At 62.2% G+C, this 52,984-nt stretch carries 49 protein-coding genes and 1 pseudogene (1 of these 50 only partly in view); 12 read left to right on the top strand and 38 right to left on the bottom strand.

Features of this window, described 5'->3' with window-relative positions:
• Positions 1-47: 47 nt before the first annotated feature.
• The 6 genes from AC3WQS_RS25245 to AC3WQS_RS25220 form a co-directional block, all read right to left on the bottom strand.
• Positions 48-1,160: an NDMA-dependent alcohol dehydrogenase gene (locus tag AC3WQS_RS25245; RefSeq protein ID WP_019744235.1), complete on the bottom strand. Its 1,113-nt coding sequence runs from the start codon at positions 1,158-1,160 to the stop codon at positions 48-50.
• A 48-nt stretch (positions 1,161-1,208) separates the two neighbouring features.
• Positions 1,209-2,708 (bottom strand): aldehyde dehydrogenase family protein, encoded by a 1,500-nt coding sequence (locus tag AC3WQS_RS25240; protein ID WP_019744236.1) that lies wholly within the window; start codon positions 2,706-2,708, stop codon positions 1,209-1,211.
• 108 nt (positions 2,709-2,816) lie between these two features.
• Complete coding sequence (locus AC3WQS_RS25235) at positions 2,817-4,484, bottom strand: sigma-54-dependent Fis family transcriptional regulator (protein WP_428689647.1); 1,668 nt, start codon at positions 4,482-4,484, stop codon at positions 2,817-2,819.
• Positions 4,485-4,488: 4 nt separating this feature from the next.
• Positions 4,489-6,126, bottom strand: a complete 1,638-nt coding sequence (locus tag AC3WQS_RS25230) for an AMP-binding protein (RefSeq protein ID WP_069146263.1) — start codon at positions 6,124-6,126, stop codon at positions 4,489-4,491.
• 207 nt (positions 6,127-6,333) lie between these two features.
• Positions 6,334-7,704, bottom strand: coding sequence for an MFS transporter (locus AC3WQS_RS25225; RefSeq protein ID WP_019744239.1), 1,371 nt, complete (start codon positions 7,702-7,704; stop codon positions 6,334-6,336).
• A gap of 234 nt (positions 7,705-7,938) precedes the next feature.
• On the bottom strand, positions 7,939-8,478 hold the full coding sequence (locus tag AC3WQS_RS25220) for a hypothetical protein (protein WP_029254894.1): 540 nt from the start codon (positions 8,476-8,478) through the stop codon (positions 7,939-7,941).
• Between the two features lie 189 nt (positions 8,479-8,667).
• Here AC3WQS_RS25220 and AC3WQS_RS25215 point away from each other — a divergent pair, with 189 nt between their 5' ends.
• A complete protein-coding gene (locus AC3WQS_RS25215; protein ID WP_037125930.1) occupies positions 8,668-9,531 on the top strand; it encodes a glycosyltransferase family 2 protein in 864 nt (287 codons plus the stop codon).
• A gap of 15 nt (positions 9,532-9,546) precedes the next feature.
• Here AC3WQS_RS25215 and AC3WQS_RS25210 read toward each other — a convergent pair whose 3' ends face one another.
• From AC3WQS_RS25210 to mftA, 18 genes and pseudogenes are all read right to left on the bottom strand, one after another.
• On the bottom strand, positions 9,547-10,845 hold the full coding sequence (locus AC3WQS_RS25210) for an HAD-IB family phosphatase (protein WP_492712447.1): 1,299 nt from the start codon (positions 10,843-10,845) through the stop codon (positions 9,547-9,549).
• An 82-nt stretch (positions 10,846-10,927) separates the two neighbouring features.
• A complete protein-coding gene (gene eutC / locus AC3WQS_RS25205; RefSeq protein WP_182263023.1) occupies positions 10,928-11,701 on the bottom strand; it encodes an ethanolamine ammonia-lyase subunit EutC in 774 nt (257 codons plus the stop codon).
• Entirely contained in the window at positions 11,698-13,122 is a 1,425-nt protein-coding gene (locus AC3WQS_RS25200; RefSeq protein WP_019744243.1) for an ethanolamine ammonia-lyase subunit EutB, read from the bottom strand. The genes eutC and AC3WQS_RS25200 overlap by 4 nt, the downstream gene beginning before the upstream one ends.
• Positions 13,119-14,591 (bottom strand): ethanolamine permease, encoded by a 1,473-nt coding sequence (gene eat / locus AC3WQS_RS25195; protein ID WP_003941913.1) that lies wholly within the window; start codon positions 14,589-14,591, stop codon positions 13,119-13,121. The genes AC3WQS_RS25200 and eat overlap by 4 nt, the downstream gene beginning before the upstream one ends.
• 165 nt (positions 14,592-14,756) lie before the next feature.
• Entirely contained in the window at positions 14,757-15,317 is a 561-nt protein-coding gene (locus tag AC3WQS_RS25190) for a DUF779 domain-containing protein (protein ID WP_492712446.1), read from the bottom strand.
• 91 nt (positions 15,318-15,408) lie between these two features.
• A complete protein-coding gene (gene adh / locus AC3WQS_RS25185) occupies positions 15,409-16,932 on the bottom strand; it encodes an aldehyde dehydrogenase (protein ID WP_007730158.1) in 1,524 nt (507 codons plus the stop codon).
• 143 nt (positions 16,933-17,075) lie between these two features.
• On the bottom strand, positions 17,076-18,389 hold the full coding sequence (locus AC3WQS_RS25180; protein WP_019744245.1) for a sigma-54-dependent transcriptional regulator family protein: 1,314 nt from the start codon (positions 18,387-18,389) through the stop codon (positions 17,076-17,078).
• Positions 18,390-18,473: 84 nt separating this feature from the next.
• Positions 18,474-19,976 carry a mycofactocin dehydrogenase MftG gene (gene mftG / locus AC3WQS_RS25175; RefSeq protein WP_492712445.1) on the bottom strand — a complete coding sequence of 501 codons (1,503 nt, stop codon included), beginning with the start codon at positions 19,974-19,976 and terminating at the stop codon, positions 18,474-18,476.
• Entirely contained in the window at positions 19,973-21,370 is a 1,398-nt protein-coding gene (gene mftF / locus AC3WQS_RS25170; protein ID WP_020906864.1) for a mycofactocin biosynthesis glycosyltransferase MftF, read from the bottom strand. The genes mftG and mftF overlap by 4 nt, the downstream gene beginning before the upstream one ends.
• A gap of 97 nt (positions 21,371-21,467) precedes the next feature.
• The gene (gene mftE / locus AC3WQS_RS25165; RefSeq protein WP_492712444.1) at positions 21,468-22,160 is read right to left on the bottom strand and encodes a mycofactocin biosynthesis peptidyl-dipeptidase MftE; all 693 of its coding nucleotides are present in this window, start codon (positions 22,158-22,160) and stop codon (positions 21,468-21,470) included.
• A gap of 109 nt (positions 22,161-22,269) precedes the next feature.
• Positions 22,270-23,496: pseudogene (locus AC3WQS_RS25160) on the bottom strand (HNH endonuclease signature motif containing protein); the annotation flags it as partial.
• Between the two features lie 52 nt (positions 23,497-23,548).
• Positions 23,549-25,498, bottom strand: a complete 1,950-nt coding sequence (locus AC3WQS_RS25155) for a mycofactocin system FadH/OYE family oxidoreductase 2 (RefSeq protein ID WP_492712443.1) — start codon at positions 25,496-25,498, stop codon at positions 23,549-23,551.
• Positions 25,498-26,325, bottom strand: coding sequence for a mycofactocin-coupled SDR family oxidoreductase (locus AC3WQS_RS25150; protein WP_003941966.1), 828 nt, complete (start codon positions 26,323-26,325; stop codon positions 25,498-25,500). The genes AC3WQS_RS25155 and AC3WQS_RS25150 overlap by 1 nt, the downstream gene beginning before the upstream one ends.
• Positions 26,322-28,253, bottom strand: coding sequence for a mycofactocin system FadH/OYE family oxidoreductase 1 (locus AC3WQS_RS25145; RefSeq protein WP_492712442.1), 1,932 nt, complete (start codon positions 28,251-28,253; stop codon positions 26,322-26,324). Before AC3WQS_RS25145 ends, AC3WQS_RS25150 begins: the two co-directional genes overlap by 4 nt.
• A 26-nt stretch (positions 28,254-28,279) precedes the next feature.
• A complete protein-coding gene (gene mftD / locus AC3WQS_RS25140; protein ID WP_336504876.1) occupies positions 28,280-29,458 on the bottom strand; it encodes a pre-mycofactocin synthase MftD in 1,179 nt (392 codons plus the stop codon).
• Between the two features lie 55 nt (positions 29,459-29,513).
• Complete coding sequence (gene mftC / locus AC3WQS_RS25135) at positions 29,514-30,731, bottom strand: mycofactocin radical SAM maturase (RefSeq protein ID WP_003942089.1); 1,218 nt, start codon at positions 30,729-30,731, stop codon at positions 29,514-29,516.
• Positions 30,732-30,807: 76 nt separating this feature from the next.
• Positions 30,808-31,095 (bottom strand): mycofactocin biosynthesis chaperone MftB, encoded by a 288-nt coding sequence (gene mftB / locus AC3WQS_RS25130; RefSeq protein ID WP_007728309.1) that lies wholly within the window; start codon positions 31,093-31,095, stop codon positions 30,808-30,810.
• Positions 31,080-31,175 carry a mycofactocin precursor MftA gene (mftA, locus tag AC3WQS_RS25125; RefSeq protein WP_063836238.1) on the bottom strand — a complete coding sequence of 32 codons (96 nt, stop codon included), beginning with the start codon at positions 31,173-31,175 and terminating at the stop codon, positions 31,080-31,082. The genes mftB and mftA overlap by 16 nt, the downstream gene beginning before the upstream one ends.
• Positions 31,176-31,325: 150 nt before the next feature.
• Here mftA and mftR point away from each other — a divergent pair, with 150 nt between their 5' ends.
• The gene (mftR, locus tag AC3WQS_RS25120) at positions 31,326-31,925 is read left to right on the top strand and encodes a mycofactocin system transcriptional regulator MftR (RefSeq protein ID WP_019744253.1); all 600 of its coding nucleotides are present in this window, start codon (positions 31,326-31,328) and stop codon (positions 31,923-31,925) included.
• Positions 31,926-31,953: 28 nt separating this feature from the next.
• Positions 31,954-32,787, top strand: a complete 834-nt coding sequence (mftM, locus tag AC3WQS_RS25115) for a mycofactocin oligosaccharide methyltransferase MftM (RefSeq protein ID WP_195791825.1) — start codon at positions 31,954-31,956, stop codon at positions 32,785-32,787.
• A 6-nt stretch (positions 32,788-32,793) separates the two neighbouring features.
• Here the strand turns inward: mftM and AC3WQS_RS25110 are convergent, their stop codons facing one another.
• Positions 32,794-32,997, bottom strand: coding sequence for a DUF4287 domain-containing protein (locus tag AC3WQS_RS25110; protein ID WP_007728313.1), 204 nt, complete (start codon positions 32,995-32,997; stop codon positions 32,794-32,796).
• Between the two features lie 142 nt (positions 32,998-33,139).
• Here AC3WQS_RS25110 and AC3WQS_RS25105 point away from each other — a divergent pair, with 142 nt between their 5' ends.
• Complete coding sequence (locus AC3WQS_RS25105; RefSeq protein ID WP_003942061.1) at positions 33,140-33,352, top strand: TOBE domain-containing protein; 213 nt, start codon at positions 33,140-33,142, stop codon at positions 33,350-33,352.
• 16 nt (positions 33,353-33,368) lie between these two features.
• Here AC3WQS_RS25105 and AC3WQS_RS25100 read toward each other — a convergent pair whose 3' ends face one another.
• Positions 33,369-33,794 carry a DUF6314 family protein gene (locus tag AC3WQS_RS25100; protein WP_019744256.1) on the bottom strand — a complete coding sequence of 142 codons (426 nt, stop codon included), beginning with the start codon at positions 33,792-33,794 and terminating at the stop codon, positions 33,369-33,371.
• Between the two features lie 104 nt (positions 33,795-33,898).
• On the opposite strand from AC3WQS_RS25100, the gene AC3WQS_RS25095 reads away from it, so the two are divergent.
• Positions 33,899-34,375, top strand: a complete 477-nt coding sequence (locus AC3WQS_RS25095; RefSeq protein ID WP_029254883.1) for a MaoC/PaaZ C-terminal domain-containing protein — start codon at positions 33,899-33,901, stop codon at positions 34,373-34,375.
• Between the two features lie 233 nt (positions 34,376-34,608).
• Positions 34,609-35,397, top strand: a complete 789-nt coding sequence (locus tag AC3WQS_RS25090; RefSeq protein WP_030535459.1) for a thioesterase family protein — start codon at positions 34,609-34,611, stop codon at positions 35,395-35,397.
• 23 nt (positions 35,398-35,420) lie between these two features.
• Here AC3WQS_RS25090 and AC3WQS_RS25085 read toward each other — a convergent pair whose 3' ends face one another.
• Together AC3WQS_RS25085 and AC3WQS_RS25080 are read right to left on the bottom strand one after the other, a co-directional pair.
• Positions 35,421-37,091, bottom strand: a complete 1,671-nt coding sequence (locus AC3WQS_RS25085) for an ABC transporter permease (protein ID WP_492712441.1) — start codon at positions 37,089-37,091, stop codon at positions 35,421-35,423.
• Positions 37,088-38,023 (bottom strand): ABC transporter ATP-binding protein, encoded by a 936-nt coding sequence (locus AC3WQS_RS25080; RefSeq protein ID WP_492712440.1) that lies wholly within the window; start codon positions 38,021-38,023, stop codon positions 37,088-37,090. Before AC3WQS_RS25080 ends, AC3WQS_RS25085 begins: the two co-directional genes overlap by 4 nt.
• 68 nt (positions 38,024-38,091) lie before the next feature.
• Here AC3WQS_RS25080 and AC3WQS_RS25075 point away from each other — a divergent pair, with 68 nt between their 5' ends.
• Complete coding sequence (locus tag AC3WQS_RS25075; RefSeq protein ID WP_019744262.1) at positions 38,092-38,586, top strand: GbsR/MarR family transcriptional regulator; 495 nt, start codon at positions 38,092-38,094, stop codon at positions 38,584-38,586.
• An 83-nt stretch (positions 38,587-38,669) separates the two neighbouring features.
• Positions 38,670-39,209 carry an RNA polymerase subunit sigma gene (locus AC3WQS_RS25070; RefSeq protein ID WP_041815731.1) on the top strand — a complete coding sequence of 180 codons (540 nt, stop codon included), beginning with the start codon at positions 38,670-38,672 and terminating at the stop codon, positions 39,207-39,209.
• On the opposite strand, the gene AC3WQS_RS25065 is transcribed toward AC3WQS_RS25070, so the two are convergent.
• From AC3WQS_RS25065 to AC3WQS_RS25055, 3 genes are read right to left on the bottom strand one after another with little or no spacing between them, the layout of a single operon-like run.
• Entirely contained in the window at positions 39,206-39,889 is a 684-nt protein-coding gene (locus AC3WQS_RS25065) for a MadR family response regulator transcription factor (RefSeq protein WP_019744264.1), read from the bottom strand. The two genes, AC3WQS_RS25070 and AC3WQS_RS25065, sit on opposite strands and share 4 nt — an antisense overlap.
• Complete coding sequence (locus AC3WQS_RS25060) at positions 39,886-41,277, bottom strand: MadS family sensor histidine kinase (RefSeq protein ID WP_492712439.1); 1,392 nt, start codon at positions 41,275-41,277, stop codon at positions 39,886-39,888. Before AC3WQS_RS25060 ends, AC3WQS_RS25065 begins: the two co-directional genes overlap by 4 nt.
• Before the next feature lie 43 nt (positions 41,278-41,320).
• A complete protein-coding gene (locus AC3WQS_RS25055; RefSeq protein ID WP_020968994.1) occupies positions 41,321-42,526 on the bottom strand; it encodes an iron-containing alcohol dehydrogenase in 1,206 nt (401 codons plus the stop codon).
• A gap of 419 nt (positions 42,527-42,945) precedes the next feature.
• Here AC3WQS_RS25055 and AC3WQS_RS25050 point away from each other — a divergent pair, with 419 nt between their 5' ends.
• Together AC3WQS_RS25050 and AC3WQS_RS25045 are read left to right on the top strand one after the other, a co-directional pair.
• Positions 42,946-43,308 carry an RNHCP domain-containing protein gene (locus AC3WQS_RS25050; protein ID WP_492712438.1) on the top strand — a complete coding sequence of 121 codons (363 nt, stop codon included), beginning with the start codon at positions 42,946-42,948 and terminating at the stop codon, positions 43,306-43,308.
• 15 nt (positions 43,309-43,323) lie between these two features.
• Positions 43,324-43,743, top strand: coding sequence for an RNHCP domain-containing protein (locus AC3WQS_RS25045; protein WP_113682390.1), 420 nt, complete (start codon positions 43,324-43,326; stop codon positions 43,741-43,743).
• Here the strand turns inward: AC3WQS_RS25045 and AC3WQS_RS25040 are convergent.
• From AC3WQS_RS25040 to mdo, 4 genes are all read right to left on the bottom strand, one after another.
• Complete coding sequence (locus AC3WQS_RS25040) at positions 43,732-44,079, bottom strand: hypothetical protein (protein WP_020968992.1); 348 nt, start codon at positions 44,077-44,079, stop codon at positions 43,732-43,734. The genes AC3WQS_RS25045 and AC3WQS_RS25040 overlap by 12 nt on opposite strands.
• Before the next feature lie 56 nt (positions 44,080-44,135).
• Positions 44,136-45,659, bottom strand: coding sequence for a MadC family VWA domain-containing protein (madC, locus tag AC3WQS_RS25035; RefSeq protein WP_020968991.1), 1,524 nt, complete (start codon positions 45,657-45,659; stop codon positions 44,136-44,138).
• Positions 45,656-46,738 carry a MadB family AAA-type ATPase gene (locus tag AC3WQS_RS25030; RefSeq protein WP_492712437.1) on the bottom strand — a complete coding sequence of 361 codons (1,083 nt, stop codon included), beginning with the start codon at positions 46,736-46,738 and terminating at the stop codon, positions 45,656-45,658. Before AC3WQS_RS25030 ends, madC begins: the two co-directional genes overlap by 4 nt.
• Before the next feature lie 86 nt (positions 46,739-46,824).
• Positions 46,825-48,099, bottom strand: a complete 1,275-nt coding sequence (gene mdo, locus AC3WQS_RS25025; RefSeq protein ID WP_003942095.1) for an NDMA-dependent methanol dehydrogenase — start codon at positions 48,097-48,099, stop codon at positions 46,825-46,827.
• 361 nt (positions 48,100-48,460) lie between these two features.
• On the opposite strand from mdo, the gene AC3WQS_RS25020 reads away from it, so the two are divergent.
• Positions 48,461-49,516, top strand: a complete 1,056-nt coding sequence (locus AC3WQS_RS25020; protein WP_020906844.1) for a ferredoxin--NADP reductase — start codon at positions 48,461-48,463, stop codon at positions 49,514-49,516.
• On the opposite strand, the gene AC3WQS_RS25015 is transcribed toward AC3WQS_RS25020, so the two are convergent.
• Both AC3WQS_RS25015 and AC3WQS_RS25010 read right to left on the bottom strand, forming a co-directional pair.
• Positions 49,488-50,807 (bottom strand): glycosyltransferase 87 family protein, encoded by a 1,320-nt coding sequence (locus AC3WQS_RS25015; RefSeq protein ID WP_070796638.1) that lies wholly within the window; start codon positions 50,805-50,807, stop codon positions 49,488-49,490. The genes AC3WQS_RS25020 and AC3WQS_RS25015 overlap by 29 nt on opposite strands.
• A gap of 38 nt (positions 50,808-50,845) precedes the next feature.
• The gene (locus AC3WQS_RS25010) at positions 50,846-51,583 is read right to left on the bottom strand and encodes a DNA alkylation repair protein (protein WP_019744275.1); all 738 of its coding nucleotides are present in this window, start codon (positions 51,581-51,583) and stop codon (positions 50,846-50,848) included.
• Positions 51,584-51,944: 361 nt separating this feature from the next.
• On the opposite strand from AC3WQS_RS25010, the gene AC3WQS_RS25005 reads away from it, so the two are divergent.
• On the top strand, positions 51,945-52,313 hold the full coding sequence (locus AC3WQS_RS25005; RefSeq protein WP_019744276.1) for an SPW repeat domain-containing protein: 369 nt from the start codon (positions 51,945-51,947) through the stop codon (positions 52,311-52,313).
• 23 nt (positions 52,314-52,336) lie between these two features.
• Here AC3WQS_RS25005 and AC3WQS_RS25000 read toward each other — a convergent pair whose 3' ends face one another.
• Positions 52,337-52,984, bottom strand: the 3' portion of a protein-coding gene (locus AC3WQS_RS25000; protein WP_283384624.1) for a glutamate racemase. The gene runs 117 nt beyond the window's last position; only the last 648 of its 765 coding nucleotides appear in the window; its start codon lies beyond the right edge, outside the window; its stop codon occupies positions 52,337-52,339.

The following is a 52,984-nucleotide window of genomic DNA, read 5'->3' as shown; positions in this document are numbered from 1 at the left end:
GGCCTTTATTAACCGCCCGCGGTTAATAAAGGCGCACAGCAGTTGTCCTACTTGTCGTGAATGATCACGCCACGGATGTTCTTGCCATCACGCAGATCCTGGTAGCCCTGGTTGACGTCTTCGAGGCTGTAGGTGTTGGTGATCAGTTCGTCGAGCTTGAGCTGACCCGCATCGTAGAGACGAAGCAGTCGCACGATGTCGTACTGCGGGTTCATGGATCCGAACAGCGTGCCCTTGATCGTCTTCTGATTCAGCGTCAGGTCGGTTCCCGACACGTGCACGGTCAGCTTGGCCGGATCGGCGAGACCCGTGATCACCACGGTGCCGCCCTTGCCGATCACTGCTGTCGCTGCACTGACCACGTCCTCGTCGACGGTGCCGACAAGGATGAGCGCCGCGTCGGCGCCCTGTCCCCACGTCAGCTCGTTGACCTTGGCAGCAGCGCTCTCGGCGTCTGCAAAGGCATGGGTTGCACCGAACTTCAGTGCGGTCTCACGCTTGAGAGCAACCGGATCGACCACCACGACGTACTTGCAGCCGGCCGAAACGGCGCCCTGGACGGCATTGATGCCGAGGCCACCGATGCCGTAGATCACCGCGGTGTCGCCGGCGCGAAGGTTACCGGCGTTGACTGCCGTTCCCCATCCCGAAGGCACGCCGCAGCCGACGACCACTGCTGTCTCCAAGGGAAGCCAGTCGTCGATCTTGACCACCGAGTGCTGAGAAATGGTGGCGCGCTCGGAGAACGTTCCGAGCATGCACATTCCGCCGAAATCCATTCCGTTGCCGTGGAAACGGAAGGAACCGTCCGTCATCGAACCTTCGAGGATGGTGGCACCCATGTCACAAAGGTTCTGGCGACCGGTCGAGCAGTAGCGACAGGTGCCGCAGTTGGGGATGAAGCTACATACGACGTGGTCACCCGGCTTGACCTTCGTGACGCCGGGTCCGACCTCTTCGATGATGCCCGAGCCTTCGTGTCCGCCGACAATCGGGTAACGCGGCGGGAGATCACCGTCGGTCAGGTGCAGATCCGAATGGCACAGTCCGGCAGCGGTGTACTTGATCAGTACCTCACCCACCCCCGGGCCGTCGAGGTCGAGTTCCATGATCTCGAAAGGCTTTCCGGGCTCGAGCAGTACAGCAGCTTTGGTCTTCACTGGTGATCTCCTTGATTGTCGGACGAGAGAATGAGCGATGGGGGTCGGTCAGAGGGCGATGTTGACGGCCTTGGTCTGGGTGTAGAGATCGATAGCCGAAGCGCCGAGCTCGCGGCCCCAACCGGACTGCTTGTATCCGCCGAAAGGCATTGCGGTGTCGAAGCCGTTGTACTGGTTGATCCACACCGAGCCAGCCTTGAGACGCTTGGCCGTGCGGTGGGCCTTGGAAATGTCACGGGTCCAGATGCCGGCGGCAAGTCCGTAGATGGAATCGTTTGCGGCAGTGATGGGTCCGTCGTCCGCGTTGAACGGCAGCGCTGCCACGACGGGTCCGAAGATCTCCTCCTGAACGATGGAGAATTCGGGCTTGACGTCGACGAAGACAGTGGGCTCGACGAAGTAGCCCTGATCGCCCCAGCGGTTACCGCCGGTGAGTGCACGTGCGCCGTCGGCGATTCCCTCACGGAGGTAGCCGGTGACCTTGTCGAACTGCTCCTGCGAGACCAGCGGTCCGAGCTGGGTGGTGGGATCGAGGCCGGGTCCGATCTTGACCTGGCTCGCTGCGTGCGCGACGGCCTCGGTGAACTTCTCGAAGATGGTGTCCTCGACGTACAGACGGGTACCCGCAACGCAGCACTGACCGTGGTTGAACAGCCAGGCGTTGAGTGAACCCTCCACCGCGGAATCGAAATCCGCGTCGGCGAATACGATGTTGGGGCTCTTGCCACCGAGCTCGAGCGTAACCTTCTTCAGGTTGCCCTTGGCGGCGTCGACGATCTTCTTACCCACCTCGGTGGAACCGGTGAACGCGACCTTGTCCACGTCGTCGTGGCCGGACAGTGCAGCACCTGCATCGCCGAAGCCGGGAACGATGTTGACGACGCCGGGCGGGAAGCCTGCTTCTTCGAAGACCTCCGCGAGAAGCAGTGCGGTGAGCGGGGTCTGCTCAGCGGGCTTGAGGATCACCGTGTTGCCGGCGGCGAGCGCGGGGGCGAGCTTCCACGACGACATCAGCAGCGGGAAGTTCCACGGCACGATCAGTCCACAGACGCCGATTGCCTCACGCAGGGTGTAGGCGTGGAACTCGCCGCCCGGAGAGAAGGGCATCGACACGTTGACGGTGCTGCCTTCGATCTTGGTGGCCCAACCCGCGTAGTAGCGGAAAACGTCTGCGGCCCAAGCCACGTCGACGGCGGTGGCGATGGCAACGGACTTGCCGTTGTCGAGAGCTTCGAGCTGACCGAATTCCTCGGCACGAGCACTGAGAATGTCGCCGACGCGCCAGATCATCCGCTCGCGCTCGTTTGCCTTCATCCGAGACCAGGGGCCGTCCTCGAAAGCCGTTCGGGCGGCGCGTACCGCGCGGTCGATGTCTTCGGCCTGGCCGTGTGCCACGTCTGCGAGCTTCTGTCCGTCAGCCGGGTTGTACGTCGCGAAGGTCTGACCCGAAGCGGCGTCGACGAATTCGCCGCCGATGTAGAGCTTCTTCGGTCCGTTCAGGAAACCCTGTACCGCGGAACTGATTGTGTGTTCGGCTACTGCCGTCATCGGAAACTCCCCTGAAGTAGTGAGGTGCGAATGTGATGCACGCCATACTTCCGCGCTTCCGGGGGTGCTAACTGTCCGAACTTTGTACAACTCAATTCGGACAGCAAACTACACAGTGATGTCGAGCGCCCGCATCCGTGTGTAGAGAGTGCTTCGGCTGATTCCGAGTTGCGCCGACGCGTGAACCTTGTTGCCGCCGCAGTCTTTCAACGCTCCGATGATCGCCTGGCGCTCGGCCTTCTCCCGCCCTGCCAACCGCGACACCTTGGCCGTGGTGCGATAGTCCTCGGGCAGATCGACGACGTCGATGCGATTACTCGAGCGTTCACCTGAGGCCCGATTCAACACGACGCGCAATTCGGCCAGATTGCCCGGCCAACTGGCCGCCGCGAGCGCTTCGGCAGCGCTGGCGGTCAACCTCAATTCGGGCGAGATCCCCTCCAACATCGCCTGAGCCAACTCGGCGATCTCGGCTTGTCGTTCTCGCAGCGGGTTGATGGCAATCCTGGAGGCACAACGCGAGATGAGTGACACGATGGCTGGCGGCAAATCCGCGACCGCGCCGCTGGTCAACACAATCCTCGGCCCCTCGGCGCTGGCATCGACCAGGTCTGCAACCAGTGGCAACACCGAATCGGGAAGGAGCTGCACCTGTTCGATCACGACCACGCCCGAACGCTTACGGGCTGCTCGCACAAGATCGGTGATCCACTGCTCACGGCCGTCGAACGCGATCCGCGTGGCATCGTGCCAACTGGCGTCAACGCTCCCGACCACGTCCGATGCTGCCGAAGTTCGACCGGAACCTGCTTCACCCGAGATGGCAACTGCGGACGACGACGCCCGCGCCCGCATCAGGTCGCGGCGCAGTCGTTCGCCCGGAGATGGTGCCCGCTCGTGGGTTCTGCGGATGGGTGCCCGTTCCCGCTGGAGTGGTTCGACCAGGAAGAGTGCGCCGCCGTCGGCCCCGGAAATCCGGTCGGCTTGAACTCGCGCCAGCGCACCGGACGCCAATTCGACTGTCACAAGCCTTGATTGATCAGGATTGAGATCGGCGATCAAGGACCGGAGTGATACGTGGTCGGCGGTGTCGAGCAGATCCAAGGCCGTTCGGTTGCTCAGCAGGATGTCGTCGCCGATGGCCGCGACGGCAATGTGGCGCTGATGTGACACTCGCTGGAATGCGTCGACCAGCCGCTGCTCCGACGCCTTGGAGCCTTCGAGCAGTCGTTTCTCGATATCCGCTGCAGCACGCGCGAGGAAGGGCGCGAACAGCGGGTTGGCCTGCGAGACAACGCCGGTCATGTCGAGAATACCCTCGACGCGACGTGTGACGGGATGCAGGATCGGCTGGCCGTAGCAGCTCAATCCCTTGAGGCTGTCGAGGAAATGCTCGTCCCCGTGGATCACCACACTTCGACCTACCTCGAGCGGCGTACCGAGCGCATTGGTACCGGCGTGCTCTTCACCGAAGCGTGAACCGTTGACGACGCCCAACCGCTCGATTGTCCGCTCGACGCGGCTGTCGGAGTACACCGAAGCGACCACGCGGCATTCTCGATCAGCAAGCAACACACAGAAACCGGTGCCCGCGATCTGTTGCGACACCTCGTCGAGCACGGGCGCGGCGGCCCGGAGCAGACGAGATTCGCCGTCTTGCTCCTCGGTGTCCACGGCGATTGCCGACGACGGATCGAGGCCACTCAGTCGAGAACGCTTCCAGGAGAGCGCGATCTCGGGGCGTACCGGCTCACGCTCCCCTGGGTTCGCGGACATACGCTCAGGCCTGACCGATCAATTCGATCGCCTGTTCTCGCATCGCGATCTTGCGGACCTTGCCCGTGACTGTCATCGGAAACTCGTCCACGACATGGACGTACCGCGGAATCTTGTAGTGCGCGAGCTTGCCGGTACAGAAGGCACGGACCGAATCGGCGTCCAGATCGTCTGCACCTTCGCGCATCTGGATCCACACCATCAATTCCTCGCCGTACTTTGCGTCCGGCACACCGATGACCTGCGCGTCGAGAATGTCGGGATGGGTGTAGAGGAACTCCTCGATCTCACGCGGATAGACGTTCTCGCCACCGCGGATGACCATGTCCTTGATGCGTCCCGTGATAGCGACGTATCCGGCCTCGTCCATGACGCCGATGTCTCCGGTGTGCATCCACCGGGCAGCGTCGATCGCCTCGGCGGTCTTCTCCGGGTTCTCCCAGTAGCCGAGCATGACCGAGTAACCACGTGTGCACAGTTCGCCCGGCTCGCCGCGCGGCACCGTCAGTCCGGTTGCCGGATCTACGATCTTGATCTCGAGGTGCGGCCCCACCCGACCGACGGTTTCGGTGCGCTGCTCGATCGAATCGTCCGAGCGGGTCTGCAGCGACACCGGCGACGTCTCGGTCATGCCATAGCAGATGGACACCTCTGCCATACCCATACGATCGATGACCTGCTTCATCACTTCGACCGGGCAGGGCGAACCCGCCATGATGCCGGTGCGAAGGGACGACAGATCGAAGCTGTCGAAGTCCGGCAGCGCCAATTCTGCAATGAACATCGTCGGAACGCCGTAGAGGGACGTGCACTTTTCGGCCTGGACGGCTTCGAGCGAGGCGCGCGGATCGAATGCCGGGCCCGGAATGACCATGGCAGCACCGTGACTGGTGCACGCAAGGTTGCCCATCACCATGCCGAAGCAGTGATAGAACGGCACCGGGATGCACACCCGATCGACCTCGCTGTAGTGGCACAACTCGCCGACGAAGTAGCCGTTGTTGAGAATGTTGTGGTGGCTGAGCGTCGCGCCCTTCGGGAAACCGGTAGTGCCCGAGGTGTATTGGATGTTGATCGCGTCGTCGGCCGACAACGCGGCTTGGGCAGCTGCGAGCGGAGCCGGATCGCTTGCCTGGGCCGCCAACCCGTCGGCAAGCACCGCGTCCCACTCGGGTGAACCGAGCAGGAGCACTGAAGTCAGATCCGGGCACTGCGGCCGCACCGTCTCGATCATCGACGCGTAGTCCGAGGTCTTGAAGCTGGCCGCAGACACCAGCGTCGAGATTCCGGCTTGCTCGAGCACGTACTGCAACTCGTGCGAGCGGTAGGCCGGATTGATGTTGACCAGGATCGCGCCGATCTTTGCCGTCGCGTACTGCGTGAACGTCCATTCCGGACAGTTGGGAGCCCAGATCCCCACCCGATCGCCCTTCCCCACACCACGGGAAAGTAGTCCGGCAGCGAGCCCGTTCACCTGCTCGGCGAACTCCCGGTACGTCCATCGTCGACCGCTGGCGTGGTCGATCAACGCATCGCGGTCGCCGTGTGCGGCAACCGTGCGATCGAGGTTGTCTCCGATGGTGTCGCCCAGCATCGGACCGTCCCATACTCCGGACGTATAGCTGGGCAGCGGCGTACTCATGTGTTCTGTCCTCTCCGGTTACCTGTTCAGGCACCTATGAGAGGGGCCGCCGCAGCGGACCCTCTCATCTACGAATTTACTCGATTCGGTGTGATGCACGACATACTTCCCGGTGCGGGGTGCCTGTAACTGTTCGAAGTCCGGACACCCCACCCGCCTGCTGTGCGCCTTTATTAACCGCCGGCGGTTAATAAAGGCGCACAGTGTTTACAGGGCGTGGTCCTTGGTCTCGACGAGCGCCCAGGTGCAGACCAGACTCACCACGCCGAGGATTGCCAACATGATTCCGATGGCCATACTCCCGTAGGCCGAGGCCAGCGGTGCGGCGATCAGCGGCGGCACTGCGCCGCCGAGCACTCCGGCGAGGTTGTAGCCGAGGCCGGCACCGGTGTAGCGGTAGCGGGTCTGGAACATTTCCGGAAGCAGCGCACCACAGGGGCCGTACGCGATTCCGAAGATCATCAGCGTGCCGAACATTCCGAGGATGAACGCGATCGGTGTTCCGGTGTCCAGGAGCGGGAACAGAATGAGCGCCCACACCACAGCCAGACCACAAGAGATCATGATGACCTTGCGACGCCCGATGCGGTCCGAGTACAAGGCGGAGACGATGATCGCCGCACCGAAGACGAAGGCGGACGCGATACCGACCGACAGGACGAACGGGCGGGAGAAGCCGAGGGTCTTGGTTCCGTAGCTCGTGAGGAACGCCGTGCCCATGTAGAAGAACGCGAACAGGCAAGCGAGGGCGCCGGCCGAGAGCAGGATTTCCTTGGTCTGGAACCGCCAGGCATCCAGGAACGGAAGGGTGCGAGGTGCTTCGTTCTTCTGCTCTGCGACGCGCTCTGCCTGCTCCGCCTTGAAGACCGGGGTCTCCTCGATGGCGAGTCGCATGTAGAGGCCGATGCCGACCAACACGATGGAGAACAAGAACGGGATACGCCAGCCATAGTCGAGGAAGGCTTGGTTGGTATCGCCGAGAACAGCGCCGGTGATGAGGAATGTACTGCTCGAGAGCACGAAGGCGATTGCGGGGCCAAGCTGCGGGAACATCGCATACAGACCACGTTTGCCCGGTGGGGCGTATTCCGCGGTGAGCAGAGTTGCGCCTGCCCATTCACCACCGACCGCGAAGCCTTGGCCGAATCGCAAGAGCACCAGGATGATCGGAGCCGCAACACCGATAGTTGCCGCACCGGGTAGCAAGCCGATCAGGAGCGTCGAGATACCCATGAGCAGGAGCGTCGAGATCAGAGTCTTCTTGCGACCGATGCGATCACCGAAGTGTCCGAACAGCATTGCGCCGACGGGCCGGGCGATGAATGCGACTGCGAAGGTCGCAAACGATGCGACGGTTCCCGCGGTGGCACCGAGCGCGGGGAAGAATACCGTCGGAAAGACAAGTGCCGCAGCAGTTCCGTAGATGAAGAAGTCGTAGAACTCGATGGTCGTGCCGATGCAGCTCGCGATCGCGACGCGCCGCACACTGGTGGTCTGCGGGGGTTGTGTCGCGCCTGCGGCACTCGCACCCCCGGCGCCGGCGGCGCTGTTGCCGCCTGTGGGAGAGACTGTGGTCACTCGATTCCTCCGTGGTCCCGTGGTGTCGCCCTGTGGGCATCACCGTCGATAGGAGGAAAGGTAGTGATGTGGCTCACCCCCGCACTACCCCCGAAAGGGGGTAGGAGTGATCTCGGTCACGACTTGTATGCAATGGTAACGAGTTTCACGGCTCTTCACATGCCGTGGGCCGTCCGATTCGTTCGCACGAATCGGACGGCCCACGCTGAACTGCGTCAGGTCCAGCGCTACGAATCAAGCCTTTCCGGCAGCCCCGAAAAGCTCCTGACGGATCTCTCCCCACACCGTGGCATAGGAGTCGATGATCGGTTCTGAAATCCACTTGGACTCCCCCGCTTGAACTTTAGCGAGAGCATCCGAGAAGAGATCCTGGTAGCGGGACAACCGCGGAACGAATGCCGACAAATCGTCGAACAGGTTTGCAGCCCGGCGGTCCAGCTCGGCAAGGGAATTCGCGTCTGCGTCGTCGATAAGTGCAACGAACTCCTCGTCCAGCGGAACGAAAGCCTCGTACACCTCGCCGATGGAGTCCTCGTCGATCGAGACCCGCTCAGCGTCCAACTGATCTTCGAGTTCCGCGAGGCCTTTCTCGGTCAGGCTGATGACACCTTCTGCTTCGGCCGCTTTACCCTGCGCGACAAGTGCGTCGTACGCAGCTTGACCGGACGCTGCACTGACGCCCAAGTGCTCGGCCAGTACAACCGCTCCGACCCGCTCCTTGAGACGTACTGCTTGGAGCAGCGCCAGTTCGTCCACATTGCCAGCGAAGGCCATCAATTTCTCCTACTCACGTGCCGCCTCTGCGGCTCCAGCATGTCAGCGGACACCCCTGGGTCTCCGAAGCCCAGTGAAGGGCTCGAAAGAATCAGATCACACACACTTTGCCATGTGTCGAGTAGCTGACGAGGGGCTCCCCGACTGACAATTCGGACGATCCGGTATGTTTGCAGCGTGATAGCTCCGATGGTGTCTGTGATAATCCCCTGCCTAAACGTCATGAAATACATCGACGTCCAGCTGACTGCGTTGAGCGAGCAGAACTTCGGCGGAGTTTTCGAGGTCATCGTGAGTGACAATGGATCGACAGACGGTCTCGAACAGCACATTGCAAATCACCCGCTCACGGCTGAGCTCGACCTTCGATATATAGATTCTTCTCAGAGAGCTGGAATCAGCTTTGCCCGGAACAATGGGTCGGCAAATGCGCGTGGGCAATTTCTTGCATTTTGCGACGGTGACGACCGCGTCCACAGCTCCTGGCTGACCCAGCTGCTTCTTTCGGCCGAATTCGCAGATCTGATTGCCGGCGGCGTGGAATCAGAATCGATCAATTCGCCGGAAGTGCATTCGTGGCGACCGTTTTCCTCGACGGACGGGCTGGTTCTCGGCCGCTTTCTTCCTTCTGCGATGGGTTGCAACATTGGAATCTGGAAGCGCGCCTTCGATTCGATCGGCGGCTTTGACGAATCGATGACAGCGGGCGAGGATGTCGAGTTTTCGTGGCGAGCCCAGATCTCAGGCCTGTCCTTCGCCCACGCGCCTAAGGCAACCGTCGCCTACCGGCTTCGATCAACCCTTAGCGGAACATGGCACCAGACCGTGTCGTACGGTATGGCTGAAGTCGAGCTATTTCTTGCATTTCGTGACTACGGGGTCCGACGACCGACGATAAAATCTTCGCTCACCACTCTTGCCGGCCTAATCTTGCTGAATCCGTTGATTCCACAAAGGCTCAGCGGAATGCCGCGGGGTCGATGGATCGCCTTTGCCGGTCTACAGGTGGGCAAACTCAAATGCGCCGCCAGGAATCGCACCTTCTACTTCTGAGCGCCCGATATCGTTTCAGGCGACGGAATCGACCTGATCGGGGATCACGCTGCCGTCCGCACGAGTCACGGCGCCTTTCTCCCCGGCCGCGTCGGTGTATGCATCGGTCGAGCAGTGATAGGGAGCATCCGCCTGTGCTTTCGGTTCGATGAACATGGGGTTGACCAGCCATTTTCCGTCACTGTTGTCGTAGGCATTGCACATCAGTTCGGGATTGTTGCGGTTGATCACCAGGCGCGCACCGGTCGCATCTCCGAGGAACGTCACGTCGGTGACAGAATCACCGGCAGCAAACACCTGACGCCGATCCGCAGGCAACTGCTCGAACGCCGTAGGCCCTTGGACCCCGTAGACAACCTCGTTGACCTGGCACCGCTTCCCGTCGATGTACGGAATGACCGAGTCGTCACCGTCCGCAACCCCACCACATCCCCGCAGGCGCCCCGTCAGAACGCCGCCCTCGACGATCGGCCGAACTCCCATCACGTGATCGGCATCCAATCCCAGCTGCTCCGACCAGACACGAACGACCGGTTCGGCCGACGCGGAGATGATCCGCACGTCGAATCCATGAGCGCCGAGGGTTTCCACCAAATCTTCAATTTGCGCGTAGTAACGCACCGAGCCGTCGACTTCCGTGGTACCGACGGTCTGATCGGATCCTTCTGCAGCAGCGAGATTCTCAGCACGCGCTGCGCGGGCGTACTCGGTGATCTCGTCCTCGGTGTGCCCCGCCATCAACTGCACCGCCCACGCGTATGCAGCCTTGGTCCGGCGGTGATCGTAGCCGTCGAATGCAACCTGTCCGTCGCGAGTCTTCTCCTCGAGTACCGCAACGATCTCGTCAGCGCAGTCCAAGTCGGTACTGGTTACCAAGGGTTGACCCGGGGCGGTCTCCGAGCCACACGCGGCGGAAAGTGCGGCAGCGCCGGCTGGAGCCATGAAGCGACTCGTGGTCGCCCAGTCCGCTCCGGCGGGCTGTAACACCTTGTTGTTCTTGATCATCCAGAATGCAGTGGCGCTTCCGATGTCGTTCTTGACAACTGTGTTGTCCCAGTCGAAGAGCGCCAACGGAGCGCCGTCATCGACATCACCTGCAGCTCCACACGTTCCGAACTCCGTCATCATGGCATCCAACCTCACACGGTTGACGCCGTACCACGCCAGACTGGGATCCAACGCCGCGCAGGATGAACTACTCTGCGCCGCATCCTCTTTCGTGGCACTCTCGGCCGAACTACACGCAGTTGCACTCAACAGGACACTACCTACGGCCAACGCACACAGGGCGCGGGCATGCAGCGAACGGAACATCGATTCCCTCATTTTCGTCGTGATTCGGGTACGACGGCATACCCGAGTGTCGATCGACCCGGGTATGCCGTGCAGGTGTCAACTAATCGAGCGTCAGCACTTCTCCCGACGCAACGGCGTCGGCGCGAGAGGTGTCCTTGAGGTCGACGCCGGAGCGGCCCAATTGGCGCGCTCCCGTCACCAACCCCAGAACGACACGAGCAGCCTGCTCGTATCCGAGGCCCTCGGGTGGGTGGACATTGGAAATGCAGTTTCGATCCGCGTCGGTACGACCGACGCGGGGAAGATGAGTCAGATAGATCCCGACGCTGTCCGCAACGGAGAGCCCTGGACGTTCGCCGATCAGGACGATCGCCGTCTGCACTCCCATCGCGGCGGCGATGTGATCACCCAGTGCCACACGGGCATTCGTGGCGATCACCGGCGGCGCAATCGAGTACCGCTCCCCCAACGCCGTGACCAACGCGGACAGTAGTTGCTCGCCGTGGTCCATCAGTGCTCGCGGGGAGAGTCCGTCGGCGAGGATGAACCCGATTTCCTTGTCGGAGCTCTTGATCGCGCTCAGGTCCGCGGGTTGTCGCCCCAGGTCGGGTCTCCGGAGATACTCGCTGCGAGTGGAGACGCTGCTCGCGACCACCACCGGTGCCCCGATACCCACCCCGTCGACCCGACTGGCGAGAGTCTCGGAATCGAGTGGCTCGTGCACTGCGTCGCGGGCTGCGGCGTGTGCTGCCTTAAATTCGAGAACCCGCTTGGTGGGCAACGAATCTCCGGCACGCCCCAGCCCGATACGCGATTGTGTGGTCTTGCGCAGTGGACCCCAGAAATCGAGGATCGGTGCCTGATCTTCGGTCATGAGTTCACCGTCAAAGCCCTCAGCGGCGACATTTCGGCGTCGATCGGAAGAACCCGACCGTTTGCGTCGGTCATCCCCAAGTTGTGGAGCCAGGTCTCGAACTCCGGGGCGGGCTGCAAACCGAGGACCTTACGCACGTACAACGCGTCGTGGAACGCCAGACTTTGATAGCCGAGCATCACGTCGTCGGCGCCGGGCACCGCGATCACGAACGCCGCGCCGGCGACGCCCAGCAAGGTGAGGAGGTTGTCCATGTCGTCTTGATCGGCTTCGGCGTGGTTGGTGTAGCAGACGTCCACTCCCATCGGCAGCCCGAGGAGTTTTCCGCAGAAGTGATCCTCCAAGCCCGCGCGAATGATCTGCTTGCCGTCGTAGAGGTACTCGGGACCGATGAAACCGACCACCGTGTTGACCAGCAGCGGCTCGAGATCTCGGGCCACGGCGTATGCCCTGGTCTCGAGTGTCTGCTGATCGACCGGGGCTCCGCCGGTGCCGTAGTGGGCACCTGAACTGAGGGCGGACCCCTGCCCTGTCTCGAGGTACATGACGTTGTTGCCGACCGTTCCGCGGTTCAAGGAGCGTCCGGCCTCGTTACCTTCGCGCAGTAGCGGAATGTTCACTCCGAAACCGGAATTGGCGCCTTCGGTACCGGCAATCGATTGGAAGACAAGATCGACCGGCACCCCCGATTCGATCAGTCCGATCGTGGTGGTCACGTGAGAGAGCACGCACGACTGAGTCGGGATCTCGAATCGCTGACGGATGTCGTCGAGCAGGTGGAGCAGATCCGAGGTGGCCTGGGGTGAATCCGTCGCAGGGTTGATGCCGATGACGGCGTCGCCACATCCCATCAGGAGACCGTCCAATGTGGCCGCCGCAATGCCGCGTGGATCGTCCGTCGGGTGGTTTGGCTGGAGTCGGGTGCTCAGCCGTCCAGGCAGTCCGATGGTAGTGCGGAACCCCGCGGTGACCGTGATGGCCTTGGCGACGGCGATCAGGTCCTGATTGCGCATGATCTTGCTGACGGCGGCTACCATCTCGGGGGTCAGACCGGGACTCACGGCGGACAAGCGTGCTGAAGCTTCCGGCGCCGACGCAGTCTCGAGCAGCCAGTCCCGTAATCCGCCAACAGTCAGGTGGGCCACTGGCGCAAATGCGAGGCGATCGTGGCTGTCGATGATGAGCCGGGTGACCTCGTCGTCCTCGTACGGAACCAACAGATCTTCGAGGAACACAGTCAACGGAAGATCAGCCAGAACCCATTGGGCAGCAGCACGTTCAGCATCGGAGCTTGCCGCGCAACCGGCGAGTTCGTCACCCGACCGCAGTGGTGTCGCTTTTGCCATCAGATCGACGAGACCGTCGAACGAGTAGTTGGTTCCGGATACCTGCTGGTGATACTTGGCCATCCCGCGACTCATCCCAATTCTTCTTCCGCCTGTGCAAGTACAGCAAACTCCTCGTCCGGCGAGTTGGCAACAAGGTGGTGACGACTGTAGAGACCGAAGTACGCCATCAGAACTCCGAAGGCAACCAACGTCAGCAATGCCGCAACGGGATCGACCAGGAAGGTGGCCACCACCGACACTGCCGCGATCACGAGCGCAAACGAGGTGGTGGCGATACCGCCGGGCGTGCGGTACGGGCGCGGCATGTTCGGCTCACGCTTACGAAGAACGATGTGACTCACCATCATCAGGACGTAGCTGACTGCCGCGCCGAACACCGCCATGTTGAGCAACATGGCACCTTCACCGGTGAGTGAGAGCGCGAAGCCGATGATTCCGGGAACGACGAGCGCGAGAGTGGGGGCCTTGCGCTTGTTGGTCACCGACAGGTTCTTCGGCAGGTAGCCGGCGCGGGAGAGAGCAAACGTCTGACGTGAGTAGGCGTACATGATCGAGAAGAAGCTCGCGACCAGACCGGCAAGTCCGATGTAGTTGACGGCCTTTGCCGCTCCGCTGTCCCCCAGCGCCTCGACGAGCGGATTTCCGGAGGTGGACAGGGCATCGGCGCCGAGCGCGCCGGTGGCGAGGAAGAGAACCGTTGCGCCTGTGACGATCAGGATCAACATGCTGATGATGATGCCGCGGGGGACGTTCTTCTCCGGCTCACGTGCTTCCTCTGCGGCAAGCGGTACACCTTCGACGGCAAGGAAGAACCAGATCGCGAAGGGCACGGCGGCCCAGATTCCGAGCAGACCGAATGGCAGGAACGACGAGGATCCGACTGCGCTGGTGTCGACGGCGATATCGGTGAGGTTGGACGAATCGAAAAGGCCGACAGCCGAAACCGCGAACACGACCAGGCCGACGAGTGCAATGGCGGTGATGATGAACATCGCCTTGAGTGCCTCACCGGCGCCGGTGAGGTGAATGCCGATGAAGATCGCGTACACCGCGAGGTACACCCACCACCCGTCGGTGATCCCGAAGAGGTTCAGGGACTCGACGTACGCACCGATGAAGGTCGCGATCGCTGCGGGTGCTATCGAGTACTCGATGAGAATTGCTGTGCCGGTGGCAAATCCGCCCCATGGCCCCATGGCCCGTCTGGCAAACGTGTATCCACCACCAGCGGCAGGAAGTGCCGACGACATCTCGGCCATACCGAGCACCATCGCCAGGTACATCCCCGCGATGACGACGGCCGCGATGAGAAGGCCACCGAAACCACCTTCGGCCAGACCGTTGTTCCAGCCGGCGTAGTCACCGGAAATCACATAGCTGACACCCAACCCCGCAAGCAGCACCCACCCTGCTGTTCCCTTTCGGAGTGTTCGTTTCTCCAGATACGAATTGTCTTCCGCATGGAAGTCTGCGCCGTCGTGGTGTGCACCCGCGGCACCGGCGTTTTTGCCGGTTGCGTGGTCGGAAAGAGACATGTCCATCCTCTGAATCGGTCAAGAATGAGACGACGCACGGTGGATGCGTCGCGTGAAATGAACGGTATGTGGGCGATGTACGGAGAAGGTCGCGTGGAGATGACCGTGCTGTTAACTGGCTGTCATGTGAGCGGCCCCGAGTCTGTTCAGATCTTCTTCAGGCGGCCGTTCTCAGGATCGGGCGGCCGCGCCCGGCACCGGGCAGGCATCGACGGCCTCGGCGACGACCTGGGGAACCGTCGGGGGCGAAGGACGCACGCCCGCTTCCCAATCAGCGCCCACGAGAATGCTCGACGCGCCGAGTGCTTCGTTTTCGTCCGGTGTGAATGCCCTTGCTCGACTGAGGAATCTGAATCCTTCAGGAGACTCCAGGCTGAATCCGCTGCCGCGGCCGGGCACGACGTCCAGCACCAACTGGGTGTGCTTCCAGGCTTCGAACTGTGATCCGGAAATCCAGACCTGTACAGCGTCGGTTCCGGTGGGAAGGTCTTCGGGAATCTCTCCGACAGCAAGTCGGAGATCGACGATTCCGAGTAGTACGTCACGGTCCCCGATGATGAATTCGCCTGAGGGATAACACATCGGGGCCGAGCCGTCGCAGCATCCGCCGGATTGATGCATCATCAGTTCGCCGTGAGTCCCGCTGAGGCGGCGTAGCAGGTCAGCCACCCCAGCGGTGGTCACCAACCGGGGTGGAACGGCGCCGGTATCGGGTGTGTCCGTGGCGCTCATTCCAACCTCCGTGTGTTTGTGCAGGTTTCGCGTGTTGCAGTCTTGCGCACCGGCACCCGCAGCGAGGGGCTCACGGGTGCCGGTGGGTCGATCAGAAGAAGCCCTGAGCCTTCTGGGCGTAGCTGACCAGGAGGTTCTTGGTCTGCTGGTAGTGCGAGAGCATCATCAGGTGGTTCTCGCGGCCGATGCCGGACTGCTTGTATCCACCGAAAGCGGCGTGTGCCGGGTACTGGTGGTACGTGTTGGTCCAGACGCGACCGGCCTGGATGTCGCGGCCTGCGCGGTACGCAACTCCGCCGTCGCGGGACCAGACACCGGCGCCCAAACCGTAGAGCGTGTCGTTGGCGATTTCGATGGCCTCGTCGTAGTCCTTGAACGAGGTGACCGAGACGACGGGTCCGAAGATCTCTTCCTGGAAGATGCGCATCTTGTTGTTGCCGGTGAACACCGTCGGCTGGACGTAGTAGCCGCCGGACAGGTCTCCGCCGAGTTCGGCCCGCTCACCGCCGGTGATGACCTTGGCGCCTTCGGCCTTGCCGATCTCGATGTACGAGAGGATCTTCTCGAGCTGATCGTTGCTGGCCTGGGCACCGATCATGGTGTCGGTGTCGAGCGGATCCCCTTGGCGCACAGCCTTGGTGCGAATGGCGGCCATCGCGAGGAACTCGTCGAAGATGTCTTCCTGGATCAGCGAACGTGACGGGCAGGTGCAGACCTCGCCCTGGTTGAGGGCGAACATCGTGAAGCCCTCGAGTGCCTTGTCCTGGTAGTCGTCGTTGGAGGCGAGGACGTCGGAGAAGAAGATGTTGGGGCTCTTGCCACCGAGTTCGAGGGTCACGGGGATGAGGTTCTGCGACGCGTACTGCATGATCAGGCGACCTGTGGTGGTTTCACCGGTGAACGCGATCTTCTTGATACGCGGGCTCGACGCGAGCGGCTTTCCGGCCTCGACGCCGAAGCCGTTGACGATGTTGAGCACACCGGCAGGCAGCAGGTCACCGATGATGCCGATGAGGTGCAGGATCGAGACGGGTGTCTGCTCGGCAGGCTTGAGCACGATGGCATTGCCGGCAGCAAGGGCGGGAGCGAGCTTCCACACGGCCATGAGGATCGGGAAGTTCCACGGAATGATCTGGCCGACTACGCCGAGCGGCTCGTGGAAGTGGTACGCCACGGTGTCGGAGTTGATCTCCGAAAGCGAACCTTCCTGTGCGCGAATAGCTCCCGCGAAGTAACGGAAGTGATCGATGGCGAGCGGAATGTCGGCGTTGAGGGTCTCGCGGATCGGCTTGCCGTTGTCCCACGACTCGGCGAGTGCGATGGATTCGAGGTTCTCCTCCATACGATCAGCGATCTTGTTCAAGATGATCGCGCGCTCGGCGACCGAGGTCTTGCCCCAGGCCGGAGCTGCTGCGTGCGCTGCGTCGAGAGCGAGCTCGATGTCTTCTGCGGTGGAACGAGCCACATCACAGAAATTCTGTCCGGTCACCGGTGTCGGGTTCTCGAAGTACTGACCCTTGACCGGAGCAACCCATTCGTTGCCGATCCAGTTGTCGTATCGAGACTGGAAGGACATGATCGCGTCGGCGGTACCTGGGCGGGCGTACACGGTCATTGCAAGCTCCTATGTAAACGTGATCTTCCTGGGCGCACCCACCAAATCGGTGACTGCAATCCCACCCCCCGGTGGGGTGTGATTCACAACACTAGGAGTTGCAACGTTGCAAGTACGTTGCGTGCGAGAAACGCAGATGATTCTCAGATGCCCAATTGGCGGTCGAGGAGATCAATTCTTGCCTGGACCTGGGAATACAGCGGAGATTGAGGATCCAACGTGGACAGGTAGGCCTCCCACACGACGGAGTCTTCGCGCCCGTGTACGGACGTGGTCCACCGGGCCAGAAGGTTGGCATCACCTCCACGCAGCAGAGCCGCCTGAACCCTGGTGCGTAGTTCTTCCCGCACCTCTTCGATTCCCGGGGAGGCCGAGCCTGCCAGCACCGGGCCCGAATAAAGTTTCATCGCCGTCGCTGCGTCTCCGCGATCCAACGCCGCCCGCACGTCGCCGACGTCTGTCGTGAACTCCGTGATGATCCGATAAGGACGCGAAGCCAGCCGGTCGGCACCGAAAACCTTACGAAGCCGCGACATTTCCGCGCGGATGGTCACTGCGTCGAGCTCCCCTTCGTCGAGCAGGACCGCAAGGTGGTCGGAGCTCAGACCCTCCGGATGTTCGGAGAGCAGAAGGAGAATCTCGGCGTGACGCTGCGAAATCGGGATGCGGTCACCGCCGCGAACCAGCGTCGGCCGGCCGGCGCCGAATGTTTCGAGGCGCGGAGCCGTGGCGCTGAGCGGGATAGGCGAGTTCAAGAGGTGGAATCGCAATTCCGATTCGGCGGCCGCAACAGTTGCACGGATCAGCGACAGCACTTCGGGAACCGCGACCCTGGGACCACCGGTGATGTCGATGGCACCAAGGATTTGCCCAGTGGTGGGATCGTGGACGGGTGCGGCCGAACAACTCCAGTCGTGCACGGTTCGGTTGAAATGCTCGGATCCGAAAATCTGTACGGAGTGGTCGAGAGCAAGCGCCGTTCCCGGCGCATTGGTGCCGACACGATCTTCGCTCCAGTCGGCGCCTTCGACGAAGTTCATGGACAACGCTTTGTCCTTGGCCGAGTTGTCACCCTCCACCCAGAGCAGTCGACCGTGTGCGTCGCTGATCGCGATCAGCAATCCGGTCTCGGCAGCATCTTCCACCAGGAGTTTCCGAATCACCGGACGGATCAGTGACATGGGATGCGCGGACCGATATTTTTCGAGTTCCAACCCCTCGAGCATCTCAGGATTGCCGACAACATCAGGATTTACTCCCTTGTTGCGGCTCCGCATCCAGGACTCGAGCACGACCGAACGGACATGGGAGTCGTCGGTCAGCCCTTGGCCGGGCACGCCGCGGGCATCGATGAACGACTGATGGGCAGACGAAAGTCGCCGCGCGAGTAACGCGACGTCATCGCCTGGCCTGACCGCCACCCACGGGTTGCCGGACACAGCCTGTTCACGTGCCATATTTTGCGTTCCTCCGCTCCGTGGACCACTGTAACGCCGATCACAGCCCCTAGGCGAGAACGACCATTCGGTATGACTGTCGACCTAGCCTGCTGCCCCTCGCGGCCACTCGTCACCGAGCAGGATGGCGCTTGCTCGTTCCGCGACCATCACCGCGGTCGCGTGTGGGCCGCGGGTCGGGATCGTCGGCAGGATTGACGTGTCAACAATACTGAGTCCTGCCGCGCCGATCACACGGCACCGATCATCGACGACTGCGAACAGGTCCGATTCGGCACCCATCACGCAGCTACCGGACATGTGCAAGGACGTACCGAGGCGAGATTCGATCCACTCGTCTGTGTACTCCACGACGGGGCGATCGATCAACCCGGTCTCGGCGATCGACTCGAGAAGGTTCTCGGCGATCTGCATTCCTTCCCGAATGGCTGCTCGATCGTGCGTCGACGCGACGTAGTTGTATCGAATACGCGGTGCCCCAACGGGATCCCCCGATGCCAGTTCGATGCTCCCCCGACTGCGCGGCGCCATGAGGACCACCCCGACGCCGTGATCCATGCGAGGCACACCGGGTACCAAGTCTGTGAAAGATGCGGTGTACGGGCGGATTTCAAGCTCGGCGAGATTGAGTGCAGTCTCCAGCACCGGTGTCTGCGAGCGAATCGTACGAGGCGTCGAAAAATGGTACGGCAGCAGCACTTCCGGATGGTCGACGAAGTTCTGGCCGACGCCAGGTCGATCGAGAATGACGGAAACTCCTTGATCTGCAAGTTGTTCCGCCGGACCGACACCGGAATTCAAGAGAATGTGCGGCGTCGCCACCGCACCCGAACACACGATCACGTGGTCGGCACGAATGCGTCGGACGTTGCCGTCGTCGAGAACGTCGACGCCGATCGCACGGGTTCCCGAGAATACGATGCGAATGACGTTCACTCCGGATTCCACCCGCAAATTCGGGCGGTGCAACGCCGGCATCAGATACCCGATCGCAGTACTGATCCGACGATGATCCGCCACGTTCAGTGGCACTCGGCCGACGCCGAACGAGTCCGGCGCATTCTTGTCGACGTCGTCGGGAAAACCTGCTCCGAGCGCTGCCGCATGAAACTCACCGCTCAGTGGATGCAGTTGGTCCCACGCTCGACGCTCGACCGGGATCGGACCGGCGGTCCCGTGGAACTCGCCCTCGAAATCACGATCCGTCTCAGACTTCTTGAAGTACGGCAAGACGTCGTCGTATCGCCAAGCACTCGGCCAGTTCTCGAAATCTGCGCGGGTCGCGCGCGTGAAGTACGCACCGTTGACGGCCCCGGACCCACCGAGTGTCCGCCCGCGCGCAATCGTGGACGCCCGACGCGGTGTCAGTTCGACCGGATACGTCCACGTGTATTCGCTCGCAGGTCCGACCGGCAGTCGGTACGGATCACCCAGGACGTCCGGAAGTTCGAGCGCCGAACGATATCCGCTTCCCGATTCGAGGAGCATCACCGTGGCGGATGGATCTTCACTGAGCCTGGCTGCGACGACGCAGCCACACGTGCCACCACCGACAACCAGGAAATCTGCGTAGTCGGCTTCTGTCACTTGGTGATTCGAGGTTTCAGCGCCGCCCAGTCACGGGCGTCGAACGCGCCCCGCCAGAGTCCGGCTCCATACGCGATGTCATCTGCTCGTTTGAAGAAGACGTACCGAACCGGACCCAGCCCGCCTGGCTCACGGTGGCGATACCAGTCCACCAAACCTTCGGTGACTGCCGCAGCGACGGCCAGTCGCCGAATTCGACGGGAAGCGATCACCGCCAGAAGAGTCACCGGCCAGTAGTGACGACACATCGCCGAGGCGAGTTGCCAGAATCCTCCGACAAACCCCTGCGCAGTGAGGATCGCTGCGATCCGGGTGGGCTGACTCAGCCCGTTGAACATCTTTCGCAGGCGATACACCGTGAAGAGCAGAGCGCCCAGCGCACTCGCAAGACCGGAACGGGTCAGTGTTGCGGCGGCGATGCACGCGAAGAGCGTCGAGAACGACATCGCCATCGGCGGAACCGAACCCTCGTGTCTTGCAGCCAACGGCGCCGCGCCCGTGCCGTAGAACGCTCTCCTGGCGAACCACTTGTCGAACTGAACTCGATGATCGTGGGCGACATGCGCAACCGGTTCGTACCTCAGTCGCCAACCCGCAGCCTGCAGTCGCCAGCAGAAATCAACGTCCTCGGCCACTTCGAGACTCTCGTCGAAACCGTTGCATTCGAGCGCCACGTCGCGCCGGACGATCACGGCCGCGCTGGGAACATAGGCGACCGGACTTCCCGACTTCACCGCAGCTTCTTTGCGTCCGAGGTCGAGAGACGATCGCATGTTCTCGTACCGCGCCAGCGCCGTCCCGTACGGATCGAGGGCGACGATGCGGGGCGCAACAAGGGCAACCCCTGGATCGCTGAAGTGGCCCAACATCAACTCGAGCCAACCGGCACGCGGTATGACGTCGGAGTCGAGGAAAGCTACGAAACGTGTTTGGGCCGAACGCAATCCCGAGTTTCTCGCTGCCGAGGGTCCGCGGGCGCTCTCGTGCCGCACCACTGTGATGGTTCCGGTGCCCGGGCAGGCGCGACGGGGCTCCACCGGCACTTCCGAACCGTCGTCGACAACGATGACGGTCAGATCCTTGAGGACGGGCAGTAGGCGTTCGACGCCGGCCTGGTTGTCCTTGACCGGAATCACGACGGTGACATCTGCAGCAGACGGCGTCGACATCGGACGAGGATTCGCGACGCCTGAATCGAGAAGGTGACGAGCAACCGCAGCGCTCTGCTGGTCGACCACCTCGAGGAAGCCGTCACCGATCATCGCCGCAGCCGTCGGAGCCAGCTTGAGCATCCGTGTCGGAGAGCCGCCGATGAGCACCCGGCCGCCCGAGTACGTGCGCACCTTGGGGTCCAACCGAATGCCGAAGCCGTCGGGGAGTCTTGCTGGTCGCATCAGATGATCGTAAGGGACGTAGCCCGTCGTGCTGCAACTCGTCGCAGCCTCGAAAGCCGTCGCAGGTGGACCGTCCGCCCCCACTCGGTCGTGGTCGTCACCGAAGCCTCCCATCTGGACCAGGCTCCCACCGGGCCAGTCCATCCGTCACGCGTCCTACCAACTCACCGAAGATGTATGCGCCGTCTTCGGCGGTAGCCCCGACTGGATTGCCGAGAACGCCGTTTTGCGACACAGCGACCATACCGCCCGAACGCATTCCTGGCATCAGGTCCGCGATAGGAGACAAATTTCCTGTCTCAGCAAGGCTCATGTGCACCAAATCGGGCGAAAGGTGCAGCAATAGGCTCGTTTCAGTGTGTCCCGCGTGCGCATCGGCACCCGCAACAGCGCACGGCACCCAAGCGGCGTCACGTCCCTCGTATCGAAGAAGTGCCACAGCTTTGGCCAGCGCGGGACCATTTCCGCCGTGGCCGTTGACGAACAGCACCCGCTTCGTCCAATTGAACGCCGACCTTCCGTATTCGACGACGAGGGTTTCCATAGCCTCGGCACCGATCGAAATCGTGCCGGCAAACCCTTCGTGTTCGCCGCTCGCCCCGTATTCGATGGCCGGGGCCACGACGACGTCGGGCAGGGCCTGTGCGACTGCTCTCGCGATCCGAGTGTCGGTATCGAGAGGCAGGTGCGGTCCGTGTTGTTCGAAAGAACCGACCGGGACCACGACGGTGAGCGCAGTGCCCTCGAGCGCCGGACTCGGGATGGCAGCAAGGTCACGCGGAGAACTCATCCCCCGATCGTATTGGTGCCGGCCCCTCTCACCGCAACACAGCATGCGGATACACCGGGGCATGGTTGTGCCCCGGTGTATGAGTTTTCAGTTGTCGCGGTTCACGCCGCGGTGGGCTGTTCCCGCCGATCGGCTGCTGATACGGATCAACCGACATCGGCGGATAGAACACCGTCTTCCGATCCGGGCCGATCTCCACCCGCCACTCCGTGTGGTGCATCGTCCGATGATGGTGACCGCACAACAAGATCAGATTGTCGAGATCTGTTGGGCCACCATCGTTCCAATGAACAATATGATGAGCATCGCACCACCCCGACGGAGTCCCACACCCCGGAAACGCACACCCACCATCCCGAACCGCCAACGCCCGCCGCTGCGGAACCGTCGCCGTTCGCACTTCCTTGCCGCAGTCGAGCGGAACACCGTTCTCGTCCAGGAGGATCCGAGTGACTGTGCAGTCGCAGGCCAACATCCGCGCAGTATCGATACTGATCGGGCCCACCCAATCCGTCCACGCAAACCCCAACTCCTCGGTCGACGGCAACAGGTCTTTCAGAACTTTAAGGTCCGTCATGTCTTTCGCCGATGCGGTCACCGTGATGTGCGGTTTCACGCCGCCCTCGATCGGACCCAACCCCGCCCGCTCATACCGGCGCAACAATTCACAAAACCCGTCCGCCCGCCGTAATGCCGGAGTACGCGTGTCTTTGACGCCGTCTTTCTCCGGCGTCGGCGCCGACAAACTCGACAACAACGTGATCAGACGGGCCCCGTTCACAGCATCCAGATCACCCCTCACAGTGACCCGCCCGTACAGGCCTTTCGAGGCGTAGAACTCGTTCCGCTCCGAATCTTCCCCGACCGGGACCCCGTCCTCGCGTTTGCCGTACTGCTTCTCGATCCGCCGAATCGCCGCCCGCACCGCATCACAATCCACGATGTTCTTCGACGCCAACCCGAGCAGAATCCCCCGGGCCTTGTCCACATCCGCCAGGGTCATGTTCTTCGGCGGATGCTGACAAAACGACGCCACCTGACGCGCTTTCAACGCATCCACGTCACCACGGTGAAACGCATCGCCCACAACGGGTTCGAGCATCAACAACCGCGCCAACCCGACCAGCAGACTGCACTCACCGATCTCCAGATTCGTCGAACCGTGCAACCACTGCGCGATCGCCCGAAAACCCTTCCCGCCGAGAACATCCCGGGAGAACATTTCCACGATCAGCAACACCATCCGCGATTGCAACTCGTGCCGGGCGTGCACCAGATCGAGAACCTCACTCTTGAGGCCCTCGCCATCCAGTTGCCACGCTTCCCGACTGTTCATACCGAAAGTCTAATCGAACATACTTTCGAGAACCAGAGACAAAACGGACGACTTATATCGCCAACGCAGCCCGATGCCCCTCGATGACCGCTGCGTGCGAACGTCTCGGGGACAGGGCGTCACCGATGCGAAATATCTCGAAAGAACTTCCCTGCAAGGAGTTCCACAACTCGTCGACAGGTTCCTGCTGTGTCGCGAAGACCACCCAGTCGACCGCAACTTCCTCGACCACACCCGTCGGAAGGTGAACCAAGCTCACGAGCGGCGAGGCTCCAGTGCTCACCGAAGTCACCATCAGATCCGTCCGTTGCACGATCGACTTCTCGAACGCCCGGCGGTTCCACCCCTCGAAATCCAGGGTGACGCTCAGATCTTGGGCAACCACCATACCGTTGGTCGCGATCGTGACAGCGCAACCTCGATCAGCCAGGAATTCCGCCACCGACGTACCTTGATGGAATCCCAACTCGTCGTATACGAACACCGTTCCGCTCGGCAGAACCCTGCCGTCGAGAACGTCTCGAACACTTACGACACGCTCTGATCCACCCGCCCACGTTGGGCGCACGGGCCGCGCGCCGGTTGCGATCACTACCACGTCGGGCGCCTGTTCCTCCACAATCGCAAGGTCACCTCCAACACCCAGCTCGATCGTCACACCGCTTCGGCGACACTCCGATTCGAGATTTCGAACGAGGTCGGCGAGCTCACGGCGAATCGATACCACCGAGGCGGTAAGAATCTGTCCGCCAAGTCTTCGTTCACGCTCGAACAGCGTCACCGAATGACCTCGCTGGGCCGCGGTAGCTGCAGCTTGTAGACCGGCCGGGCCGCCACCAACTACCACCACCGTACGGCCCCGTCGCCGCGGCATCGGCAGTGGGACCGATTCCCGACCGGCGCGCGGATTTTCGGTGCACCCCAACCAACGCCCCAGACCCATCCGCCCGACGCATTCCTGGTTGCAGGACAGGCAGGTTCGCACCTGTGACGATTGACCGGCACGCGCCTTGTTCACAAAATCCGGATCGGCGATCTGCCCGCGAACTACGCCCACCAGATCGCATATACCGTCCTCGAGTGCAGCTTCGGCTTGCTCCGGCGTCTTGAAACGGCCGACTCCGACGACTGGAAGATCGACGACCTCCCTGATCGCAGACGGGACGAAGTTGGCGTAGCCGGTGGGTACAGCCATCGATGCTTCGACCAGATGCAGTGTTTCCGTGGCCATTCCGACGGTGGTGTTGATGTAGTCGACGTGACCGTCAGCTTCGATCAGTTGGGCGGTGGTTACCGCGTCGGACAGTTCGATGCCACCCCGCGTTCCTTCGTATCCACTCAGGCGCACACCGAGCACACGATCCGGGCCGATGGCCTTACGCAGTCCCCCGAGCACTTCGAGAAGGAAACGCGCACGATTCGCCACGCCCCCGCCGTAGCGATCGGTGCGCAGGTTGGTCGAGGGTGCGAGAAACGCGCGCACGATGGACGACTGCGACGCCTGCAATTCCACCCCGTCGAAGCCACCGGCGACGCAGTTGCGCGCAACAAGGGCGAACCCTGCGAGAATCTCGGCGATGTCCGCGTCGTCGACAGCTTTGGGCACCTCGCGGAACAACGGATCCGCAACGGCGCTCGGCGCCAACAGCGGCGATCGCGAATAGGTTCCAGCGCCCTGACCCCCATTGTGGTTGATCTGCGCGAGAATCGACGAACCATGTGCATGAACGGCGTCGGTGATCCGCCGGTATCCCTCGATCGCTTCCGGCCGATAGCCCGCAATCATCTTCTCGTACGGTCGATCCGAAGGATGCGTCGAGTGCTCCTCGGTGATGATCAGACCCGCACCGCCGCGTGCCCGCGCCTCGTAGTAGCTCGCGTGCCGCTCCGTCGGCAACCCGTTCTCCGCGTAATTGGTCAGGTGTGCGGAGAACACGACCCGATTGCGGAGTGTCAGGTTGCCCAGGCGCAGTGGCGCGAAGAGGCGCGGGTACGGCGTCATCAGACCTTGGAGTTTCCTTGATCGAGAGCGATATGACTTGCCGTGACGGTGCGTGAACCGTCACCCGCGAGCCACAGAACGGTATCGGCGATCTCGTCGGGTTCGGCGAACGCGATGTCCGAGAGGATCGGAGTGAAGTTGGGAAGGTACTGCGGAAACTTTGCAAATACCTCGAGCGCGCCCTGGTCGACCCCCATCGGCGTATTTACTCCGTAAGGGTGGATCGAGTTGACCCTGATCTTGTACTCCCCCAGTTCCTTTGCCGCGGCCTGCGTCAGACCGACGAGACCGAACTTGGCGCTCGCGTAGTGCGCCTGTCCGGGCAGCGCCTTGAGTCCGGCCACCGAACTGACCACGATGATCGATCCACCACGCCCACCTTCGATGATCGCCGGCACCGATGCCTTGAGGGTTTTCCAGACTCCGGTCAGGTTGATGTCGATCAGGGTTTCCCACTGCTCGTCCGACATTTCCCAGAATCGATTCCAGTTACAGACCCCGGCATTGGCGACCACGATGTCGAGGCGTCCGAACTGCTCGACACCGTCCTTGACCACCGCGGTGAGCGCTGCGCCGTCACGGACATCTACCTCGCGGGCGAGGATCTTCCCACCCTCCGCTTCAACCAGACGTATCGTCTCGGCAAAGTCCTCGGAAGTTGCTGCGTCGTAAGAATTGTCCGACGCCACCGACGCGCACACGTCGACTGCGATGATCGCTGCTCCCTCGCGCGCCATCTTGACCGCGTGCGCACGTCCTTGACCGCGCGCTGCGCCGGTGATGAAAGCAACGCGACCTTCGAGCGAACGAACTGAACCCTGTGTCATGAGATAGCCCTATCTGCAGAATTGAAACTCGTTCTAGTAGTAAACCCTGCAAAGCGCCCTTCGCGGATGGATTCGAGAACAGTTCTCGGGGCAACCGAGTCACCCACCTGGATGTCGGCCGCTTCCTTCAGCGTTTCGTTCGGCAGACGATGCGAGCAGTCGATCACCACTTCACACTCGAGCTGTGAGCGCTCGCGGGTATGGACGTGCTCGACGCAGACGACCCCTGAGGCGATTTCGATGACACGGGACGCGAGCACCCTGGTGACCCCGGCCTGCTGGATGCGCGTGTTGGCGCCGACCAGATCCCCACTCGCACCGAGCCTCGAACCGACGATGCTGTCCGGAGTCACAATCGAGGCGGAGACGCCCTGGGCCGCGAGTGCTTCTGCGAGCGCCACCGCGATCGGTCCACCGAGCGGATCGATCAGCGCGACCGGACCCGGCCCCACGGTGGTCAACTTCTCGAAGGCTTCCGACGCATCCAACCACCGAACCGAATCGTCGACCGGATACGTCGGCGGCCGCGCAGCGCTACCGGTGGCAAAAACAATCAGCTCGCCCCGACTACGTGCGTCACTCAGGTCCTGCGCCTCGACCGCCGCCCCGGTCCGCATCGTCACGCCGCTACGACGGCATTCGTCCTCGAGCCACTGTGCGAGGAGTGTGAACCGGCTGCGGCCGTCACCTCGCGCAAAAGTTCGGATCATGCCGCCGAACTGCGATGAACTCTCGACGAGTGTGACCGAGTGCCCCGCCACCGCCGAGATCCGCGCGGCTTCCATCCCGGCGGGGCCACCCCCCACGACCAGCACGGCTCCCGGTGCCGAAATCTGCTCTCGCTCATCGGGGTCCACCGTCTCGAAACCCGCGCTCGGATTCCCCACGCACGTCACGACCGGGTTGCGAGGATCACGCACGAGGCACGTCTGATTGCAGAGCACACACGGCCGTGGACGATCACCGCGCGCGGCTTTCACGACCAGGTCCGGGTCCGCGATCTGGGCCCTGGTCATCTCGACGAACTCGGCCACTTCCAGCGCTGCACGAGCGTCGGCAATGTCCACGACGCTCCCCTGCACGACAACCGGAATCGAGACCGCGGCCTTGATCTCACGGCACAGATCGAGGTTGAAGTTCGGCGGGCAGTGAAAGTCGGGTCGGTACCCCTCTGACGAATAGAGTCCGCCACGAACGACGACAAGGAGATCGAGTAGTGGCGACAGATCGCGTGCAAAACCGGCGGCGAGATCGGGTGTCAGTCCCGCCCATGGTGCTTCCTCGTCGCAGGACAACCGCAGGGAGACAACGTGGTCCGACCCGACTTCCTCGCGCACTGCCGAGATGATCTCGCGAACAAGGGCAACGCGATCAGTGCCGTATCGGTCTTGCCGAGTGTTGGTCAGACCCGAAAGGAACTGCCGCAAAATGCTTCGAGGACCGGCATCGAGTTCCACTCCGTCCATTCCCGAAGCGATGGCCATTGCCGACGCTTCACGAAAGCCGGCCATCAACTGGTCGATTTCCGGCTGCCCCATTGCCATCGGCAACTCACGCGTCACCGGGTCGGCCACTCTTGACGGTCCCCACAGCACCGATTGGGAGTATGCGCTCGATCCCTGCATGCCGGTATGACCGAGCCCGGCAACAACCAGCGTTCCGTACGGAGCACATGCGGCCGCGATCGACTGCCACCCCGGGCCGCACTCCGACGCCAGCGGTGCCCGCTCGTACGGCCAGTCGTTCTCCAATACCGAGGCCACTTCGGTGACGACGATTCCGGCTCCACCCTCGGCGCGGCGCTGGTAGTACGCACGGTGCCGATCGGAAAGTGATCTTCCCACAGCCAGATTGGTCTCATGCGGACCGAAAACAACCCTGGACCGGACGAAGCGTCCGGCCAGGGTTGTGTGTTCGTCGAGTGTCAACTCACAGCTCTATCGGAACCGCAATCTCAGCTGGCGCCCAGTGAGCGTGTGAAGCCTTCCGGGATCACCAGGTCTGCCGGGCTCAGTTCGGTGATGGACGAGTGGCCAAGGCCCATCAGCCCCGAGTCGATGCCCATCCGCATCAGGTCGAGCACGTTCTCGACACCGGCCTGGCCGTTTGCCGAGAGACCCCACAGGTAGGCGCGCCCGAGCATGACGGCCTTGGCTCCGAGTGCTAGCGCCTTGACGACGTCTCCGCCGCGTCGAATGCCGCCGTCGAGAACAACTTCCACCTGATCGCCCACGGCCTCGGCAATGCCCGGGAGCACGCGGATCGGCGCGGGGGTGCCGTCGAGGTTGTTACCACCGTGGTTGGAGACCGAGATAGCGGAGACACCGGCGTCGACAGCTCGCTTGGCGTCGTCGATGCGCATGATGCCCTTGAGCATGAACGGTCCACCCCACTGCTCACGAAGCCAGGCGATGTCTTCCCACGTCGGAAGCGGGGTCTGCATCCACTCGCCGTACGCACCGAAGAACGTCGGTGCCGGCTGGCCGGGAGCCGCGAGGTTCGGTGTTGTCAGGTCGGGGATCTTGCCGGTCTTGGCATACTCCAACAACCACTTCGGGCGCATGATGCCCTCGGGCGCGAACTGGAACATCGCCTTGAGGTCCATCTTCTCGGGGATGGCCGGGCTGCCCCAGTCGCGGCCGTACGAGAACGACCAGTCGGTGGTGACGATCAGGCCCTTGGCACCGGCAGCGCGAGCGCGCTCCATACGCTGCACGAGCACGTCGCGGCTGCCGACCCAATACATCTGGAAGAAGACCTGCGGGTTGGCCGCGGCAACTTCCTCGATGGACTTGCTGGCGAAAGAACTCAGTCCGATGGCTGTTCCCCGTGCTGCAGCCGCACGAGCTACCGCTACCTCACCGTCGGGGTGCACTGCCTGCACACCGGTCGGTGAAATCATGACTGGCATCGAAATGTCCTGGCCCATAATGGTGGTGGACATCTCGCGCTTGTCCGACAGTCCCGCAGCGTGAGGAGCGAAACCCAGTTCGCTGAATGCCGCGACGTTGTCGTCGACCGTCAGCCCTTTCTCGGATCCCGCCACCAACGCCGCGTACACGGACTTGGGCAACCTCTTCTTCGCACGGCGCTGTGCTTCTGCCACCGTCTCGAAGAAAGCATTCTTAGCCATTGAACTGACCTCTCTGGGGTGCAGCTTTCGCCGCACTGTCGGTATCGCGCAGTAGTTACTGCATTCCCGCAAGCGGGTTTTCGTCACAAATCTTGGCGGGCGGACGCATCATCAGTGTCAGTGGCACCGATGCACGTGGGGTCTTACGTTGACCGGAACGGGAGTGGTCGACGCTGGACTTCGGGACCTCTCCCGCCGACGCCAATGCCATTTCACCGTTACCGATGACGCATTCGGGGTCAGGTCCGTCCATCGGCAGTCCGGTGAAGAACTTGGCTGCCATGCAGCCACCCCGGCAGGAGTCGTAGTGATTGCACTTGCTGCAGGCGCCACCGGTCTGCGGCGAGCGCAGCTCCTCGAACAGGTCCGAGTGCTGCCAGACTTCCTGGAATCCACCGTCTTTCACGATGTTTCCGGCGAGGAACTGCTCGTGAATCGCGAACGGGCATGCGTACACGTCACCGACCGGGTCGATCAGGCACACGACGCGGCCCGCGCCACAGAGATTGAGACCGGGCAGTGCATCGCCGAACGCGGAGAGGTGGAAGAACGAGTCGCCCGTCAGGACGCCTTCGCCGTTGGCCACCAACCAGTTGTAGAGCTCACGCTGCTGCTCCGGGCGTGGGTGCAGGTCGTCCCACACGTCGGCGCCGCGGCCCGAAGGGCGCAGTCGAGTGATGCGCAGGGTCGCGTCGTACTTGTCCGCGAGAGCCTTGAACTCGTCGAGCTGACTGACGTTGTGCCGCGTGACGACCACCGAAATCTTGGCGTCCTTGAAGCCGGCTTCCTTCAGGTTCGCGAGAGCCCGCTCGGCCATTGCGAACGAACCAGGCCCGCGCACAGCGTCATTGACCTCAGCGGTGGCACCGTCGATGGAAATCTGCACGTCGACGTAGTCACTGGCCGCAAGCCGTGCCGCGACCTTCTTGTCGATCTTCACGCCGTTGGTGGAGAACTTCACGCCAACCTGGTGGTCCGTTGCGTAATCGACGAGCTCCCAGAAGTCGGAGCGTACCGTCGGCTCGCCGCCACCGATGTTGACGTAGAAGACCTGCATACGTTGCAGCTCGTCGATGATGGACTTGCACTGTTCGGTGCTCAGCTCGTTGGGGTCACGGCGACCCGACGACGAAAGGCAGTGCACGCAGGACAGGTTGCAGGCGTAGGTGAGTTCCCACGTCAGGCAGATGGGGGCGTCGAGTCCGAGTTCGAACTGATCGACGAGGCGACCCACCTTGGCGGGCGGAGAGGGCTGTTCAAGAACTGAGGTCATGGCTGTGTCCTCGCGAAGAAATGAAGCGGGCGAACGTGCAGAAGGGCTGTTCCGCACGTGGGGGCGAGCGTCTGGCTCAGACAGGCACGATCATGTGCGAATCGGCGAGAGTGCTCAGCGCGCGGGCATATTGGGGAGCCGCGTCATCTTCGATGCCTTGCGCACGTAGTGCGGACCTGACATCAGGATGGTCTGGCAACGCCTTGACCACCGCAACGATGGTCGTGTTCTTCAGGAACGACAGCTTGCGCGTTCCGAAGTGGTAGAGCAACGCCCCGAAAGGTTCGGGGCGAAGCGCTACCTGCGGGTGGAGTTTCCACCCCGCATCGAGATCCAAAGCAGACACGGTCAGTACACGCCGCACATGCCGTCGATGGAAACTTCCTCAACGAGGGACTCCTCGACGAGGTCGTTCTCGAGCGCCTTGTTGTCACGATCTGACATGGATTCCTCCTGCGGTCGCACTCCGTCTGGAAGTCTGTAGATCAGACTTCCAACCTGGGAGTTGGTGGTCACTAGTGGGACTTCACTGTGACTCGGTTCACCACTGTAATGGCATCGAGTGCAGAATGACACACATGGAGCGAAAAAAGTATGCGTAGCCGCAAGAAACCGTCCGCTCGGATAGGTCGTCGCCCCTCCACAACGAGGGAGGGAATCAGCACGATCGGCATCGAACTGTTCTCCACCGTCGGCTTCAACGAGGTGAGCGTCGACCAGATAGCCGACGCCGCCGGCATCGCGCGTCGGACTTTCTTTCGCTACTTTCCGTCCAAGAACGCCGTCCCCTGGGGCGACTTCGACGGACATCTCGACGAGATGCGCGAGCACCTGGATTCACTGCCCGCTGACATACCGTTGGTCGACGCACTCGAATCCGCATTGTTGACGTTCAACACCTTCCCACCGGAAGAGACTGCGGTACATCGCAAACGGATGGAATTGATCCTCGAAGTTCCGACGCTTCAGGCATACTCTGTGGTGATGTACGAAGGTTGGCGGCAGGTGGTCGCCGACTACGTCGCACGCCGAATGAATCTCGAGCCGACCGATCACGGCCCACGCACGGTCGGCTATCTTCTGCTCGGGGTCGCCATGTCGGCGTACGAACAGTGGCTCACCGACGATTCACTCGAGCTACCGGAACTCTTGAAAACAGGTACGCAGTCCTTGCGGACCGGCATCACCACCTGAGAAGCATCACCACCTGAGAAAGGCGATCATGTCCACCATCACGAACGAACCGGTCCTGGATTCACTGGCACCGTCGACGCCGGGCTTGTGGTCGTTCGGGCATGTCACCGTCGAACGTGTCGATTCCGGTCCGATCTCGCTCGATCGTCGAGGCGGCCGACTCCACGTCAGGCACTCCCTCACTCCCGCCGATCTGAGCGAGCGACTCGTAGCCGGAGTCACCTCGTCGATCCAGGACGCGGAGTTCGGTCAGGACGAATTCGAGTTGACGATGGTCGGACTGGTTCGGTCCACCGTGGACGGCGCTCTCGAATCCTGGACCACCTACTACCGGAACTCCCTTGCCGAACTACTGGACGGCACTGCAGATTTCGCGCCGATTCACGACAAAGCCGAAGAACTGGTTCGCGGTTCCGTACTCGATCTGGGTTCCTGCTTCGGTTTCCTGCCCCTGCGGCTCGCGCGCGCCGGAATGGACGTGACCGCCACGGACATCCTGCCCGGAACGATGATCCTGCTCGACGCGGTCGCCCCCGAACTCGGCATCACGATCGACACGGTGATCTGCGACGCGGGTGAAGTACCGGCACCGGACAACAGCGCCGACACCGTCACCGCGATTCATCTCCTCGAGCACGTCGACGACTCGGTCGGCGAAGCCGTGATCGCGCAGGCACTCCGAATCGCACGTCAACGGGTCGTCATAGCCGTCCCCTTCGAAGACGAAGCCACCGCGTGCCACGGCCACATCCGTACGTTCGATCTCGAGTCACTGCGTGCGGTCGGCCGGCAGACCGGTGTGCCGTTCGAGGTATTCGAGCATCACGGCGGCTGGTTGGTGCTGGACGCATCGGCCACCTGAAAAGAACTAACCTTCTTTCAGCGTATGGGCGACAAGTGCATTCGCGTGCCCATGCCCCATCCCGTGCTCCGACTTCAACCAATTCACCAATTCCATGTGCTTGGTGAGGTCTGAGCTTCTGATCAGCTCTTGCCACTCACCGATCGGCCGACCGTACTTCTTCTCGATCGACGGAAAATACGACGCCGGGCCTTTCACGGGTTCAGTCATGACCGGAATCTACCTCCACCGCCCGACAATATTCGCGCACCTGCGGTGCCCGCATGTCCGCACCTGCGGAATCGCTGGGTAGATACGCGACCATCGGATTATGGTCGAAGTACACCCACCCCAGAGCACAGGAGTTTCAGAGATGCGACTGTCCACACGAAATCAACTCACCGGCACCATCACCGAGGTCAACCTCGGCACCGTCATGGCAACGGTCAAGGTGAAGTTGGACGGCGGCAACCAGATCGTGACTTCGTCGATCACCCGCGATGCCGCACTGGATCTCGACCTCGAACCAGGCCAAGCTGCAACGGTATTCGTGAAGTCCACCGAGGTGACGATCGGCGTCGAATAACTGGTGATCGCTGCGATCAGGGCCGGGTGAGATGCGTGGTCATCGTGTAGTTCTTGCTCGGCCCCGTCACGGTCCAGACGACCGCCCAAGCCGATCCATCTACTGCAGTGACGTCGATTCGCCCGCGGTAGGTGTCCGCACCGCACAGGTGCTCGACTTCCTCCCCCGGCGCCCAGTCGTGGAACTCTCTGCCGTCTTCGAATGTCACGGCCCATTCGAGGCCGCGCTTTGCAATGAACAGAGTGCGGAACACTGGCAATTCCAGATCGCCGTCACGCAGAGTGCCACTCTCGTACCAGCGCATCCGACCGTCACCGGCGTCGGAGATAGTGGTCTCGCCGAAGACATGCTTGGTGGAACCGGAAAGGCGGTCGACGATGTCGCGCTCGAAGTGCCACGTTCCTGCCAGCGCCCTCGGCTCGATCTTCGCGTCGTCAACCATGTGACGATTCTAGTGACCCTGGACAAGGACTTGCGAAGGGGCCGAACGCACTGCGGGGAGTATGTTCCGAGTACATCCGGAACACGCAGGAGATTCACACAGACATGAACGATTCGGCCGCCCTTCACCAACGCACAGTGTTCGCAGAAGATCTCGAGATCGGCCAAGTGATCCCATTGGGCTCGTATTCGGTGACCGAAGAGGAGATCGTCGAGTTCGCAACCCAGTGGGATCCCCAGTGGTTTCACATCGACAAGGAAGCCGCCGGGTCCGGGGTCTTCGGCGGGTTGATCGCCAGCGGGCTGCACACCCTGTCGATCTGCCAGAAGTTGGTGGTCGCCAGTCTCTACGACCAGTGGAACGTGATCGCCGGAAAGTCCATGCGCGACGTGAGCTTCCTACGTCCACTTCGCCCCGGTGACACCCTGAGCGGAAAGGTCACCGTCGACAACGTCGTGTTCGACAATCGCGCGCGGGGATTGGTCACCATCACAGCGAAATTGGTCGATGCAGACGGCAATCGCGTTCTCGACGTAGTCACTGACGCCTACCTGCACTGTCGCCCGACTCGCGGACAGTGAATTATCGGTAAATTCCGCACCGCATTGTCTGAATTGCCGTACTTTCAGTGACGTTGCGACGCAACAGTACCCATCCCCGCAAACAGGAGTTCCTCACACATGAGCAGCCTCGGCGAGATCAATCCTCTCGGCATTCTTCAGATCCTCATCTACATGCTCTTCGGTGGGTCGTCCAGCACTCCCGAGTAGACCCTAGCTTGCCATAGCCATAGTCAGCATCTAGGGTGCTGACTATGGCAATTAATAGTCAGGCGTCCGCGACGGTAGCGCCGTCGACCGACGCAGCGTGTCATCACACCGAATTCGACTCCAGCTGGCGGAGTTTCGACGGCATTCAGGGCGGACTCGCCGTTGCACGGATGCTGCGAGTGGCTGCCGACGCGTCCGGAGCCGAACCTCTGGCAGTCACGGCGCACCTGGACCGCCCCGTCCCTCCGGGGCCGGCCGAGCTGACTGTCGACGATATGCGGGGCGGGCGGACCGTCAGTTGCCACGTCACGCTGACCGGTTCGGGATCCGCTCTCGTTCGGCTAGCCCGCGACACAGGAGGCACAACGATGTCCGCCCCTGTCGCCGAACCGACTCCGGCCGACCCGTCAACCCTGCCGCCGCTGGAGATCCCGGTGGATTTTGTGCCGTTCTCCCAGCACCTCGACATCCGGCCGATCAATTCCGCGAGGCCGTTCGCCGGTGGCGACGCCCCGGAATTCGACGTCTGGATCCGATTGCTCACAGACCTCGATTTCACGGCCCAAGAGCGCGCCGCGGTCCTTCTCGACGCGCTTCCGCCCGGATTGTTCGCAACACTGACGATGCCCGTGGCTATACCCACTATCGAGTTCACCGCGCATTTCACACCGGAGCACCTCACGGCAGATCCAAGAACACTGTCACCGTGGTATCGCCTACGCCACGGGACCGCCTGGGCGACAGACACTCTCTGTGTTGACGAATCCGAACTATTCGACTCGACCGGACGGCTCGCTGCTCGGGCTCGCCAGCTTCGTCGAATTCTGGGTTGAACTCCCAATTGAGTTCAGCCCTACTACCCCTGGAGGTCGCGACGACGGAACGCAACAAGCGATGCTGTCGAAAGCACTACTGCCACAACGATCATTGCCAGCAGCGGTAGAACTGTCACTGGCTCGGCGGGGGCACCCGGCACGTGGGTGAAGGGTGACAGATCCAGCACTAACTGTGGAAGCTTCAGCAACGTTCCGAGTTGCCCGAGCACGATGCATGCCGCCAAGATTCCCCAGGAGAGCGCCGACGCGTACGTCGGAAACAGTCCGAAAGCCAACGACACCAACCCCACGACTACAAGCACCGCGGGTAGATAGGCCAAGGCGGCGCCGGTCATCCGGAGTGTGTTGCCGCCGACGTCATCCGTGACGAGCCCGAAGGCAAATCCGGTGAAGGCACCCATCAAGACGTGCGCGAGGATCACCCCACCCACAACCACACCCAGGTGGGAAAGCATCCACCTCCACCGCGACAAAGAGGTTGCCAGCAACGGTTCGAGCCGTCCCGATGTTTCCTCACCCCGCATCCGGAGAAGACTCTGGACCGAATATGCCGCGATGACAATCGAGGTGAGACCGAGCGCAGTGGCCAAGTACGAATCCACCAGATCCGTACCGCCGCCACCAAGTTTCTCGAACATCTCCGCGGTCTGCTGCGACGATCCCACCATCGCGTCGATCTCGTTGCCCACAGCGCCGTAGGCGAACCCGAGAATGACAACGGCAAAGATCCACCAGAACATCGTCATTCGCTGCATGCGCCACGCCAGGCCCCAAGCCGACGGCAACCACGATGCTGCGGTCGGCGGGCCGGGCCGGGGCTGCACGAGCCCCGCTCCCTGATCACGATGGCCGATGAGAACAAACGCCACCACCACGTGCACAACCGCAAATCCGATCAGCAACAGCAGGATCCACCAGGCGTCGTCGTCGAAAGGTCTGATCTGTTGCGCCCATCCGATCGGCGAAAGCCACGACAACCAACCGCTCACCACGCGAGTTCCGTCGTCGACGACCGTACTGTTCACGTCGCCGATCGCGCGCAGCATGAAGGCCACACCGATCGCGGCACCCGCCAGACCGTTGGCCGTACGAGCACCGTCGGTGATCTGCGCAGTCACCGCCGCCACGCCGGCAAACGCGATTCCGGCCCCACCTATCGAGGCACCCAACGCGAGCGAACCAAACACCGGCAAACCGACGGCGATCGATCCCAGCGCAATTCCCAATGTCAGAACCAGGTTTGCACCGACCGTGACAATCAGTGCGGACGTCAGAAGCGCTCGCCGACCCACCACCGCAGCACCGATCATCTCGGCACGGCCGGTCTCCTCGTTCTGTCGTGTATGACGAACCACCGCAAGGGTGCTCATCAATGCCGCCACCAACGCGAACACGAGCACCGACTGACTGGCGACTATCGCGCCCTGCGAATCGCCGGACACGATTCCGTTGGTCGCCAGCGCCACCGGCGATACCGCGGAACTGACTGCGATGTTTCGTAATTCCTCGGGTGTCGAGTACAGCCCGGTCACACTGGCGACGACGAGCAGCATGAACAGGACGATCGAGATGACCCACACGGAAAGCTGAATTCGGTCCCGTCGCAAAGCCAACCGGACCAGTCGGCGCGTGCCGGTGAATTGACTTGCCGAGGCCGGTACCGGTGGAGCGGCCTCGACAACAACGGTCATGGCCGCACACCGGTCTCGGCTCGCAGGTGGACCGAAGTCTCCCTGGCGCGCTCGTCACCGTAATGACGCAAGAAGAGTTCTTCGAGTGTCGGCGGAGTGGAAGTGAGCGCCACGATTCCGAATCCGACCAAGTACGTCATGAGTGGTCCGAGTTGCGCGCTGTCAACTTCGCAGGTGACATGGTTACCGTCGATCACCGCGTCGTGGACACCGCCGAGCCCGTCGAGTCCGCCGATCTGGCGCTGTGTCTCCGCCGAGATGGACGTGCGCGTGAGATGCCTGAGTTCGGACAGCGTTCCCTCTTCCACCGTCCGCCCGTCGCGGATGATGCTCACGCGATCGCACAGCGCTTCGACCTCGGCGAGGATATGGCTCGACAGCAGGACCGTCTTTCCGGCGTGAGCCACCTCCTCGACGCAGTCCTGAAACACCGCTTCCATCAACGGGTCGAGCCCCGATGTCGGTTCGTCGAGTACGTAAAGGTCGACGTCGGACGAAAACGCCGCCACGAGTGCAACCTTCTGCCGATTACCTTTCGAGTACGTCCGCGCCTTCTTGGTCGGGTCAAGTTCGAAGCGATCGAGCAACTCGCTGCGGCGTTTTCGGTCCAAGCCACCGCGCAGACCCGCCAACAGATCGATAGCCTCCCCGCCGGTGAGGTTGGGCCACAGATTCACGTCGCCAGGCACGCAAGCGAGACGTCGATGCAAGGTAACAGCGTCTCGCCACGGATCGCCGCCGAGAACAGTTGCGTCTCCGGAGTCCGAGCGGAGCAGGCCGAGGAGCACCCGAATAGTGGTCGACTTTCCAGAGCCGTTCGGTCCCAGGAATCCGTGCACTTCACCCGCTGAGACTTCGAGGTCGAGGCCGTCCAGCGCGCGGGTGGTACCGAAGGTCTTGACGAGGCTTTTCACTGAAATTGCCGCACCCATGAATTTGACCGTACGCCGATTTCACAAATGTGTGAAGATAGAAAAGAAGAAAAGATCGAAGGGTTCCGATGACCGACACCAGCCACACCGTTGCACCGGACGAGAGCCGACATTTTGTCGAACGACTCTCACTCGTTCTGAGCGACATGGGTTTTCCGCCGATGCCTGCCCGCGTGTGGGCCGCGTTGATGACCAGCGAGACACCCTCGTCCACGCCAGGAGATCTCGGATCCCGATTGGGAGTGAGCCCCGCCGCCATTTCCGGAGCAGTCAGATACCTCCAGCAAGTCGGATTGATCGAGCGAGTGGCCGTCCCCGGATCGAGGCGTCAGCACTACTGCGTCAGCGTCGACATGTGGGCCGACGCGTTTGTCACGAAACAATCGTCCCTCTACCAGGTCTCGGCAGTTGCGGACGAGGGCATTCGGGTCCTCGGTGAAGGCACTACGGCCGGCGATCGTATGGAAGATCTGCGCGACTTCTTCGACTTCATGGCCGCGGAAATGCCGCGCATGCTCGCGGACTGGCGCTCCCAGCGAAAAGACCGGACACCTGGAAGGTAACTTCAGGTTTACCCGCATTTTCGGTGGGGTACCTCAATTCTCGTTCCAGCATGATGAGGTGCGCTGTACCCGAGGAGTTGTTGATGAAGCTGTCGATCAGGGGCGCGAAGACTTCACCGACGCCACCCTCCGCACGAACCGCTTCACCCGAAACCTGTGAACAATCGATTTCCTTGAACCGCAACGCCGCCGGGGCATTCGCCGGCGATCATCACGCACTGTCGAAACTCCTGGCCCGATTGCACCCTCGCGTCGTTCTCTACTATCGCGCCAGGCTTCTCGGGACGCCTGTCGCAACATTCGCCGACGATCTCGCCCATCAATGCACCCTGGACGTCGTCACACGAATGTCCGAAACGATCTCGGCCGACACACGCATCGAGAACTTCGCCTACGAGTTGGCCTCGCAACGGATTGCGTCAATTCCCCAGTCACGCAACATCGACGGACAATTCAAACGCCCACGTCGCCTCACCGACGACCAACGTGAGGTCCTGGTATTGCGAATCGCAGTGGGTCTGACTGCCGAGATGACCGCGTCGACTCTGCGCACAACTCGATCGAGCGTGCTCCTCGTACAGCATCAGGCGCTGCGCGCCTGGGCGGTCTCCGAGCGGAGCTAGATCAGACCTTGCTTACTCGCGGCGTAGACGGCCTCTGCTCGCCGACTCACCTCGAGTTTGCGCATGATGTTGCTGACGTGGAACTTGACCGTGGTCGGCGAGATGAACAATCGCTCACCGATCTTGATGTTGGACAAGCCGTTTGCGAGCAGTCTCAGTACTTCGAGTTCACGATCGGTCAGTCGTTCTTTGGATGACGACTGCCCGTTGAGCGATCGGACGACAGCCGATGCGCTGCGAGAATCGAACGCACTCTCACCCCGCGAGACAGCCCTGATCGCACGCACCAATTCGGTGGTGTCGACGTCTTTGACGACATAGCCGCGAGCACCCGCGTGTACCGCTCGCACCACCAGTTGATCGTCGAGAAAGGTGGTGAGAACCAACAGTCCGAGCCCGGGATGCGCCGTAGACAACTGGCCACAAAGGGTCAGTCCCTCGTAGTCGGAACTGGCGGAGAGTTTCAGATCCATCAAGACGATGTCCGGGCCCACCTTGTCGACCACGGCAAGCGCCTCGGCGAGAGACGAAGCCTCCCCCACGATCTCGAGGTCGCTTTCGCGCTCGAGAACCGAGCGGAGCCCTTGCCGCAAAATTGCATGGTCGTCGACCAGGACGATTCGAACCAATCCCTGAACCGGCGATGCTCCGCGGGTGATGACGGGACGCGCAGTGGTCATGATTCCTCGCTCTCGATTTCAGTGGTGGAGCAAAGATTGTCGACATCCGCCTGGAGCGGAAGTGCCTGTGGCAGTGGTAGTGGCAGTCGCACGAGAATCTGAATTCCACCGATCCGCGCGCGCCGAACTTCGAGCGCACCACCCAACTCGAGAGTTCGTGTCTGCATGTTCGCCAGTCCGCGATGACGGCCGTCGACGTCGTTGGTGGCTGCGAGTTTGAGGATCAGACGCATCCGCGCAGGGTCGCCGTCACCGTCGTCGGAAACCGACAGCAGCACCGTATCCGCTCGATAGGTCAACCGCAGGACCGCTCGACTCGCATGGGCATGCACCGCAACATTGAACAGTGCCTCCCCCGCGATCCGCAGAAGAGCGTGTTCGGCATCGCCTGGAAGCTCGGTCGGGGTGCCGCCGACGCGAACGCTGACCGCCAACTCGTCCGGCATGTGAACCACGCCGAGCTGCTCGAGCATCTCGGGCAGCGACGTCCGGTCCACGTCCGAGGAATGATTGAGCGCGTAGATCGCCGAGCGAAGCTGCTCGACCGCCCGCCTGGTCAAATCCTTTGCCAAGTCCAGTCTTTCACTGCGTTCCGCCTCCGGGATGTCGCTCCGGCAGACCTCGATCTGCATGCCGGCCGACAACACCGCCTGTGTCACGCTGTCGTGAAGTTCGCGGGCGATCCGGTGCCGTTCGTCGTCGACCACCTGGTGCCGGTGAGCCACTCCGAGTTGACGCTGCGTGGACTCCAATTCACTGTTGCGCACCGCAAGGTCGGCTGCAGTGCGATTGGCCTCCGCATATGCGTCTTCGGCTCGTTCGAGCAGTAGTTGTCCGCGCTGGTAGAGCGCCGAGTTCTGCAGGGCCACAGCAGTCTGGCTGGCCAGAATGCTGAGCACGGCTCCGTCCGTCGTATCGAGTGTCCGGTTGGCCGGCGTCCATGCCGCAAAGGCGCCGACCACACCGCCGCCGAGCACGATCGGCACAAACGCGTAGTGAGCGTCGATCACCGAGTTTGATTCGATTCTTCCGCACCGGATGTCGTCGAGGCATTCGACGACATCCTCCGGAAGTGGTGGCCCCTCCACGTTGTCCACCAGAAAAGGGGTGGCGTCCGGGCCGAGAACCAATCGCCGTGGTCCGGCGTCGGGCAATGTTCCGTCGGCCAAGGCGAAGACTATCCAGTTGGCACTCAGATGAGCACGGGCGGCTTCCGCGACCGCGCAGACGAGGGTTTCCGGCCCCTCGACGGTCCGCACCAAAGCCCGCGAGATCAATTCCAACGCATGTACGACGCGTTCGAGACGCTCGGCAGCGCCGCGGTACTGCGGATAAAACGAACTCTTACCCGAACGTAAACCGGTGAGCCGCGACAGGTCCGCGGTCATCGTCTGCACCGCTTCACCCTGCACCGCATCACACTGTCCCTCTTCACAACGCACCTCGGAACAACGCCACCATCTGCTCCTGCGTCGCTTCCCTGGGATTGGTGGACATGCAGGCGTCGAGCAACGCGAAGCTGGCAAGTCGACTGAGGTCCCCCTCGCGAACACCCAACTCCCCCAGCCCCTTCGGGACCCCAACCTCCCGGGCGAGACGTTCGACCCGGTCGGCCACCGCCAGCGCTGCTTCCTCCGGGGTGCCGTGCTGTTCAGGAAGGCTCAGTGCCGCAGCGATGGCGACAAAGGGGGCAGCGTCCGTCGTGGAATTGAATCGGATGACGTGGGGCAACAGAATTCCGTTGATGACGCCATGTGGCAGATCAAGCATGCCGCCCACCTGATGGCTCATGGCGTGCGCGGCTCCGAGTATCGCGTTGGTGAACGCCAACCCGGCCTCGAGACTCGCCTGCGCCATCACCGATCGAGCTTCCATCTCCATCGGGTCCTGGATCGTGTTCACCAGATTCTCCGTCACGAGGCCGACCGCGCGGAGCGCGTGATGATCGGTCAACGGATTGTGCGCCAGTGAGACGAAGGCTTCGATTCCGTGCGTCAGTGCGTCCAATCCCGTTGCGGCATTGAGCCACTCGGGCATCGTCGTGAGCAACCGCGGATCGATGACCGTCACATCTGGCACGAGGGCACGGCCGATGATGGTGATCTTGGTGCCGCGGGTCGTGTCCGTGACGATGCAGAACTGCGACACGTCAGCGCCCGTTCCGGACGTGGTGGGAACCATCACCAACGGCGGGATCGGTTTTGTCGCCTGATCGACACCCTCGTAGTCGAGTATGTTGCCGCCGTTGGCAGCGAGGACGGCTACACCTTTAGCCGCGTCGATGACGGAACCGCCACCGAGCGCGATGATGACGTCGCACTCGCCTTCCTGGTACACCTCGAAACCGGCCGCGATCTCGAAGTCCTTGGGGTTGGGCGTCAGCCCTGACCACACTGTCGCGGTCAAGCCCTGCTCCGTGAGATGGTCCTCGAGTTCGCTGACCCACCCCGCGTCGATCAAACCGGGATCGGTGACCAGAAACGGGCGGAACCCGCCGAACCGCAGAGTCGCGTGTGCTGCCTCGACCAGGGAACCGATACCGAAGACGATCTCGGGGGCGTGAAATTTGACCAGTCGAGCAGCAGTGCCGCGGCGATGAACACCGTGGTTCACAGCATCCGGATATGCCACGGACACGACCCCACTCTCCTCTCGCGCGGCACCGAGATCACCGCTTCGCGAATTCCCAGCTCGCTCGCCCGAGCACCAACTGGTGTGATCCACCTTACAAGTGCTGGCCCCGAGCCTACGCGGACAGCAGTCGGGGCACACCCACCGAAGGAGAGGCACTTACCTACCCGTTCGGGCAGGTAGCGTCGCCGGAAAATAGATGGCGCGGCAATCAGGTCCCGTTGTACTTTCGGTTCTGGCCAGAGCGGCCCGTAGTACCGATCCAGAAGGTGTTTATGACCCAGCCCGCGCCGAGCGCGCCTCTCGCCCCTGCACTGCCGGCAACCTCGAGGGTCACTTGCTGATCCCCGAAACGACGGACTGACAGCCGCGAGGCCACTCGGCCTGCTCCTACCTGCTTTGTTCACTCAGCTAGGAGTTCTCCAGTGCCTCAATCACACAATTCCATCTCGAAAACCGACACCTTCTCGTGCACTCAATGCGGACTCACCGTCATGACGTACGGCCCCGATGGTGATCGCCGAAACCACTGCCCCAGTTGCCTGCATTCCCGACACCTGTTCGACCAGGTGGAAGGTGGACCGTCGGACTGCGGAATGCGGATGGCCCCCATTTCGATCGCGGTGCTGCGAAGCGGCGATTGGATGATCATCCACCGCTGCGCACAGTGCCTCGAACTCACCTCCAACCCCGTCAGCCGTGACGACAACCAGTTGTTGTTGATGAGGATGGCGGTGCGGCCGCTCGCACAACCACCCTTCCCGCTCGAAGCCTTCGGCGACTTGTGAGGGGTGAGAAAGCAGATGCCACGTAGGAATCCCAGCACCCGCGCGCGGCGGGCACCGCAACGGACCAAGCACGTATTGCACGGAATCGGCGGCGAACAAGGATCGAGCTTCCGTTGTCTCACATGCCGTTTGGACATTTCCACTGCGGCCCCGGGTACCGCACATCGGAACCATTGCCCGAACTGTCTGGCCAGCCGCCACGTCGATGGTCGTGTTCCGGGTGACCGGGCACAACAGTGCAGAGGTGCCATGGCGGCGCTGTCCCTGTCGGTCCGGCAAGACGGTGAGTGGATGCTCGTTCACCAGTGCATCGAGTGCAATACGTTGAAAGTCAACAGGATCGCCGGCGACGACAACGCCCTGGTCTTGCTGCGGTTGGCGCTACGCCCGTTGGCGGATCCTCGACTGGGCTCGCGCGCGTTGCTAGCGCTCTGATCGATCGTCCGGCGTAATCGCGCGGTCCTGCGCGCGATTACGCCGGACGAACACCACGAATACGATCCCGGCAAGCAAGCCGACCGCCGTCGGTCCGAGGACCAGTCCCGAATACAGCCACGGAGCAGGTTCTGCCGGAAAGAGGTCCATGAATATGGGCCCGGTGTATGTCGGCTCGGCAAACGGCTCCCGATAGGACCCGCCGGTGAGAATGTGAGGTGATGCCAACGAGTTCCACCACCACTGAAACACGCCGAGCGCCACCAACCCACACACGGCGCCGAGCACTGTCAGCGCCGCGATCGGCCGCCAGATCGATCCCCTGATTTCGGACATGAGATCAAACTAGTTCACGACGGATCGCGCAGTGACATCGGTGAAGTGCAGTGACATCAGCGAAGTGCGTGCCCCAGTTCAGCGGCCTTTGCCATCAGTTGCGCGGCATCTCGGGCAACAACAACCTCGTCGCAGATCTCCGAATACTCCGGCATCGCGCACGATGCCTGGTTCCAGTAACGCTGAGGTTCAGGCGTGATCCAGGCCAGACGGTGAACCTTTCGGCGGAGTTCCTCGAGCTTGTCCACCTGTGGGGGCAACCCGTTGCACCGACCGTCGCCCACGATGATGACAGACGTCCGTGAGTTCAAGGCGTTTCCGTGCTCGTCCAACAATTCTGTGAGCACCCGCCCGTAATCGCTGCTGGCTTCCAGATCCAGACCCGGGTGCGCGAGTACCGCAGCCAGTGCGCCGTCACCGCTACTGGCGAGAAGGGTGTCGGTCACGTCGACCGGACGATCGACGAAGGCGAGGACTTCACAACGATCTGCCCGGCGATGCATTGCCTGAGCCAACCGCAGAGTGAACGCGGTGATCGGGCGCACGGACAGCGACACGTCTGCGATGAGAAGTAGTCGAACACGATCGGGGCGAGGAGCTTTCACGACCAGATGGAAGGGAATTCCGTCGGTGCGCAGACTCGAACGCACCGTGCGTCGCATGTCGAGATGCCCACGAGAGCGCTCCCGAGGACGAGGCCTGGACGGTCCTCTCATCCGCCGAAGCACCTCGTGGCACGCGAGTTCGATGTCGTTGTGCGTTGCGCCCGCAGCAGATTCGCTGTCGGGCGCATCGGGAGCGCTTTCGGCGAGTGCAGCGGCCGAGAGTGCTTGCACGAACGCTTCGACCGCCTCGACGAGCCGGTTCAGTTGCGCCTGCGTCAGCGGCCCGTCGTCGGAGACGTCCGCATACGCTTTGCTCGGGTCGTATGCATCCAGCCAGGCGAGGATCGACGTCGGATCGTCCCAGGACAACGAACCGACTACTGCTGCAGCAACACTGGTGCTCAAGTCACCGACCACTGCCGATGCGGCACGGTCCACGTCGACCGTGTAACTGACTCCGCGTCGACCGGTCTCCGAACCGGTATCCACCGACAGTTCCGCATCGCTGGACGTCATCGACACATCGTCGTCGTCCTTGTGCGGGTTGAACCCCTTCTCCGCTTCCGGAGTGTCGAAGTAGTCGCCGACCTCGGCCGCGCGCTCGTTGTACTCGGCATACCGGCCTACTTCTTGATCCTCGTCGATCCCCAGCGCGGTGGGCAGACCGTCCGCCACCTCGGCGCGCGAAGCCATCCGCTCGGCGTGCGCTTTGCCTGCGGCCGGCCGGAACAGCGCGTCGAACGCCCGATCGAAACCGGCCTGTTCGTGAGAATACTTGGCGCACACAGCCCGAAGACATGCTCGCAACGTCTCACGATCCGAAGCGCCGACCATCGCGAGTACACGCCGAACCTCGATGACCTCGGCCGGTGACGCGGAAACTCCGGCTGCCCTCAGCAATCGGCCGAAACTCGCGGACACCACGTCGAGAACAAACGACGGTTGCCACACGGCGAGGCCACCGAGCGTCGTCATCGCGTCGAACGGATTCCGCTGCTGCCGCGGATTCCCTGTTGATGAGGGTCACGTCCACCCGTGCCCCGGAACACGGCCGTCGTCGTGTTGGCGGGTTTGCTTGCCACCGTGGATCGCTCGATCGGCTCACCACCGTCACGCGACGGCGATTCGAGAAGCTTTCCGCCGAATCGTTCCTTGGCCAGCGTCACATCCGACGAGTACTTGAGCAACGCCGTGAGCAGGATGTCGCGCACCTTGGCGTCGGAAGCGGTGTCGAATCCGCTGGCGGCGAGCACAGTTGCCGCTCTGGCCGCGTCGATGACCTCCGAGATGGACGGGCTCTTGCGCAGCGGGAGATCACGCAAGATGCGAGCCAATTCGACAACCTCGGTGGCCGTAGCCGTATCCACCTCCGGCGCTCGGGCCGTGACGATCTCGCGTTCACGCTCCGACGTCGGATAGCCGAGATGGTAATGCAGACAACGACGCTTGAGCGCGGGTGAGAGCTCGCGGGTGTCGTTGGACGTCAGGATGACCCAGGGCTGCGAGCGGGCAACGAACGTACCGACCTCGGGAATGGTGATCTGCTGTTCGGCGAGAATCTCGAGGAGCAGTGCTTCCATCGATTCCTCGGTGCGGTCCACCTCGTCGACCAGAAGCACTACCGGATCGGGTGAGAGGATCGCTTCGAGCAGCGGCCGCACGGACAGGAAGTTCTCGGAGTACAACCCGAAATCCTGATCGGCCAGAAACTTGGATGCTTCGGCGACGCTGTCGAATTCGGAAACCTGATCACTGATCCGGTCGCGAAGCATCTGCACGTGCAGGAGTTGCTTCGCGTAGTCCCATTCGTACAGGGCTCGATTGTCGTCCAGCCCTTCGTAACACTGCAATCGCACCAGTTTGCGGCCCCCGATCGCAGCCAGAGACTTCGCCAGTTCCGTCTTACCGACACCGGCCGGCCCTTCGAGCAGGAGCGGACGCCCCAGCGCCGTCGCCAGATGAACGACTACCGCGAACTCGTCATCGGCAATGTAGTCCTGCTCTCGCAGAGCATCTTTCACTTCGATTCCGCTGGAGAAACTGCGACCGGACATGGAATACCTTTCGATAGGGGCACAGCCCCTGTGCGCGCTCGAGGAGTCTCTGGACTCCTTAAGCGCGCACGGGGCCGAAGGCCCTGCTAGAAGTACGACTTGTTGATCGCGTGATCGACAACCGGGATCATCGACTCCACAGTGACCTCACGAGGGTTACCCGGGGTGCACCAGTCGTCCTGAATGTGCTCGGAGATGGCGCGCACAGTCTTCTCGTCACCCTTGATGACATCACCACGACCCTCGTACTTCTTGGTGTTCATCTGGTTCTTCGCGTACGAGTCTGTGCGAACCTGACCGAAGTTGTCGGGGATACCGACGTCCTTGGCCAGACGGATGGCAGCCTCGACGGCAGCGTCCGCGGCCTGAACCGTGGTGAGGTTGCGAGTGTCGACACCGAGTGCGCCGGCCAACTGGGCGTAGCGCTCGTAGCGCGAAGGCAGGTTGTACTCCCACACACGCGGCAACGCGATGGCGTTGTTCAAACCGTGGTGGCTGTCGAAAAATGCACTGACCGCGTGCGAGATCGAGTGAACGATGCCGAGGCCACCGGAGTTGAAGGCCTGTCCGGCAATGTACTGCGCGTTCATCATTCCCTCGCGGGCCTTGAGGTTGCGCGGCTCGAAGACGGCCTCGCGCAGGTTCTTCGCGACCAACTCGACCGAGTAGATCGCGTTACCGAGCGAAGGCGCGAAATCGAGACGAGACACGAAAGGTTCACTGCCGTGCGCGAGTACGTCGAAGCCGCAATACGCGGTGAAATGCTGAGGGCAGGTGTAGTAGAGCAGCGGATCGTCGATCGCCAACGTGACGATGGTCGCCTCGTCGAAGCCCACCCACTTGTGCGGGTTGTTCATGTCCGAGGTGTCAGTGATGACGTATGCCCACGACGTCTCGGATCCCGTTCCAGCCGTGGTGGATACGGCGATGTGCGGCGGGTTCTCCTTGTTGGTGGACTTGGCGAAGCCCTCGAACTCGTTGATGTTGCGACCGTCGTGTGCGATCACGACGCGAGCACCCTTGGCGGCGTCGTGGCTCGAACCACCGCCGATCGAGATGATCGAGTCGCACTTCTCCTTCTGATAGAGAGCCGCGGCCTCCATGACGTTGTAGTCCTTGGGATTCGACTCGACCTTGTCGTAGAGCACGACCTCGACACCCTGGTACTCGATCTTGCCGACGAGTTCCTCGATGATGCCCGAACCGCGCAGACCGGTCGTCATCAGAAGGGTGCGCTTGAAGCCGAGATTCTTGGCCTCCACACCGATGATGTCGTGAGCGCCCACACCCATCAGGGCGCGCGGGAAGGGGTGGAACTCCTTGATCGGAAAGTCCCAGATCTGGTTGAGCTCGATAGCCATCGGTATCTCCTCATGGATGTGCACGAATGTGACTGCGGGAGGGATTCGAGCCGATTCTTTGTGACCGGCGTCTCACCTGGTTCCCACTGTGTACCGACAAACACCCCGTGCACAGACTTCGGCAGCTCAACCGCCCGGACGCCGCCCGCGAACCGCCCGTTCGGGCAGGTCGTCGCCACCCCGGACCGCCAGGAAGGCCGGATCAGACTGCCGTGGTTCCCGCTGATCGGGAACGTGTTGCTCGGCGACTACGATCCCCAGTAGCTTTTCATCACTGCTAACATTGAACTAGAACACGTTCTAGATGTTGCACTTCACTGACCTGCGCTTTACCCAGCTTCACGAGAGGACTAGCTTCGCGATGACGACAGTCGAGGTACCGCACAGCTCGCGATCGGCGGTACTCACCGTGTCCGGAGTCATCGAAGAGACTTCCGACGCCCGGTCGCTGGTGTTCGAAATTCCCGCAGAACTGAAGGACAAGTTCGACTACAAGCCAGGTCAATTCCTGACCCTGCGCATCCCGAGTGATCAGACCGGCTCGGTCGCACGCTGCTACTCCCTGGCCAGTTCACCCTTCACCGACGACGCCCCCAAGGTGACCGTCAAGCGAACTGTCGACGGCTACGGCTCCAACTGGCTGTGCGACAAGCTCCAGGTCGGCGACACCATCGAAGTGCTGCCGCCGTCAGGTGTCTTCACGCCCAAGTCGCTCGATCACGACTTCCTGCTCTTCGGTGCAGGCAGCGGAATCACTCCGGTGATCTCGATTCTCAAGTCCGCCCTCACGCAGGGCAGCGGCAACGTCGTGCTGATCTACGCGAATCGCGACGAGAAGTCCGTCATCTTCGGCGCCGAACTGCGCGAGCTGGCAGCGCAACACCCCGGCCGCCTCACCGTGGTCCACTGGATCGAAACCGTGCAGGGACTCCCCGCTGTCTCGCAACTGGCGACGCTCGCCAAGCCATTTGTCGCGTACGAGGCCTTCATGTGCGGTCCAGGCCCCTTCATGGACGCCGTCCACAAGGCACTGGCAGAAGCGGGCATGCCCCGCACGCAGGTTCACGCCGAGGTCTTCAATTCACTCGCCGGCGACCCGTTCCGTGACGTCGAGGTAGCCGAGGTCTCCGACGAGGAAGCTGCCGACGCCGCAACCGTCGAGGTCGAACTGGACGGTGAAACCCACACCCTCGTCTGGCCGCGCAAGCAGACGCTCGTCGACATCATGCTCGCCAAGGGTCTCGACGTTCCGTACTCCTGCCAGGAAGGTGAGTGCGGGTCGTGTGCCTGCACCGTCACCGAAGGCGAAGTTCAGATGGACAACTCCGAGATCCTCGACGCCGAGGACGTGGCGAACGGCTACATCCTCGGTTGCCAGGCGAAGCCGATCACCGATCGCCTGAAGATCGAGTTCTGAACCCTGCTTCGATGCATGACGGCCCCTGATTCCCTGCGGAATCGGGGGCTTTGTCATCTTCGGAGCCATCCTCCGCGCCATCTTCCGAGTCCCGCCCCGTAACCCACTCCGGCGCCGTTGTGGGCAACCGCCACAACGCAAGAATCAGCACCAGGGTCACGATCAGGAAGCCCTCACGAAGGACCAACCCCAGCGGCAGCAGGAGCGGCGACGTCTCGATGAACTGCTGCCCCATGCTCGGCCCGCAATAGACGACGGCCAACCCCACAGCGGCCGCACCGAACTGCAGCGGCGATCGAAGCCGAAAGAGAACCGTGACGGCAGCAGGCACGAGATACACCCAGTGATGAATCCAGCTGATCGGCGAAAGAATCGGCGCACTCAAACCGATCACCAACGCCGCATCGACCCCACGACCGACGCGATGTACATCTCGGGCGACCCAGAGCGCTACCGCCGCGCACAGCACGGTCAACGGCATCGCCAGAGACTCCGTCCATGTGCCCAGTGCCGCAAGTCCGCCCTGCAGTGAACTGTTACCGGCACTCGCGATCGCCTGCCCGCTCAAGTCCACCCGGTCACTGAGGTTCCAGACGACGTCCGACCAGAAGGTCCAGCTGACGGCCGGGTCCACCATTGCTGCGACGGCGGTCGCCGCGGCAAATCCGATCGAACTCCAGATCGCGAGTCGCCACTGCTTCGTGACGACGAAGTAGACGATGAACAGCGCCGGCGTCAGCTTGATCGCGGCTGCGACGCCGATCAAAAGTCCTCGTGGAAACCACCGGCCGAATTTCGAATCGCCTCTGCGGGTCACGTCGAGCAGTACGAGCACCATCAGCACCAGGTTCACCTGGCCGAAGGAGATGTGCGCGCTGACGATGGGTGTCACCGACACGGCCAGGACCAATGCCGCCATGACGAGCGGCCGCTTGGGGACGCGAGCGGGAGTGAACTTGGCGACTGTCCACACCACCGCCGCGATGCACAACGCCGACCACAGCAGATAGGCCGTCCACCAGTCGAAGAGAACAGTCGGCCAGAGGAAGATCACCGCGAACGGGGTGTAGGTGAACGGCATGCCCTCGTCGACAATCAACGGGCCGACAAGGTTGCTCTCGTAGATGTTCGAGCCTGCGGCAAATGCCTGGGCAGCGTAGCGGTAGACGAGAAAATCAACGGGTTCGACGGCCCGAACGGAGTACACGAGATAACACAGAGCTGCGACGCCGGCAGCGATCAGTGAACCGATCGTCACAATTCGAGACGCCTCGACACGGGTGGCGGGCATACCGAGAATCGTCCCACAACCTACCGAGCGGTACTTCGCTAGCGGGCCGCCCGGAAGTGCGCTCGCTCGTCTGCGGTCAGATGTTCGCACGCGTAGCTCAGCGCCGTGCGTCCCATGTCTGCTGCATTCTCAGTAAGGAAGCCGGTCAACAAATCCCGATCCACCCGCTTGCCCACCTCGCGGAGCATCCAACCCATCGCTTTCTGGGTCAGGTCTCGTCGATCACCCAGCACCTGCGCGGCAAGCTCGAGCGTGGTCGACGCGTCGCCGCGAGTGATGAATCCGTACGTCGTCAGCAGCGCCACCCGTCGTCGCCACAGGTCACCCGAATCGGAAAGCTCGAAGATCAGCCGGCGATCTCGGTCGTACAGCCAGCCGCCGAGGATCTGTCCGGCGGACGAATCCACCAGATCCCAATTGTTGACCCGCCCGTCCTCGACAGCGGTCAGATAGAAGCCTGCGATGCGAGCGCGGCCCTCGTCGTCGAAAAATTTTGGGCGACTGACTTTTTCGAATTGAGCGACCAGGATCAGCAGCCCGGCCAATCGGTGCTCGTGAACGTCACTGTCGAGAAGGAGACGTATCTGAGGCAACGCGAGTCCGACGTGCTTCTTCACCACCGATCGCGTCTTCGGTACTCGCACGCCGATGAATACGTCACCCTCGCCGTACTCCCCCGGCGCTGTCTTGAAGAACCGTTGCAAGTGGACGGCATCTGCGGGATCCGCGAGGTCGGCCAACTGCTCGATCACGTCCGGGGCACTCGATTGCGTCACCCCAGAACCTTCTCACGGGTCGTCTGTGCGGACTCTTCGATTCTCTCAGCGTCCTCACACCGTGTGCCCTGCTCGGCCACAGGTCGGCAGACGACACTCGAGGACAGTCAGTGAAAGGACCACCCATGATCACCGCCGCTATCGCATTCACCACTCTCACCCTCATGGCACTCTCGGGACATATCGCGGCAAGCGCGCCGCGCGGGCTCGTGGCCATCCGGACGAATGGTCACAAATCTTGATATTCGAGCCTCCGCATCGCCTCTAACTGCAACGCGAATGCAATTGGCGGAGAGTTGATCTCGATCTTCCGCGGGCGTGTACTACAGGTGGACACACTCTCGTCTTTGGAGGTCTCGTCATGAAGTCGTGGAATCGAATGCAAGATGCCGTCGCGGTGGTTCTCGGCGTCTTTGCGGCTCTCTCGCCGATGTGGCTCGACACCACCGATCGGGCAATGTGGTCACTCGTCGTCCTGGGTGTCCTGGTTGCACTGTCGGGTCTGGCGCACATGGCACGTCCGGACATGGCCATGGCGGATTACGCGATGGGTGTTTTCGGCGTCTTGATGTTCATTTCACCCTGGGTGATGAACTTCGACGCTCTGCGCGGTGCGTCGTGGACGGCCTGGGTTGTCGGGGTTCTGACCGTTGTGGTCGCGGTGAGTGCGATGCCGGTGATGAGTGCGCGGATGCATCACGGGGGTCACGGCGGCGTAGCCGCCCATTGATGAATGGCTGAATACAGGCTGGATCAGGCTTTGATCGCGCCCAACAACCGCCCGGCGTCGAAGGCTTCGGCGCTGGGCGGTAGTGCGCCCGGACGACCGCTCACGAACACCTCGACGGTTCCCGATCCTTCGCCCGCGGCACCGAGCCCGTCGATCCGCCGCAGAGTCTGTCGTGCAACGGCTTCGGCGCTGTCGAAGAGTGTGACGCCGGCGGGTAACCGTGCTGCGATCTCGTCGGCGAGCAGTGGGTAGTGGGTGCACCCGAGGACAACGCCGCTGACGTCGTCCGGCGTCCGGGCAACCGCGGAATCGATGGCAGCAAGTGAGGCTGCACGATCACCGAGATCTATCGAATCGGCCAGGCCGTGGCACGGCACTCCGACGACCTTGGCGCCGTTGCCGAACTGCTCGATCAGATCGGCTTGGTACCGGCTGGCCGTCGTCGCGGCTGTAGCCCAGATCGCCACTGAATCGCACGCGGCAGCGGCGGGTTTGATCGCGGGCACCGTTCCGATGACCGGTACTTCCGGCCCGACCAGTTTTCGCACGTGCGGCAGCGCGGTGACGCTGGCGGTATTGCATGGAAGAACGATGACCTGAGCCCCACGATCGAGGCTCCGCCGCACCGCACCGAGTACCCGGTCGACGACCCACGGCTCAGGCTTGGGGCC

Source organism: Rhodococcus sp. FW305-130 (genome assembly GCF_058788335.1).
This window is presented reverse-complemented; position numbering and strand designations above follow the sequence as displayed.

Excerpts from the sequence above, each read along its gene's own strand:
- mftA (WP_063836238.1), bottom strand. The coding sequence starts at position 31,175 with ATGTCAGATCGTGACAACAAGGCGCTCGAGAACGACCTCGTCGAGGAG.
- AC3WQS_RS25100 (WP_019744256.1), bottom strand. The coding sequence starts at position 33,794 with ATGGTTGACGACGCGAAGATCGAGCCGAGGGCGCTGGCAGGAACGTGG.
- AC3WQS_RS25200 (WP_019744243.1), bottom strand. The coding sequence starts at position 13,122 with ATGAGTCGCGGGATGGCCAAGTATCACCAGCAGGTATCCGGAACCAAC.
- AC3WQS_RS25230 (WP_069146263.1), bottom strand. The coding sequence starts at position 6,126 with ATGAGTACGCCGCTGCCCAGCTATACGTCCGGAGTATGGGACGGTCCG.
- eutC (WP_182263023.1), bottom strand. The coding sequence starts at position 11,701 with ATGACCGAAGATCAGGCACCGATCCTCGATTTCTGGGGTCCACTGCGC.
- AC3WQS_RS25065 (WP_019744264.1), bottom strand. The coding sequence starts at position 39,889 with ATGACCACTGCGCGTCCCGTCATCACCCGCGGAGCATCGCCGGTTCAG.
- AC3WQS_RS25150 (WP_003941966.1), bottom strand. The coding sequence starts at position 26,325 with ATGACACAGGGTTCAGTTCGTTCGCTCGAAGGTCGCGTTGCTTTCATC.
- AC3WQS_RS25020 (WP_020906844.1), top strand. The coding sequence starts at position 48,461 with ATGACGACAGTCGAGGTACCGCACAGCTCGCGATCGGCGGTACTCACC.
- AC3WQS_RS25210 (WP_492712447.1), bottom strand. The coding sequence starts at position 10,845 with ATGTTCCGTTCGCTGCATGCCCGCGCCCTGTGTGCGTTGGCCGTAGGT.
- AC3WQS_RS25085 (WP_492712441.1), bottom strand. The coding sequence starts at position 37,091 with ATGACCGTTGTTGTCGAGGCCGCTCCACCGGTACCGGCCTCGGCAAGT.
- mftC (WP_003942089.1), bottom strand. The coding sequence starts at position 30,731 with ATGACCTCAGTTCTTGAACAGCCCTCTCCGCCCGCCAAGGTGGGTCGC.
- mdo (WP_003942095.1), bottom strand. The coding sequence starts at position 48,099 with ATGGCTATCGAGCTCAACCAGATCTGGGACTTTCCGATCAAGGAGTTC.
- AC3WQS_RS25005 (WP_019744276.1), top strand. The coding sequence starts at position 51,945 with ATGAAGTCGTGGAATCGAATGCAAGATGCCGTCGCGGTGGTTCTCGGC.
- AC3WQS_RS25015 (WP_070796638.1), bottom strand. The coding sequence starts at position 50,807 with ATGCCCGCCACCCGTGTCGAGGCGTCTCGAATTGTGACGATCGGTTCA.
- AC3WQS_RS25155 (WP_492712443.1), bottom strand. The coding sequence starts at position 25,498 with ATGACGCCGTACCCGCGCCTCTTCGCGCCACTGCGCCTGGGCAACCTG.
- mftM (WP_195791825.1), top strand. The coding sequence starts at position 31,954 with ATGTCCACCATCACGAACGAACCGGTCCTGGATTCACTGGCACCGTCG.
- AC3WQS_RS25060 (WP_492712439.1), bottom strand. The coding sequence starts at position 41,277 with ATGACCGCGGACCTGTCGCGGCTCACCGGTTTACGTTCGGGTAAGAGT.
- AC3WQS_RS25105 (WP_003942061.1), top strand. The coding sequence starts at position 33,140 with ATGCGACTGTCCACACGAAATCAACTCACCGGCACCATCACCGAGGTC.
- mftF (WP_020906864.1), bottom strand. The coding sequence starts at position 21,370 with ATGCGACCAGCAAGACTCCCCGACGGCTTCGGCATTCGGTTGGACCCC.
- AC3WQS_RS25240 (WP_019744236.1), bottom strand. The coding sequence starts at position 2,708 with ATGACGGCAGTAGCCGAACACACAATCAGTTCCGCGGTACAGGGTTTC.
- AC3WQS_RS25110 (WP_007728313.1), bottom strand. The coding sequence starts at position 32,997 with ATGACTGAACCCGTGAAAGGCCCGGCGTCGTATTTTCCGTCGATCGAG.
- AC3WQS_RS25190 (WP_492712446.1), bottom strand. The coding sequence starts at position 15,317 with ATGAGCGCCACGGACACACCCGATACCGGCGCCGTTCCACCCCGGTTG.
- AC3WQS_RS25095 (WP_029254883.1), top strand. The coding sequence starts at position 33,899 with ATGAACGATTCGGCCGCCCTTCACCAACGCACAGTGTTCGCAGAAGAT.
- adh (WP_007730158.1), bottom strand. The coding sequence starts at position 16,932 with ATGACCGTGTACGCCCGCCCAGGTACCGCCGACGCGATCATGTCCTTC.
- AC3WQS_RS25045 (WP_113682390.1), top strand. The coding sequence starts at position 43,324 with ATGCCACGTAGGAATCCCAGCACCCGCGCGCGGCGGGCACCGCAACGG.
- AC3WQS_RS25030 (WP_492712437.1), bottom strand. The coding sequence starts at position 46,738 with ATGTCCGGTCGCAGTTTCTCCAGCGGAATCGAAGTGAAAGATGCTCTG.
- mftD (WP_336504876.1), bottom strand. The coding sequence starts at position 29,458 with ATGGCTAAGAATGCTTTCTTCGAGACGGTGGCAGAAGCACAGCGCCGT.
- eat (WP_003941913.1), bottom strand. The coding sequence starts at position 14,591 with ATGGACATGTCTCTTTCCGACCACGCAACCGGCAAAAACGCCGGTGCC.
- AC3WQS_RS25080 (WP_492712440.1), bottom strand. The coding sequence starts at position 38,023 with ATGGGTGCGGCAATTTCAGTGAAAAGCCTCGTCAAGACCTTCGGTACC.
- mftR (WP_019744253.1), top strand. The coding sequence starts at position 31,326 with ATGCGTAGCCGCAAGAAACCGTCCGCTCGGATAGGTCGTCGCCCCTCC.
- AC3WQS_RS25220 (WP_029254894.1), bottom strand. The coding sequence starts at position 8,478 with ATGGCCTTCGCTGGCAATGTGGACGAACTGGCGCTGCTCCAAGCAGTA.
- mftE (WP_492712444.1), bottom strand. The coding sequence starts at position 22,160 with ATGAGTTCTCCGCGTGACCTTGCTGCCATCCCGAGTCCGGCGCTCGAG.
- AC3WQS_RS25180 (WP_019744245.1), bottom strand. The coding sequence starts at position 18,389 with ATGGCACGTGAACAGGCTGTGTCCGGCAACCCGTGGGTGGCGGTCAGG.
- AC3WQS_RS25090 (WP_030535459.1), top strand. The coding sequence starts at position 34,609 with ATGGCAATTAATAGTCAGGCGTCCGCGACGGTAGCGCCGTCGACCGAC.
- AC3WQS_RS25075 (WP_019744262.1), top strand. The coding sequence starts at position 38,092 with ATGACCGACACCAGCCACACCGTTGCACCGGACGAGAGCCGACATTTT.
- AC3WQS_RS25070 (WP_041815731.1), top strand. The coding sequence starts at position 38,670 with ATGAAGCTGTCGATCAGGGGCGCGAAGACTTCACCGACGCCACCCTCC.
- AC3WQS_RS25215 (WP_037125930.1), top strand. The coding sequence starts at position 8,668 with ATGGTGTCTGTGATAATCCCCTGCCTAAACGTCATGAAATACATCGAC.
- AC3WQS_RS25235 (WP_428689647.1), bottom strand. The coding sequence starts at position 4,484 with ATGTCCGCGAACCCAGGGGAGCGTGAGCCGGTACGCCCCGAGATCGCG.
- madC (WP_020968991.1), bottom strand. The coding sequence starts at position 45,659 with ATGACGACGCTCGGTGGCCTCGCCGTGTGGCAACCGTCGTTTGTTCTC.
- AC3WQS_RS25040 (WP_020968992.1), bottom strand. The coding sequence starts at position 44,079 with ATGTCCGAAATCAGGGGATCGATCTGGCGGCCGATCGCGGCGCTGACA.